This is a genomic window from Mycoplasma iguanae (genome assembly GCF_024722375.1).
Lineage (GTDB): Bacteria > Bacillota_I > Bacilli_A > Mycoplasmatales > Metamycoplasmataceae > Mycoplasma_M > Mycoplasma_M iguanae.
Genome location: NZ_CP102734.1, coordinates 57,672 through 115,342 on the forward strand (window position 1 = coordinate 57,672; position 57,671 = coordinate 115,342).

The following is a 57,671-nucleotide window of genomic DNA, read 5'->3' on the forward strand; positions in this document are numbered from 1 at the left end:
TTTGTCGTGGTGTAATTGCTTCAGGGAATACCAATTTTGGAGACACTTTCGCAATTGCTGGTCCTATTCTTTCTAAAAAATTAAATGTACCTTTATTATTTCAATTTGAATTATTAGGTACAGCTTCTGATGTAGAAAATATTCAAAAAATCTTAGCAGATTTTTGGAAACAATAATAAAATAATAGAATATGTAGAAAGAGGCTTTATGTCAAAAAAACCATTTTCATTATCTGGTTCAACAGAATCAGATGAATATGTAGCATTAAATGCTAAAGCTAAAATGTTTTTACAAAATGAAAATAATTTAAAGCTAGATTTAGAAGCTGCAAAATCATACATGAAAAATCATGTTTTGCCTCGTACTAAAAAATTTGATACTGTTAAAGATCGATTCCAATATTTAGTTAATAATGAATACTATGAAAAAGCAATAGTGGAACAATATACATACGAAGAGCTAGAAGACTTAACAGAACAAGCAAAACGCTATGATCATAAATTTCCAAGTTTTATGGGTGCTTTGAAATTTTATAATTCTTATGCACTAAAAAGTTTTGATGGAAAGCAATATTTAGAAAGCTATGCAGACAGAGCTTTAATGAATGCCTTATTTTTAGCTCGTGGAAGATATTCAAAAGCTAAAGATATTTTAAGACAAATCATGTTAGGGCGTTTTCAACCTGCTACTCCTACTTTCTTAAATGCTGGTAAAAAACAACGTGGCGAATATATTTCATGTTATCTATTAAGAGTAGAAGATAACATGGAATCAATTGGACGGGCAATTACTACTTCATTACAACTTTCAAAACGTGGCGGTGGTGTTGCGCTTTGTTTAACTAACTTACGTGAATTTGGTGCTCCAATTAAAAAAATTCAAAATCAAGCAACAGGGATTGTTCCAGTAATGAAAATTTTGGAAGATTCATTTTCATATGCAAATCAATTAGGTCAAAGACAAGGAGCAGGTGCTGTTTATTTAAATGTACATCACCCTGAAATCTTGACTTTTTTAGATACAAAAAGAGAAAATGCTGATGAAAAAATTAGAATTAAATCTCTATCTTTGGGAGTGGTTATTCCTGATATTACTTTCCAATTAGCTAAAGAAAATCAACAAATGGCTTTATTCAGTCCTTATGATGTAGAAAAAGTTTACAAAAAATCAATGAGTGATATTTCAATTACAGAAGAGTATTGAAATATGGTAAATAATCCAGAAATCAAAAAAACTTACATTAGTGCAAGAAAATTATTCCAAATAATTGCTGAATTACATTTTGAAAGTGGTTATCCTTACTTACTGTTTGATGATACAGTAAACCGCAGAAATGCACATGCATCTACAGGGAGAATTGTAATGTCAAATCTATGTAGTGAGATTGTGCAAGTAAGTACAGCAAGTGAATATAATACCGATTTAAGTTTTAAAAAAATTGGCCACGATATTTGTTGTAATTTAGGATCATTAAATATTGCCAAAGTTATGGAAAGTGGAGCTGAATTTGATGATGTTATTTATCAATCAATTTACTCACTTGATCAAGTTTCAAGATATAGTGATCTTTCTTCTGCTCCTTCCATTGAAGAAGGTAATAAACAAAACCATGCAGTTGGTTTAGGTGCTATGAATTTACACGGTTTTTTAGCAACTAATAAAATTTTCTATAATTCAGCTGAAGCTGTAGATTTTACAAATATGTTTTTCTATACTGTAGCTTACCACGCTTTTAAAGCTTCAAATAGATTAGCAAAAAAATTCGGAACTTTTGCAGGATTTAAAACATCTTCTTTTGCAGATGGATCATATTTTGATAAATATACAAAATCTGAAAAAAATAAATGAACACCTTCAACAGAAATAGTAAAAAAATTGTTTGATAAATATCAAGTAGAAATTCCGACTCAAGAGCAATGAATTGAACTAACTAAAGAAATTGAAAAAACAGGATTAGCAAATTCACATTTAATGGCTATTGCCCCTACAGGTTCAATTAGTTATTTATCTTCATGTACTCCTAGCTTACAACCAGTTGTAGCCCCAGTGGAAGTGCGCAAAGAAGGAGTTTTAGGTCGTGTTTATGTTCCTGCTTATAGAATGACCTGAGACAACATGGCATATTATGCCAATGGTGCATATGAAATTGGACCAGATCCAATCATTGATATAGCAGCTGCGGCCCAACAACATGTTGATCAAGCAATTTCTCTAACTTTATTTATGAAAGATACAGCAACAACTCGTGATTTAAATAAAGCTTATATTAAAGCTTTCAAACAAGGATGTTCATCAATTTATTATGTGCGAATTCGTCAAGAAGTGTTAGAAGATAGTGAAAAATATGATGAATGTGAAGCTTGTGTAGTTTAATTAAAAAAACAGACCATTTAATAAAAAAATAATAGTAAAAACTAAAATTACTATTATTTTTTTATTTTTATAATATTTTTTTCACAAGAAAGTATTTTCAAGATATTCCAAACATTAAAAGAACTTATTTAATATATAATTTAAAAACTTATGACTAAAGATAAAATTCGTAATTTTTCTATCATTGCTCACATTGATCATGGAAAATCCACATTAGCTGACAGAATCTTAGAAAAAACAGGTGCTGTTACACAAAGAGAATTAAAATCACAACATTTAGATTCAATGGATTTAGAACAAGAACGCGGTATTACCATTAAATTAAATGCTGTGCAATTAAAATATAAAGATCATATTTTTCATTTAATTGATACCCCAGGTCATGTTGATTTTACATATGAAGTATCTCGCTCTTTAGCGGCTACGGAAGGAGCACTATTATTAATAGATGCAACTCAAGGAATTGAAGCACAAACTTTAGCAAATGTTTATTTAGCTGCTGAAAATGATTTAGAAATTATTCCTATTATTAATAAAGTTGATTTACCTTCTGCAGATCCTGATCGTGTAAAAGCTGAAATTGAAAATGTTATCGGAATACCTGCTGATGACGCTATTTTAATTTCTGCAAAAACAGGTAAAAATATAGAAGCTGTATTAGATGCAGTAATTGAAAAAATCCCGGCACCAAAAGAATCTTTTGATCTTGATTTACCATTAAAAGCTTTAGTATTTGACTCTTATTATGATCCTTATCGTGGAGTAGTTTTACTAATAAGAATTAAAGAAGGAAAAATTGCATTAGGGGATCAATTTATATTTATGTCTTCAGGTAAAAAATTTCATGTTGTTGAACTTGGAGTAAGAACTCCTGCAGAACTTAAAAAAGAAGAACTCCAAGTTGGTGAAGTTGGTTGAATTGCTGCTTCAATTCGTGATGCTAAAGATGTATCAGTTGGTGATACTTTAACACTGACAAAAAATCCTGCAACAGAAGCTTTACCAGGTTATAAAAAATTAAAACCTGTAGTTTATACAGGTTTTTATCCAATTGATGGTAAAAATTATGATTTATTAAAAGAATCATTAGAAAAAATTTCTTTATCTGATTCCTCAATTACTTTTGAGCCAGAAAGCTCAAAAGCTTTAGGATTTGGATATAGAATAGGATTCTTGGGAATGCTGCACATGGAAATTTTACAAGAAAGATTAGAAAGAGAATTTGGTGTAGATTTAATTGCTACAGCGCCTTCTGTAGAATTTCATATTTACAAAACTGATGGTTCAATGGAAGTTGTTGCTAATCCTTCTTTATTTCCAGATCCAACATTTATTCAAAGAATCGAAGAACCTTATATTAAAGCATCAATTATGTTGCCTGAAAATTTTGTGGGTGATATTATGCAACTTTGTCAAAATAAACGAGGAGTTTATGTCAATATCGAGTTTATTGACAGAACAAGAAGAAAAATTATTTATGAGCTTCCGCTTGTAGAAATTATTTTCGATTTTTTTGACAAATTAAAATCAGTTTCTAAAGGTTTTGCTTCTTTTGAATATGATTTAATTGGTTATCGTGAATCAAAACTAGTAAAATTAGATATTTTATTAAATGGTGATAAAGTTGATGCTTTATCAACAATCACTCATAGAGATTTAGCTTATAATACAGGTAGAAATTTAACCCAAAAATTAAAAGAAGTTATTCCAAGACAATCTTTTGAAGTACCTGTTCAAGCTGTCATTGGATCTAAAGTTATTGCAAGAGAAACAATTAAAGCTTATCGTAAAGATGTTACAGCTAAGCTATATGGTGGTGATGTTACTCGTAGACAAAAATTATTGAAAAAACAAAAAGCTGGAAAAAAACGGATGAAAGCAATCGGTTCTGTAGAAGTTCCCCAAGAAGCCTTCTTAGCTATTTTGAAAACAGATAATAACAAAAACAAATAAAACTTGAAGGAGAAAAAATGAAAATTAAACCACGTGTAAATAATTCAGATTTTTTTTCTGATACAGAATCTTTAGAAATACAAAAACCTTGAATTCCTGATACTAAACATCAAGATCCCAAGGAAATTATTTCTAGCGGAATTTATAAAGTTTTTCGTATTGAAAAAATAATTCATTTTTTTAATACAGTATTATTGTCTACCTTGTTGCTTGTTTCAACACTTTTTATTCTTGCAATTCACTTTAATTGATTTAAATTAATTAATAAAGAATTAGAATTCACTTGAAGCTGATACATTTTGCCAGCAATTGTTATTGCTTGTGCTTTAACAAAACTTTCATTAACTTTAATTGAATGAAATGCTTTGAATAAAACTATAAAATACTATAGACAAAGTCTTTTAAAAGATGAAAAATATACACCTTCTTATGTAGTAAGACTTTATAAAAATACAGTACTAAAACAAGTACATCATAATTGATTAACTATTTTTATTGTTTTTTATGGGTCAATTTTTACAATTTTATTTTGATTATTAAGAGATCAAGTTTGATTAAATGGTTTAATCGATTTTAAATCCATTATTAATCAATTTTATTTTTCACCAGAAACAATGACGATAATTTTTAGCGTAGTTTTAATTTTAATAATTGTCCTACAAGTTGTTTTTATGATTATCAGAAGAAAAAAAATGATAGATATTGAAACATTTTTTGGTCATGAAGTCGTTTCAGAAAGTCAAGTGATTGAAATCAAAAAACAACGTAATAAAATCTTATTTAGATTATTTATTTTTTCAATTGCAATAATCTTAATAATACCAATTATTACTTTGTTGATTGTTAAAGCATTAATATCTAGAAAAAGAAAATAAAAAGCCTACATACCAGAGGCTTTTTATATATAAAAAAACAATTCAAATATTTAAAAATAAATGGATTTTTAAAGACAATAATGAACTTTTTAGATTGTAAAAATCCATTTATTTTTTTTATTCTTATCATAAGCAAAAAAATTATTTTTTTTAGCTTATAATATTCCAGGACTTATTTTAGTTTATTATAAATATAATAATTTTTTAAATCAAATAGGAGTAAATATTTTTTAATATGAAATCAAAAAAAATTGTTCTAGTTGGATGTGGTGCTGTTGGTACTTCTTTTATTTATTCAGCAATGAATCAAGGTTTAGCTAATGAATATGGATTAATTGACGTGTTTTCAGATTCAATGGAAGGAAATGCAATGGATTTAGAAGATGTTATTGCATCTTCACATAGAGATTTTAATGTCTACACAACTTCATATGATCAAGTAGGAGATGCTGATATTATCGTTATTACAGCAGGTAGACCACAAAAACCAGGTGAAACACGTTTAGACATGGTTAATGACAATGTCAAAATTATTCGTGGGATTGCCCAAGAAATTAAAAAATCAGGTTTCAATGGTATTACAATTATCGCCTCAAATCCTGTAGATATCATTACTTATGCTTATTTACAAGAAACAGGATTTGAAAAGTCAAAAGTTATTGGTTCAGGAACAATTCTTGATACTGCACGTTTAAAAAGAGAAATATCAAAAAGATTAGGTTTCTCAACTTCATCAATTGATGCTTATGTTATTGGAGAACATGGAGATAGTTCAGTTGTAGCATATTCAACAATTTCAGTCGCAGGTATTCCTTTCAAACAATTTGAAGCAGAAGCAGGAATTAATGAGTCAAATTATGAAGAACTATTAGAGACAGTAGTTTACAAAAAAGCTTATGAAATTATTAAAAGAAAACGTGCAACTTATTATGGAATTGGAGCAGCTTTAGCAGCTTTAGTTAGAAACATTTATGCCAACTCTAAAAAAGTTATAGTAGTTGGAGCAACTCTTGAAGGTGAATATGGTCTTTCAGGATTAAATATAGGTGTTCCTGCAATTATCGGTCAAAACGGGATTGAAAGAGTTGTTGAACTTCCTTTAAATGAAAAAGAAAAAGAAAAACTTCATAAATCAGCTGGAGTTTTAAAAGACATTTTAAAACAAGTAATTTAATAAAAAACAAACGCATTAAAGTGCGTTTTTTTTATGCAAAAAAGGCTAAAATAAATAGAAACATTTTACAAACTAAAATCTAAAATTCTTAGCATTTTTATACTTTAAAAGCTTACCAAATTATAAATTTATGTTATAATTCGCAATGCAATATTACACATTATTGCCTCTAGTGAGTGGGAGATATTATCGTTATTACCACGCAGAGATTTTAGAAAGGAATGCTCGATGGCTAAAGAAATAGTTCGTGTAGCTAAATTGCAGTTTAATGCAGGTCAAGCAAAACCTGGTCCAGCTCTAGCTGGTTTAGGAATTGTTATGCCTGAATTTACAAAGCAATTTAATGACCAAACAAGGGACAGAGGAAATGAACCAGTCCCTGTTGCTATTACAATTTATAAAGATAAATCATTTGATTTTAAATTATTTACTGCACCAGCTTCATATAAAATTATGCAAGCTGCAAAATTAGAAAAAGGTTCAAGTAATGCAAAAACAACAATCGTTGCAACAATTACAGAACAACAATTAAAAGAAATTGCTGAATATAAATTACCTGATTTAAATACAGATAGTTTAGAAGCAGCGATGGCAACAGTTGCTGGTACAGCAAGAAATATGGGTGTATTAGTTGAAGGTTGAGACAACATTGTTGCTGCTCAAGCAAAAGCAAAAGCAGCAGCTAAGGCTGCATCAAAAGCAGCTCAAGCTCAAGCGCAATTAGAACAGGAAGCAGCTCGTTTAGCTGAAAATAAAGAATTTGTAGAAGCTGAAGTAATTACTGAAAAAGTTGGTGACCAATAATGAAAAAAATCGGTAAAAAACTATTAGAAGCTAAAAAAATGGTGGATAAAACAAAAGTTTATACACTTGAAGAAGCAATGAAATTAGTAAAAGAAACTTCATATACAAAATTTGATGGTTCAGTTGATTTAGCAATTAAATTAAATTTAGACACCCGAAAAGCTGAACAACAATTAAGAGGTTCAATTGTTTTACCAAATGGAACAGGTAAAAATGTTCGTGTACTAGTTGCGACAGACTCTCCTGAATTACAAAAAGCTTCAAAAGAAGCTGGGGCAGATTTTATTTATACAGCTGGTGAATTAGAAGAAGTTTTAAAATCAGATAATTATAATTTTGATGTAATGGTTGTTGAACCAAAAATGATGCCTTTATTAGGAAAATATGGGAAAAAACTTGGTCCTAAAGGTTTAATGCCAAATCCCAAAACTGGAACAGTTACTCCAACACCTGAAAAAAGTGTTGAAGAACTTAAAAAAGGTAAAGCTAATTATCGTGCTGATAAAGCTGGTATTGTTCATTCATTGATTGGTAAAACTTCGATGTCAGTGGAACAATTATCAGAAAATGCTCAAACCTTAATCACATTAATTAAAAAATTAAAACCAAGTGTTGTTAAAGGTACATATGTACAAAATTTAACAGTTTCTGCCTCAATGGGTCCTTCAATTAAAATAAAAATTGATTAAAAATTTAATACTAAGTATTAACTAAAAAATTTATATTAAAAAAAGGAGAATCCTATGAAAAGAACTTATCAACCTAACAAAAGAAAACACATAAAAACACATGGTTTTAAAGCAAGAATGGCTTCAGCTAAAGGTAGAAAAATTTTAGCTGCAAGAAGAGCTAAAGGAAGAGTTAAACTAACTGTCTCAGACAAAAAATAAATATGTCTAACTTTCAACGTCTTAGAAAAAATTGAGAATTTCAAGACATCATTAAACAAAAACAACAATTAGTTTCTAAAAATATTGTTTTATATTTTCAAAAAGCAGAACAATTTACAATTGGAATTTCCATTCCAAAAAAGAATTCAAATGCTGTAATGAGAAATTATTATAAACGCCAAGTAAAAAGTATTTTAAGATTAATAGATACAAGTAATATTAATTATAAGGTTGTGTTTATCGCTAGAAAAACTTTTTTACATCTTTCTTTTTTTGAGAAAAAAAATGAAATTTTTAAAATTATAGAAAGGTTGAGACTTGAAAAAAAATAATCGTCCAAGCTCTTATGATTTTTTCAAACGTGGTGATAAAAAACCATCATTTAAAGATGTACCAACTAAAGAAAAAGCCAAAAAAGCTTGAAAATGAAGCCGGATTCTTTTTTATGTTTTCATGTTTGCAACTGTTTTAACAGGGTGTATTCAGACTTTTACTTTATCAAATTCTACAACTGTAGGTACAGGGGTTGAATTTTATAATTCTAAAACTGAAATTTCACCTAAATCAACCGTTTTTGAAGTTAAAAAAGTAGATTCAAAAAATAATGAGACTACAAAAAGTCAACTAATTAGTACTTCACAACGTAATGTAATTACAGGACGTAATGATGAAGAAAAAGCTGTTATTGCTGATTTATATAAAATTGCAGAAGAAAATGGTGGAGAATATGGTAAATATGGAACTCGTTCTTCATTAGTTTACTTCGTAAATAATAATAAAATTGATTATAAACCTATTCAAAAAACAGATGGAACAAAAGAATATTTATTTTATCATTCAACTTTTCAAAAATATGAAGCTAAAGCTGAATGAACAGATCTTTTAGTTCCGACGATAAAAATAGTTCATGAATCAGATGCAACTAAAGGGGCATTTAAAAATACAATTTATACAATAAGTAAATCACCCGTTTTAGCTCCTTCAGTTAAACAACATGCAACTTTTGCTAGAGATGTTTTACAGGTTTTATATGAAAAAATTGCAAATTCAGAAGATTACAATAATGATAAGTTAAAGAGCGCTTTAACAGATGTTCAACAAAACGGAAATTTAGCTTCTGAAGCAAATATTACTTTAGTTAATAATTTTAAAGAAGCAATTGATCCTATTTTAACAGCTACAAGTTTTTCTTTCCCTACAGCAAGTAAAACTTATGAATATAATTATTTAGATTATAATCCTATAGCTTATGGCGTTAATATAGATAGTAAACCAATTATAACTTGGACTCAAGCTTGAGAATTAGGGCCATTTTTCGGTCTTGTGGTTTGACCATTAGCTAGAATAATGGCTGGAATTGTTTATGCAATGCCTTTCTTAAGTGGATGAGAAGCAATTGTTGCTTTAATTGTTGCTGTTATTATCACACGTATAGTAACCCTTTTATTCACTTTCAAATCTCTGTTTATGCAAAGTAAACAAGAAGAACTACAAGTGAAAAAAGCAAAAATTGATGCAAAATACGCTCCATACAAAGGTAATAAGGAAATGGAACGTAGACAAAAACAAGAAGTGGCTGAAATGTATAAGAAAAATAACTTCAGCCCGGCTTCAATGTTTACGCAAATATTGATTTCTATGCCTATCTTTATTGCGATGTGAAGAGTTATTCAATCAATTCCAATTATTGAGTCAACTACATGATTAGGTATGGATTTTTCAGCTACTTCATGGCGTGAAGTATTTTATGAAAGAAATTGAATATATTTAATTCCAATTATTTTTGCAATCATTATTCAACTAATTGCTCAAATCCTCCCAAGATTACTAAATAGGCGGAGTAAAAACGCAAAAAGAATGATGAATGAAAATGAAATTGCTGCAATGAAAAAGCAACAAAAAACACAAAATATTATGATGGTATTTCTTGTGTTATTCTATGTGCTTTGGCAAGCCGGTATTCAATTTTATTCAATCATTGGTGCCGTTTGAACAATAGGACAAGCACTAGCATTATATTTCTACAAAAAGTCAAAGCATTTCAAGGACAAACTAAAGCCGTGACTTTTCAAAGAAAATAAATAGCACTTTAAAATAACTTTCAATTAATTTGAAAGTTATTTTTATTTCTAAATTTAAAAATTTATTAATAATGTTTTTTATTATAATTAAATTTATGAAATTAATTATAGGGTTGGGAAACCCGGGTGAAAAATATCAAAATACCAAACATAATATTGGTTTTAATGTGGTGGATTTAGTGGCAAAAAAATTGAATGTAAAACTGAAAAAAACAAAATTTTCAGGCTATTATTACAAAGGTGATGATTTTATTCTTGCCAAACCAATGACTTTTATGAATTTATCAGGCAATTTTGTTCAACCATTTGTCAATTTCTTTAAAATTAAAAAAGAAGATATTCTAATAATTTCTGATGATGTAGATCACAAAATAGGGCAAGCAGTTATTAAAACGAAAGGCTCTTCAGGTGGTCAAAATGGATTAAAATCTATTTTTGAACAAATGGGCACAAGTGATATTGCACGTTTAAAAATTGGCATCAGTCGACCACATGGAAATAAAACAATGTCAAGTTATGTTTTATCCCCTTTTAGTAAAATAAATCAACCTATTATTGATAACATTATTAATTATTCAGCAGAAATAATTATTGCTTATCTTGAAGGTGAAAATTTAGGAAAGTTAATTAATACATTTAATGAAAAATATAAAAAAAATATTATTAGCAGTTAGTGGCGGGCCAGACTCGATGTACCTGCTTTGAAAGTATCGCAAAGCTAATGTCATAGTTGCTCATGTTAACTATAATAAGAGATCTGATTCACATTTAGATCAAGAAATTGTTGAAAATTTTTGTAAAAAATATAATATTCCTCTTTTTATAAAAAAGATTAAAAAAAATATTGAAGTGAAAAATAACTTTCAAAATTGAGCAAGAGAAGAACGTTATAGTTTTTTTTCTGAAATTTACCATAGAGAAAAATGTGATTTTTTATATTTGGCACATCATAAAGATGATTTTATAGAAACTGCTTACTTTCAAAAATCTACTAATCGTCAGCCTCGTTACTATGGTATACCTTTTCATACTATTTACAAAAATATGGAAATTATTCGACCCTTATTACTAATATTATGGAAAAATCAAATAAGCAAGAAATTAATCAATAAAAATATTGCTTTCAGTATTGATAGCACAAACGTAGAACCAATTTATACAAGAAACAAAATTCGTCTCTATTTAGCAACAAAATCAATATTTTACAAAGAAGCAATTTTTATGCTAACTTGAATCACAAATTTTCTAAAATTTTTTATTAACAAAAAATTAAGTTATGATTATAAAAAATGAGAGAAAAATAATTTTGATAGTAGAGTATTTACAAAATTTAAAAACAAAAATAAATTAGTTTTTTTGCTTATCAATAATTATTGTATTAATGTGAAATTAACAAGCAAAAAAATCCAAGGAATTACAGATTTTATCACAGCATCGAGGGGTAGTAAATTTTTTATTTTAAATTCAAAATACTTAATTGAAAAAAAATATAATAGAATAAAAATAATGAAAAAAGAGTAGTGTTTTGCTATAATTTATTACATTTTTGTAGCAAATTTATGATGATAAATTGCATACAAATTTTTAGGAAGGATAAAAATGAAAAGAATGAAAAGCAGTTCCTTATGATGAGGTGCCATTCTAACAATTATAGTTGTTATTATTGCTATTTTAATTATATGAAACTTCTTACCAAGTGGAACCACTTACAAAGACGAATCATACCTTTATCAAAGAGCTCTAACAAATGCTGCAAGTGAAACTGATAATAATTATTTTAAATCTATTTTATTTGCACTAAATGGTCCTGAAATTCACGTAACAGAATCATTTGTTAATCCAGCATCAAATAACGGCATTTCATCTATAAGTTATGTAGTAAAAATGTCTGGTGCATCATTTAGTCAATGACAAAATAATGAATTTTTAATTCCAAATATTCAACCACAATTGACTTATTTCCAATTATTGGAAGCTGCATCAAAAAATACAGCTGGAAATATTTCGATTGCTCATACAGGAATTGTACAACCAAACTTCTTTTTAGCAAATCTATGAAACTTCTTACCAATGCTTGTAATGATTATTATCTTTGCTTCAATGTTTATTTATGCAAGAAGAATGTCTAATGGATCAAATGGAGCCGGCGGAGCTGGAATGTTTAATCCAGGAAGAAATCAAGCTCAAAAAATTAATTCTAAAGTTAAATTCTCTGATGTTGCCGGAAACACAGAAGTTAAAGAAGAAGTTATGGAGCTAGTTGATTATTTAAAAAATCCAAATAAATACGCAGCAGCAGGAGCTAAAATTCCTAAAGGTATTCTTTTAGGAGGCCCTCCAGGAACAGGAAAAACTTTAATCGCAAAAGCTACAGCTGGAGAAGCCGGTGTTCCTTTCTTCTTTATTTCAGCATCTAATTTTGTAGAAATGTATGTAGGGGTTGGAGCTAAAAGAGTTAGAGAATTATTTAAAGACGCTAGAAAATCTGGTAAAGCGATTATTTTCATTGATGAGTTAGATGCTGTAGGTCGTTCACGTGGTACTGGTCTAGGTGGTGGAAATGATGAAAGAGAACAAACTCTAAATCAACTTTTAGTAGAAATGGACGGGATGGAAGAAAACACTGGAATTTTAGTAATTGCAGCTACAAACCGTACTGATGTTTTAGATCCTGCTTTACAAAGACCAGGAAGATTTGACAGAAGTATTAATGTTAATTTACCTGATGTAAAAGAACGTGAAGAAATTTTAAAACTACATGCTAAAGGTAAAAAACTTTCTCCTGAAATTAAATTTAAAAATATTGCCAAAAGAACTCCTGGTTATTCAGGAGCTCAATTAGCTAATGTTATTAATGAAGCTTCAATTCTTTCTGTGCGTGAAAAAACCGCTTTCATTACTCCAGATCAAATTGACGAAGCCATTGACCGTGTAATGAGTGGGCCTGCAAAGAAAAATCGGGTAATTACCGAAGAAGAAAGAACAATGGTAGCTTACCATGAAGCTGGACACGCTGTTGTAGGTATCAGATTAGCAGGTGGAACTAAAGTACAAAAAATTACTATTATTCCTCGTGGTTTTGCTGGTGGATATAACTTAATGCTTCCTGAACATGAAAAATATAATGAAACAAAACGCGGGCTTGAATCATCTATTGCTTCATTTATGGGTGGAAGAGCAGCAGAAGAAATTATTTATGGTAAAGAAGAAATTTCTACAGGTGCTGCCAATGACATTGAAAAAGCCACAAAAATTGCTCGAAGAATGGTAACTGAATTTGGAATGTCAGCACTTGGTCCAATTCAATACGAAGAAGCGCAAGGTTCTCCCTTTTTAGGAAGAGATTATAATAAACATAGTGCTTTTTCTCAAGTTGTAGCTAATGAAATTGATACAGAAGTAAGAAAAATAATTTTACATGCTGAAGAAATTGCTAAAAAAACAATTAAAGCTAATATGGATCTACTAGAATTAATTAAAAATGAATTATTAGAAAAAGAAACCATTGTGGCTGAAGAAATTGAATATTTAGCTAAAAATTTAAAACCTTTACCAAAAAAAGAAAAAGAAGTTAAAAAAGAAGTTGAATATAAACCACATTCTTTAGATGATTTAATTGGTGAAGTACAGCAAGAAAAAAAAGAAAAAAGAAATCATAAAGATGAAGAATCTTTAAAAGATGAAACTGAAAATAAATAATAAAAAGTTCCTATGTTTTTAAATATAGGAATTTTCTTTTAAAAGGACAATATGTGAAAGTTTATCATTTCTGCATCAAAAAAATCTAATTGATATCAACATTCTAACAAAGAAATTTGTTTTATTGGTCGATCTAATGTTGGAAAATCTTCCTTGTTAAATGCTTTAGCAAAAACTAAAATTGCTAAAACTTCCAATACACCAGGAAGAACCCAATTAATTAATTATTTCAGTGATGACTTAGAAAATATCTATGTTGATCTCCCGGGTTATGGTTATGCTCGTCTTTCAAAAGTGGCACAGGAAAAAATGTTTGCCATGATTGAAGAGTATTTAAAACATTCTTCAAATCTTTCCACTGTATTTTTACTTTTTGATGCCAACATTGGTTTAACAAGTGATGATCAATTAATGATTGCTTTTTTAGAAAGTATCGGACGTAAAACAATTTTAGTAGGTACTAAAATTGATAAAGCTAATCAAGCAATTTTACATAAAACCAAAAAGCAGTTAGAAGCATTAAAATATCAATCTATTTTAGTATCTTCGGCTAAAAAAACCAATTTAGAAAAATTACAATCAATAATTTTGGAACAATTTTAGGTTTATATAATATAATTCTATGGAGTTTTTTGATTTTATTCAAAAAACGGACATAAAAATTCCTTGATCCAAAGTAATCAATTATTGGATCCAGAGACCAGAAGGAGGCCGAATGGCTAAATACGAAATTATGGCAATTTTAGCGCCAGGAGAAGATGTAAGTACTGTATCAAAAGTTGCATCTGACGTTTTCGGACAAGAATCATTAAAATCTGTTGAAAAACTTGAACGTACAGAACTTGCATATCCTATTAATAAATCAAAAACAGCTGTGTATGTTCTAATGGTACTTGAAGCTGATGAACAAAAAATTTCTGAATTTGTAAGATTAACAAATATTTCAAAAACAATTTGAAGAGTACTTGTAATTAATTTAGATTCTGAAAAAGGATTGAATAGAAAAACTACTGTCAAAAAAATAAAACCAAGACCTGCATTTGTTAAAAAAACATTTAACAGTACTGGACGTCGTTTTCCTAACCAAGATGGAACAAGAGCTCCATTTCAAAGAAATACTGAAGGTTTCAAAAAACCAGAAAGCAAATCAACTAACTAATAATGAATAAAGTTATTATTATCGGAAGAATTACAAACGACGTAATATTAAATACCACCAAATCTGGAGTAAATTATTTAAAATTTACTGTAGCAGTTAAAAGAGATATGGCAATAAATTCTGAAACTACAGATTATATTCCTGTAGTTATTTGAAGAGGGCTTGCTGCGAGCATTTCAAGAATGGCAGCTAAAGGATCTTTAGTAGCTGTAGAAGGGTCACTTTCTTCAAATCGTTTTGTAAATTCCCAAAATCAAAACATGACTTCTTATGAAGTTAATGGTGATAAAGTAACTTTATTGGAAACTCGTTCAATCACTGAACAAAGAAAAATGAATAATCAAAGTTGAATGGGAGAAAGTAAATTAATAAACCCTTTTGATCCATCTGCACCCGAACTGCATTTTGTTGAAACTAATCAAGCATTTAATGCAAATGTTGAACCTTCTTCAACAGAGCAAAATGATTCATCTCAAAATGATGAAGATGAATGAACTTTAGATGATTTATATTAATTTAAATACGATATAACCACAGGAGAAAACTATGATCAAAAAAATCAAAAAACCGGGACGTAAAAAACCGTGTAATTTTTGTCAAGAGAAAATGGATTACATCGATTACAAAAAAACAGAAATCGTTTCTCGTTTTGTTAATCTACATGGAAAAATTTTACCTTCAAGAGTTACTGGAACTTGCGCAAGACACCAAAGACTTTTATCAACCGCAATTAAAAGAGCTAGATTTGTTGCCTTAATTCCTTTCGTTTCAGAAAGAATTAGAAAATAATCAACAAATAAATAATTATTAAAAAACACCAATTTTATGGTGTTTTTTAATTTCTCTTTTGTGTGTAGTTAAGTTACTTTTGATATAATAAACCAGTATGAAATCAAAAACTAAACACATTATTTTAGGGATTTCGCTAGCGTCTTTAATTTTAGTTATTGTATTAATAACTTTAAGCTTGCACTTAATCCAATTAAATAAAACCGCTACTTTAGTGTTTTTATTTTTAATTTTATTCTTGTTTGTCCTATTTCTTTTATTATTATTCATTTTTAATACTGGAAGTTTGAAAAAATTTCAAGCTGTACAAAAAGGTATGAGCGATTATATTGATGAAGAAATGGCAAAAAGTGGCATGGGTGTTGTAATTTTTTCTTCAATTGGAAAAATTATTTGAATTTCTTCTTTAGTAGAAGAAAGATTTGGTCAAAAACTATTAAATAGTTTCATTGTTGATTATTTTGATTTTCGAAAAAATGTGCGAGCTAAAATTTTAAATTATAAATTTGTCCATCAAGCACACACTTATGAAATTAAAGTAAATTTAGTAAATAATATATTAACCATTCGCGATGACAGCTTCAAGGCTGCAATTATTCATCAATATGAATTAGAAAGAATGGTAATTGGTGAGCTAGAAATTGATAATTTTCAACTTCTACAAGCTACTTTAGCAGAAGAAGAAGTGTTTAATATCCAAAATATTGTCATCAGTCTTTTGGAAAATTTAAGCAACAAATATAATCTGATTTACCGTCAATATGTCAATGGTAAATTTTGAATTATTACCGATGAAGGAACTTTACGCCAATTTCAAAAAAAAGATTTTAGTTTATTTAGTAATTTAAATAAACAAATTAAAAATGAACTAATCAAAAATGAAATTTCTGTTTCTGTTAGTTTTGCTTATGGAATTTCAAAACTATCTGAATTAACAGAATTATCGAAAAAAGGATTATTAAATTCACAATCTCGTGGTGGCGATCAAATTTCTTTAGTAAAACATGGTTCAAAAATTCTCACTTATGGTTCAACCATTGAAATGAAAACTGGATCAAGCCGTACTTTAATTAATAATATTTCAAAAAAAATTATTAAAAAATTAAATGACCCAGAATTAAAAAGAGTGATTATTTATGGCCATAAAACTATGGATTTAGATGCCTTAGGTGCAGTTTATGGTTTGGCTAAATTTTTTCAAAAATATGATAAAAAAGTTTATATTCAAAATTCTACTTTTGACTACACAACTAAAAACTATATTGATGCTAATTTTACTTCAGAAGATAAATCATTATTTATCAAACCATCAATTGCTAATAAATATACTAATATTAAAACCCTAATTTTTATTTGTGATACTTCAGAACTTTCAAGAATTGAAAATCCGGAAGCTTTTATAAAAGCAAAACCAGATAATATTTTTGTTTTTGATCATCATCGAGCAGGTGCACAACCAGATTTCTGTCCAAGATTTAATCAATATATTGATACAACAGCTTCATCAGCTTCTGAGATTGTAACGGAATTCATTAATTTTGCCTCACCCAATCCACAAAAAATGATTGATGATAAAACAGCACAAGTATTATTAAATGGAATTTATATGGATACTAATCAGTTTCAAAAATCTACTTCAACAAAAACTTTTACTGCAGCTTCCTTACTATATGATTGAGGAGCTACCCCGCAAAATGCAGTAGATACATTAAAGATGACTGAGGAAGTTTCTCAACAAGTAAAAAAATTATTAGAAACTTTAACAGAAGTGAGACCTGGTTATTTTTTAGCATATACCGAAGAGGAATTATCAACCGATGTAGTTTCCATTGCAGCGGATGAAGTTTTAAGAATTAAAGGGAGAAAAGCAGCATTTGTAATTGCAAGAATTGCCAAAGATGCATACAAAATGTCTGCTCGTGGAATTAACACTAATGTCCAAAACATCGCCGAATCTCTAGGCGGTGGTGGTCATTTTAGTGCAGCAGCTGTTATCTCTCAAGGTGAAAGTTTAGAACAATTTACAAGCAATATTAAACAAGCGATAGTGAGTGTGAGAAATGAAAGTAATATTAATTAAAGATTGCAAAGACGGAAAAGCTAACACAATAATTGATGTAGCTCCAGGCTATGGAACTAACTATTTAATCAAAAATGGTTTTGGTTTACCTTATAACGAAAAAACTAAAGCAATTTTAAATAAAAAACTTAGCGAATTAGAATCAGAAGAACAAGCTAAAAGATTAGAAGCTACAAAATTGAAATACGAATTAGAAAACTTAGTTTTGGAATTTCAACTAAAAGAGACTAATAATTTAATTCACCATTCAATTAGCAATAAAAAAATTGAAAAAGCAATTTTAGATAAAGGATTTAAATTACCAAAACATTCTTTAGTTGAAAATGAACACATTGCATCTTTTGGTACTACAGTTGTAAAAGCAAAAATTTATAAGGATATTATTGCTAATTTACAAGTAAAAATCACTAAAGAATAATAAATATCAGGAGTATAATGAACAATTCCAACTTAAAAAATTTAGATCTTGAATATGCAGTTTTAGGATACATTCTTTTAAATCCTGAAAATCTGGAAAAATTTATTATTTATTTAGATGAAGAAATTTTTTCAGATCCATTCAACAAAGAAGTTTTTAAAGCTGTTAAATACATTCATGATCAAGAAAAACATTTAGAAGATAATTTAATTTATCACTATTTAAGACAAAATAACAAATTTGATTTTGTTGGTGGTGAAAAGTTCATTTACATGCTAAAAATTAAAGCAGGACTTGAATCAAATATTTTAACTATGATTCAAGAACTTGACCAAATTGCTAAAAAGAAAAAAGTTGCTCAACTGTCAACTTCAATTTATAAACAAACTCATGTTGAAGGAATCGCTTTAGATCAGCTTATTGATGAATTTGAAAAAAAATTATTAGAAATTATTAACAATAAAGCTTTTAAAGACCTAGAAAATATCGAAGAAATTTCTTATCGTGTTTTAGAAGAAATTAAAAGAAGAAGTTTAAATCCTAATGATTTAAAAGGACTACCTACTTCCATTGGTCCATTAGATCAATATACCTCCGGTTTACAAAAAGGTGATTTAATTATTGTGGCAGCTCGCCCATCTATGGGAAAAACTGCCTTCGCATTAAATTTAGCAGTTAATGCTGCTAAAAATGACCCAGAAAGCTATGTCGTTTTCTTTTCATTGGAAATGGCATCCAATGATTTAGCAACCAGAATGCTATCTACAGAAGCTGCAGTTCCTGGAAATTATTTAAAAGAACCTGCAAAATTAAAAAGAGAAGATATGGTAAAACTAAGTTTTGCACAGAAAAGATTAGCAGAATTCAATATTTTAATTGATGATGATGTTTCAATTACACTTTCAGAAATGTATTGAAAATTAAAGAGACTAAAAAAAACAGTTAAAAATATTAGTTTAATTGTGATTGATTATTTACAATTAATTTCTATCACAAAAAAATCCAATAATAATGAAAATAGACAAATTGAAGTTTCAAAAATTTCAAGAACTTTAAAACAAATAGCCCGTGAATTAGAAGTACCTGTAATTGCTTTATCTCAACTTTCAAGGAATGTTGAAAAACGAGAAGACAAAATGCCTATCCTTTCTGATTTACGTGAATCAGGAGCAATTGAACAGGATGCCGATATTATTCTCTTTTTATATCGTGAAGAGTATTATAATAAGAATAAAACAGCTTCTAATTCCAACACCAAACAAGATGTTATTATTAACATTGCAAAACATAGAAACGGACCTACAGGAAAATTTATTTTAGATTTTGAACCTTCACGAGGTCAATTTACAGAAAAAGCTGATTCACAAACCAAAGGAGATGATTTTTAAATGGAACCATGGCTCGTCAGTTTAATTATTATCATTTTAATTATTCTAATTATTTGTTCAGCATTATTTTCAGCGCTAGAAACTGCTTATGGATCAATTTCTTTAGCTAAATTAGAACAAGAATTACATAAAAAATCTTTAACTAAAAAAATTATTGAAAAACATTATAAACATTTTGGTAGAACATTATCAACTATTTTAATTGGTAACAATCTAATTAATATTAGTGCTTCTTCAATTCTATCTGCTTTTTTAGGAGTATTAATTTCTAATGAAACAGTTGTAGTTTTAATAACAATGCTTGTAATGACTCCTATCATTGTTATTTTTGGCGAAATTATCCCTAAAATATTTGCAAGAAAATATCCATTAAAATATGTTAAAAGAGTTTTTTTAATTATGGAATTTTTCTACATTATCTTTTTCCCTCTAACTTATCCAATTTCTAAATTTGTGAAATCAGAAGAAGTAACAAACACTGAAAAAGATTTAAAAACCTTTTTAGCAATCGGCCACAAAGAAGGAATTTTAGAAAAAAAAGAAGCTTTATTAGCTATTAATGCTTTAGATTTAGATTCAGTACGGGTATCTAAATCTTACAAAAAAATCAAAGATGTTTATTTTGTAGAAGCATCTTGGACTTTAAAAGAAGCTAAAAAAGTTTTTCTAGATACAAATTACTCGCGTTTACCTGTTAAAAAAAATAATCGTTTTATTGGGATTATTTTATTAAAAAACATTTGAAATCATAAAAAAGGTTTAGTAGAAGATTTTGTTACAGATGTGCCTTCTATATCTTACAATACACTTTTAACAAAAGCGATGGAAAAAATGCGTTTAGAAAAAGCACAGTTTGCTTTTGTAACACAAACTAATAATTCTAAAAAAGTAATTGGTATTTTAAGTTTTGAGGACATTATTGAAGAACTTGTTGGTGAAGTTTATGATGAAAGTGATGAAGAAATTGACATTTATGAAATCAATTTACAACATGCAATTGTAAAAGGTGATAACAAAATTTCTAAAATTAATAATAAATTAAATTTTAGTCTTCCTAATGAAGATCTTACATTATTGCAATGATTAGAAAAAATTTCACAAAAAGACGTTAATATGAAATTTAAATTCAAGTACAAAAAATATGAATTTAAAGTTGTGGAAAACAAACGTAAGTCTGTGCCAAAAATTGAAATCAATCAAAAATAATTTAATTCTTGATTTTTTGTGTTAATATCTATAAATTATGTTTAAATTTAATAACAAAAAAGGCAATAATCCATTCCATTTATCTTCTATAAAATTTCATAAAAAATTGTGGCACAATCACTGTATTGATAATGAAAGAATCATTTTAACTAATAATCATAAATTAAATATTTTAGATTTCATTCGTAGATATCCTTATGGCTTATTAATGATGATTATTTCTTCATTAATTTTTAGTTTGGGAATTAACATTTTTGTTATTAGATCTCAAACAATTCCCACAGGTTTAACAGCAATCCCAATAGTACTTTCTTATATTTGACCAAGCATCCAAAACTACTTTTCTTTAATCTATTTAGCAGTTAATTTACCATTAATTATTATTTTTTTTAATAAGGTAAAAAAAAGCTTTATTTATTTAACATTATTTTGAATGATTTGTCAAATTGGGTGAGAACAAATTATAAATATTAAAGTTATTAATAATTTTTTAATCCATCATACTACCATTGTTCCAGGCTGAACAGCACAAAGTTCTAATAATTTATGATTGGTTATTGTCTATACCTTAATCGGTGTATTACTTGCAACTATTGCTATTGGTTTATCATGAAAATTTGGTGGTTCATCTGGAGGAACAGACATTATTTCTTATTATTATTCAACCAGAAAGCAAAAAGCAATTGGAAAATTTATGTTAACTATTTCTTTATCAATTGCTTTTTGCTCTTTACTATTACTTTTCATATTAGGAAAAACTGGATTAGCCCAGCACTCAAGTATTAATGAACTATTCGGAATTAGAACTTTTGCTACTTTAATATGAGTAGTAACGCTGTCAACTGGGGTTAATATTATTTATCCCAAATACAAAAAAGTACTTGTGACAGTTTACACAACAATGCATGAAGATATTAGAAATCACTTAAATGAAATCAAGTATTGACATTCATTCAATATTTGAGAAGGTATATCAGGATATACAGGGAGAAAAATTCAAAAAATAGAAACAGTTGTTTTAGTTTTAGAAGTAAATTTTTTGATAAAACACATTAAAGCAATTGATCCCCAATCTTGAATTACAGTACGGGAAGTATCAATTCTTTCTGGGAAATTAGATACTACTAAAATAGATTAAAAATATTGAGTTCAATATTAAGGGATTTTTACAAAGAAAATGTTTTTTTGTTATAATTTAAGATATTTTAGACTAAAAAAATATCTTAAAAATAAAAAGATAAAAACAGATTCACTAAAAAGGCACCCAGATTAATGCAATAACTATTTTTAGTAAATTTGAATATAATTATTTCATTTGAAATGCAAGGAGTTACAAAATTTATGAATAAAAAAAGTTTAATAGGCTTAACAATCGCTGGTCTTTCTGTTGTTGGTATTTCAGCAATTGTTACAGGTGTTGTTTTAACTTCTAAACAATCAAAAGAAGCAGCAGCAGTTCCGGTAGCAGAAAATCCTGTTGTTACCGAAACTAGCTATACAGTAACTGTTAAAAATTTAGCTGCCCAAGCAAATAAAGAAATTTCAGTTTTTGTTAAGTTAGCTTCAGAAAGTGCTTTCCCTGCAACAGCTTCACAAAAATTAACAGTTTCTGCAGAAGGTAAAGCAGCGGTTAATCTTTCAGGATTAAAAGCTTCATCAAAATATGATTTAGAACTAAGAGAGGGAAACAAGTCTCTATTTTCAGATAAGTTTGAAACAAAAGCTCCAGTTACTACTTCACCTACTACACCTCAACCAGTTCCTAATCCTCAACCTGTTCAACCTCAAGCACCAACCCAACCAACTAACACAACTTCAGTAACAACATCAAACATCACAGATAAATCAGCTACCCTAACTTTTGATAATCTAAGTGCATTTCAAGGTAGAAAACTTTACGTAGAATACAAAACATCAGATGCAGATACAACAACACCAACAAAATCAACAGAAAAAGATTTAACAGCACCAAATACAACTTTAACTTTTGAGTTAACAGGTTTAACATCAAATAAAACTTATACATTTGAGTTAAAAGCAAACAAAACAGATACTGAAACTGATGATGTATCCATTTTTAAATCATCAGCAACAACTCACTTTAAAACCGAACAAACTAAAGCGCTTATTGCTGTTCCGCTTCCTACAGGTTTACTAATTTCTTTAGAAGGTTTAAAAGATTATGAAGGTAGAGATTTAGTTATTAGTATAACTAAAAAACCTGCATCTGCTGCAGCTCCAACAACCCCTGCACAACCAGCAGCAGGCTCACCTGCATCTTCAGATGCAGCAGCACCAAAAGCAGAAACAACTTCTGCAACTACTTCAAGTTCACCAGCGCCAGCAACAACAGATAAATCAATTCTTAGTTTAACTGGAAGAGTTATTAATGGTCAATTAACAGTTGAAGCAAAAGAACTTACAAGTGAAACAGATTATGAAATTCTAGTAACTACAGCAGATCAAGCTAAAGATATTGTTTTTTCATCAACAACAGTTAAAACATTTAAAAAAATTGAAGCTACAAGTTCAAATCTTGCTCCTTCAAGTGCTGAAATTGAATTATCAAATTTATCACAAGAATGAAAAACTCAAACATTAATTGTTAAATACGCTTTAAAAACTAATGAGTTAAGTGAAGAAGTGAATTTAAATGAAGAAAATGCACAAACTATTGAAACAGTTTTACCTAATTCAATTAATGAAACTTCAACAAAACACAAAGTTGTTTTAAAAGATTTACAACCAAATAAAGATTATATTTTCCAAGTATATTTTAAAGGTTCACCTGTTTCTTTATTAGATGCAGCTAAAACTTTTAAAACTACTTCTTATGTTGCTGTTAAACCAGCTACCACAGATGCAGCTAACCCACAATTAGGTCCTCAATCAGCACAAATTACTTTTGTTGATTTAGGTGATTACAAATCTAAAGAATTATTTGTAAAATTTATTGATTTAGATAAGTCATTAACAGACTCATCAGCTCAATCAACTTCAGCACAAAAAATTGAAGAATCTGACACTGAAAAAGGATTTTCTTTAACAGGATTAGATTCTGAAAAAAATTACAGATTCAATATTTATATTAAAGATACTTCATTACCTCTTTTAAGAGAAGATGGTCAATTTAAATCATTGAAATCAATTGTTTTAAAATTAGATAAAATTACTGATAATAATGCCCAAGCAGTATTTACTATCCTAGATGATTATGTAGGGAAAAAATTAAAACTACAATATCAAGAAATAACAAATCCTGCTCCTAGTGTATCTCCTACTTCATCTGGTACAGATGTAGCGCCAGCAGCAGCTGCAGCATCAAGTGATACTTGAAATGACTTATCTTCTTCTGGAACTTTTGAAGTTAGTGAAGCAAATAAAACTACTCACACAATTAACCTAGAAAAAACAACATTTAGTCCAGATAAAAAATGAAAATTGCGTGTAGTACTTGAAGAAGGAAGCACAGTTGTTGTGCCTCCTTCAACTGCTCTAGAATTTCAACTACCAAAATTAGAATTAAAAACAGCTACAAGAAAAGTTTCAATTAAAGCAGAACAACTAGATAACTTCAAAGATAAAACTTTAGTTGTATCATATAGATTAAAAACTGCTTCAACTTGAACAACATTTACTCCTGCAGAACCAACTTCATTATTAATAACTGAAACAAACAAATCATTAGATTTTGCAATTGAAAACTTAACACCAAACAGTGATTATGATTTCAAAATTGAAACAACAGATAATGCTGGAAATCTATATGAAATTTTTACAGATTCAACAAATCATAAAATCTTCAAAACATTATCTACACCTGTTTTAGGTACAGAAAATGTTTCAACTGATAAATTTGATGTTGTTGTTACAGGATTATCAGATTATCAAAATAAAAAATTAATTTTACAATACAGAAAAGTAGAAGAAAAACCTGGTGCTTGAACTCAATTTTCAGATGAAAAAACAGTTCCAGCTGCAACCGATTCAAGTCCATCAAAAGTAACATTTAATGTGACATCATCATCATCATCATCATCACTAGAAGCTGGTGCAGAATACGAATTCAAAGTACTGCTTAAAAATGATGATAATTCAACAGAAGAATTATTACAACCACAAAAAATTACATTAGCTTCAACTGCAGCAGCACCAGTTCCTTCAGCACCAGCAGGGGGATCAGGTGGAACTGCAGCAGCAGACTCAAGTTCATCAACTCCAGCAGATTCATCAGGATCAGCAGGAACCGGATCAGATACAGCCGCAGCTTCACCTAATTCATCAAGCAGTGGAACAAGCGCCAGCTAATTAAAAAATAAATTTACATAAAAAAACGTGCTTTAATGCATGTTTTTTTATGTAAATAAGATAAATTTGATAAAATTTTTAGATGTTAAGGATTATAGCTGGCAATTACCGTCAAAGAAAAATTGAGACACCTGATTTAAAGATTACTAGGCCCACAACTGATAAAGTACGGGAAGCAATTTTTTCGTCCTTACATTTTGATCTTCCATCAAGCATTTGTTTAGATCTTTTTTCTGGATCTGGTGCAATGGCCATTGAAGCAGTATCGCGTGGAGCACTAAAAGTGATTGCTTCAGAAAAAAATCCTAAAATTTTTAAAATTTTACAAAATAATTTAAATACTTTAGGTATTAATAATATTGACGCATATTTAATTGACGCTTTAGCACTTTTAAAGCTAAAGCAAAATACAGAGTATGATTTTATATTTTTAGATCCACCTTACGAAAAAATAGAATTATTAAACGAATGTTTAAAAAAAATTCAAGAATATAAATTATTAAAAAAATATGGAAAAATTATTATTGAAACTAATAATTTTTCTCTAGTTATTATCCCTAAGGGTTTTAACATTATTAAAACAAAAAAATATGGTAAAACTACTATACTATTTATTACTAAAATTTAGAGGTTGCTATGAACAAAAAATTAATTATTTTTACAGGTCCATCAGGTGTTGGTAAAGGGACTATCGAGAAACTTCTATTTAAAAATAAAGACTTAAAATTAAAATTTTCTCGTTCTGCAACAACCAGAAAACCACGTATAGGTGAAAAAGATGGAATTGATTATTTTTTTTTAGACCATAAAACTTTTGAAGACAAAATTGCAAATAATGAATTTATTGAATGAAATAAACATTTTGATAATTATTACGGTACATTACATTCAGAAATTGATGGAATTTTAAGATCAGGTTATAATGCTTTTTTAGAAATAGAAACTACAGGAGCATTAAATATTTTAGATTTTTATATTAAACGCAATAAACTCGATAATATTATTTCTATTTTTGTTATGCCTCCTTCACTTGAAGAATTAAAATCACGTATCATTAATCGTGGTACAGAAAATGAAGAACAAATTAATAAAAGATTAAAAAAAGCTGAAAATGAGATAAAAATTGCCGATAAATTTAAACACAAAGTAATTAACGAAAATTTAGAACAAGTAACAGAAGAAATTAAAAACATTTTAAATCAAGGGTTAAATTAAATGGAAGTTTTTACTAAATCTGAAACAGGAAATTATCGCGAAATTAATCAAGACAGAATTAAAGTTTTACAAAATGATAATTTCATTTTAGGTATTTTATGTGACGGTATGGGTGGTCATGCAAAAGGTGAAATAGCTTCAGCAACAGCTATTAATACTTTTGAACGTTGTTTTTATGAATTTAATACGCCAAAAAATAATCCAGAGCAAGTAAGTAAATGGTATAGTAGAGTACTAAAAAAAATTGTCTTAGCAATGAATTTAGTAGCACGCACTTCTGATGGTAGCCCAGATATGGGAACTACATTAGTGAGTTTTTTAAAGTTCCACAATTCCGACAATATTTATATTTATAATATCGGTGATTCACGTGCTTATGTTTATAACAATATTTTAAAGCAAATAACAGTAGATCAAAATAAGTGAAATTATTTAGTTAAAAATGAAAACTATTCAGAACAAAGAGCTAAATTAGTACCGGGTGCAATGCATTTGATGTCATCTTTGGGTCCTAATAAAAAACGTGCTGCTGAGTTCTTTTTTATCAATAATGTTGCAATTAAATATATTCTTTTAACTTCAGATGGTATTCATGATTTTTTAGAAAAACCTGTTATGGAAAGAATTTTCTTTGAAAAATCTTCATTAGAAGAAAAAGGACAAAAATTAATTAAATTAGCTCTTGAAGCTGGTTCAGATGATAATGTATCAGTTGTGCTTGTGCAGGTGAAAGATTAATGTTATATCCTAACTTTAAACAATTACATCAAAAATATATTCTAAGAAGCAAAATAGGCCAGGGAGGTATGTCCAAGGTCTATTTAGCTATTTCAAAAGAAAATAGTTTAAGGTATGCCATAAAAATCATGGACACTCATCCTGATCGTAAGGAAGCAAACAAAAAGCGTTTTAGAGATGAAATTGTTATTTCCAAAAAAATTAATTCTTCTATTGTTTCACGTGTACATGATTATTGCTTTGATGAAGCTAATGATGAATACTATATTGTTTTTGAATATATTGAAGGAGAAATTTTAAAAGATATTATTCAAAGAAATGGTGGACTCACCATTGATTTAAGCGTAAATTATGCAATGCAAATTGCTGAAGGATTGTCACACATTCACCAAAATCATATTATTCATCGTGATTTGAAAAGTTCTAACATCATGATTGATAACACTAATTCAGTAAAAATCATTGATTTTGGAATCGCATTAAGTAGAGAATCTCAAAGATACACTAGCACAAACAAAATAATTGGTTCAGTTCATTATTTACCCCCTGAAGCCATTAAAAATTCTAATTCAACTAATAAAGCAGATATTTATGCTTTAGGTATTATTATTTATGAGATGCTCATTGGGCAAACACCATTTGCTAGTGATGAAAATCTTTCAGCAGTTGATATAATCAAAAAACATCAAAAAGAACGGATTTTTTCAGTAAAAAAATGAAATCCTAATATTCCGCAATCTTTAGCAAATATCATTATCAAAGCAACTGCTAAAAACCCGGATTACCGTTATGAATCTGCTATTGCTTTATATTATGATTTAGAAACATGTTTAAGTACAGAAAGAGCTTTAGAAGGACCTATAAATTTAAAAAAGCAATTATCTCAAAAAAACTTTTTAGATTTTTTAGCTTCTAAATGAGGAATTATATTTTTCTTATCACTAGGCTTATTAAGCTTTATAATAATGTTAGTTTTGGTAATGCTAGTGGAAGGAAATTAAATATTGATAGGAAAAGTAGTGAGAGTAATTGCGGGATTTTATGATGTAAAATCTAATGAAGATCAACAACATTACCGCATCCGGGGAAGTGGTAATTTAAGATACACTAATAATGCACCTGTAGTGGGAGATTATGTTGAATTTAGTCCCAATGGTTTATTAACCAAAATTTTAGAACGTAAAAATTTTTTTATTCGACCTAAAATTGCAAACATCGATCAAGCAATTATTGTCATGTCTTTAAAAGAACCAAAATTTTCTTCTTTACTATTAGATAAATTTTTAATGATAGTAGAATCCAAAAACATCGAACCAATCATTTTTTTTACTAAAACAGATTTAGATGAGTTTTTTGATATTTCAATATATCAAAAGATGGGCTATAAATGTTATGCAATCAACAATAATAAATTTGATAAAAAACCTTTTCTTGATTTATTCAAAAACAAGACCAGTGTTTTTATGGGACAAACTGGAGTAGGTAAAACTTCAACTATCAATAATTTATCTGATAGTAATTTTGCAATCCAGCAAATTTCTAAAGCTTTAGGACGAGGGAAACACACAACTCGAGTTGTACAAATTATTGATTGAAATGAAGGTGAATTAATTGATACACCCGGTTTTTCAAGTATTCAAATTGATTTAGAACCACTTGAAATGGCACGTTCTTTTATAAATTTTAAAGAAGCTGCAAAAGAATGTAAATTCAAAAGTTGTATTCATTTTAATGAACCTGAACATGATTGTAAGATAAAAACGCTAGTAAGAATTAATGAGATTCCTCAATGACGTTATCAAAACTACTTAGATTTATTAAAAGAGGTAATATAATGAAAAAGTACATTGCAGCTTCGCTATTAAATATTGAGTCTTCACAAAGAGTAACAATAACCAATGATCTATTACAAAATGGTATTCAATGAATTCATTATGATGTAATGGATGGAAAATTTGTGCCTAATTTGGCGATTGAACCAGAAGAGATCGCAAACATCAAAAAAAATACAGTACAACATATTGCTGATGCTCATTTAATGGTCCAAAATCCCGCTTGATATGCAGAAAAATTAATTGGTGCAGTTGATTATGTAACCTTGCATTTTGAATCTCTAAAAGAAGAAGAAATAATAAATTTTATTGATCGCTATCAACAACATTTTAAAATTGGTTTAGCTATTAAACCCAATACACCTTTAGCTGCTGTGAAACATCTTTTTGAACAAATTGATCTTTTATTAGTGATGTCAGTAGAACCAGGAAAAGGTGGACAAAAATTTATTGAAAGTAGTTTAGAAAAAATAGCTGCAGCTAGAAAAATTATTAATGAAAAAAATTTAGACATCATTATTCAAGTTGATGGTGGAATTAATGATCAAACTGCTCCACAATGTTTTCAACACGGAGCTAATGTTTTAGTGGCAGGAACTTTTTTAGTATTAGATTTTTCTGCCGCTAAAGTTAAGGCACTATTAAAAGAAAATTAATTAAAAAATCCCTAACTTTTCATTGGTTAGAGATTTTTTAATTAATTGCGGACAAGTTCAAGATTATTGTACGCCTCATTTTTTTAATGTTTTAGCAGTTTTAGCAGTTACTTTTAAAGTAATCTTTTGCCCATTTTTATCTGTTACTGTAACTTTTTGTAAATTTAAATTAAATTTTCTTTTTGTTGCATTAAGTGCGTGTGAACGATAGTTTCCTGATAATGGACCCTTACCAGTAATGTCATCTCTTCTTGCCATATTTCCTCCGTTTGATAATTTAAAAGAATAATAATAGAAAAATCTAAAATAGTTTTTCTATTATATAATAATTTTTATATAAAAAAAATAATATCTTAAAAAATGTGTTAAAATTTTAGACGCAAATTAATAAAATGTGGTCGCGTAGCTCAGCAGGACAGAGCACGAGCCTTCTAAGCTTGTGGTCAGAGGTTCGAATCCTCTCGTGATCGCCATTTTTTTTATTTCTTTTTCTTAAAAATAAAAAAAGAGCGTCTATTTTGCTCTTTGTTCATTGATTAATAACATAATTTTTTTAGCTTTGCTACTTAATTCATTTTCTTGCTTTTGTTGTAAAAAGAGTTGAGTTAATTGTTCGATAGCAAAAGAAGTTTCTTGATCTAATATCTCATTATTTAGAATATATTGATCAAATATTGATAATAAATATTTATTGCCAATGTAAAAAGCAACATTCAAAGCATTTATTTCCTTTTCAAAGGCTTTTTCCAGTTTTGAAAAAAAATCTTTGTAATTACTTTGACTTGCAATAGACCCCAATTTCAAAGGATTAAATTTTTTATGATTGATTTCAAAATCATAATCTATTTTTTGTTTAACTAACATTTCATAAAATAAAGCTTTTATTTCATGATGGATTTTTGAGTTGGAAAAAATCTTTTGCACTCTTAGAACATAATTTATTAAAGCAACATTTTCTAAAGTTTCTAAAGCATATTGTAAAAACATTACTTCATTGTTTTCTATAACATCAAATAGCTGATCATTGCTTAATTTTAAACCATTATTTTCTTTAATTTTATGATTTAAAATCATATTTAGTTCTTCTAAAATATTTTGAAATTTAGTTTCATATTCAGCTGGAACATAAGGTAAAGTCAACTCTTGTTTTAAAAGATCATAAGCTGCCTTATATTCCTCTTTATTAATATATAAATTAATTTTTTCTAAAATCTCATCATAATAGTTTTTTTCCATAAAAATAATTTTATGCTAAATGAACTTAAAAAAAAGTAAAAGCAGTATGGAGATAAATTTTTAATTAAAAAAATACACACAAGTGTATTTTTAAATATTCCTCATTTTATTTAATGAATTCAACCTTAGGTGAGACAGCAATAGAAATACAACCGATACCAGTGTGAATTAAAACTGTAGCACTTGATTTTACAATTGAAGTTATTTTCAAATTCTTAGCTTCAAAAGCTTTTTCAGCTAATAATATTGCAGGATAATTTCCTCCGTGAATAATTTGAAAATCAAATTTATGTGCTTCTGATTCTCCGCCAATAAAATCAAGTAGTGAAGCAATACTTTTTTTAATAGCATTTTCACTAGATCTTTTTAAACCACCTAAAGTGATCCCTTTTTCTGTCACTTTCAAAATTGGAAACAATTTTAAATTTTTTAAAATTGTTTTCTTAATCCCCTTTAATCTTCCACCACGAATTAAGTGGTCCAAATTTTCAGGTATTAAGTAATTTTGGGTTTTGCTATTATATTTTTCAACAAATTCAATTAAATTTTCAATTGCTGCACCTTCAGCATATCTTTTTTCTAGTTCTTTAGCAACTCAAATTGCTTCTTCACCACACATGTGATTATCTATAGGAAAGATGTTATTAAATTTTTTAGCATTAACAAAAACAGTTTCAAATGTTGATGATAGTTTTGAACTTAAAGTTAACACAATAGTGTGTTCATATTGTTCTGACATTTGTTGCAATTTTTCTTCAATTAAAGCTAATGAAGGTAAAGATGTAGAAGCTGAACTAGAATTTTGAATCATATTAGTCATTTCTTCAAAACTTAGTTCGATTCCATTGTCTACATAACTTTTGTTATCAATGGTAAATTGCAATGGAATCATATGATAACCTAATTTTTCAATTTCAATTTGGCTGTAACCAGAAAAAGAATCTAAAAGGATTCCTAACTTTTTATTTTCATTTTTTAACATAATAAAAATTATATTAAAAAATATTTTTTTAGTTATAACTTCGATAGAAAAACAGATCTTATAAGAGCTTAGTAAAAGCAATTATAGTTAAATTTATTAAATTAAAGCTAAACTGAAACTAATAGTATAAAATTACAATTATGACTAATCTTGAATACAAAGCTTTTTATCGTAAATATAGACCAAAAAACTTTTCAGAAGTACAAAGTCAAGAACATATTATCAGTACATTAACTAATATCATCAAAAATGATAAGGTGTCACACGGATATCTTTTTGCAGGTCCAAGAGGAACTGGAAAAACATCAATTGCCAAAATTTTTGCTGCAATGTTAAATTGCCAAAATTATGCCCAAAATGAAAATGCTTATGCAAATTGTTTAATAAAAGCTCAAAATTCAATGGACATCATCGAAATGGACGCTGCTTCAAATAATGGAGTTGATGAAATTCGTGAATTAAAAGATAATGTGCAAAATCTGCCTTTTGATGCAAAATATAAGATCTATATTATCGATGAAGTACATATGCTAACAAAAAGCGCTTTTAATGCTTTTTTAAAATTATTAGAATCTCCTCCTAAACACATTGTGTTTATTTTAGCTACTACAGATCCACAAAAAATTCCATTAACTGTTTTATCAAGATTACAAAGATTTAACTTTAAAAAAATTGAAAAAAAATCTATTAAAGAAAAATTAACAGAAATTTTAACAAAAGAAAATATTGCCTGTGAAACTCAAGCCTTAAATAAAATTGTAAAATTAGCTCAAGGTAGTTTACGTGATGCAATTTCAATGTTAGATCAACTTGCAACTTTTACTAATAATAATATTACTGAACAAGCTTTATTTGAAATTTTTGGAATTTCTGCTTTAGATAATTTATTACAAATTTTAGATTTAGCTAACAATAACCAAATTACTCCTTTATTAAAATTAAGTAATCAATTAATAGCAAAAGGTGCAGACATTGAATTGCTTGTTAAAGATTTAATAGCAGTTTTAAAAGACTATATTATTTTCAAAAAAACTTATGAAGTAGACCTTCTAACTACAGTGCAATTAGAAGATTTTAAAAAACTAAATATTTCGCTTTCTAAGGCTTATAAATATTTAGATATTTTATTCAAAAACTTAAAAGAAATTCGTTACTCAACAATTGTACAAGAAATCTTTGAATTAACATTAATTGAGTTAGCAACACAAGATAAAGAATTACTAGAAAATAAACAATATGCAACATTAGATCAACAAGTAGTTTCCGGTTCTGTTCAAAGTCAAACCACAATTCTAACGCCCAAAGCAAAAGTTGAAAAAAATGATGAAGCTTCAATTAAATCACCTTCATTTGATGATGTACTTTTCACACCACCTGTTATAGAAAAAGATGAATTTTTAGAAAAAATGTTTTCTGGAAATATAGACAATAATAAAACAGAAGAAAATGTAAAAATTGACACTGATGAAACCAACATTGATTATGATACAGCAGAATTAGAAAGAGAATTTTTAGATGAAAGTGAAGATGATACAACAGAAATAGATCCGCTTCCAATGCCAAAAATTCCTGACATCGATATTCCCGATATTATTCCATATCGCCCTGTACAAGAAACAGATCCTCAAAAATTATTTGAAATTAATCGTGTAGCTAATAATGAAATGCTAAAAAGTGTGGAAATCGATCGAGAACTAAGGATGTTAAAAGAACAAGAATTAGAAGCAGACCGTCTACTAGAAGAAGGTTTTTATAATAATGATAATGATGGATTAATTGAATATGCTGATGAACTAATTGCTCACGATGAACTAATTTTAGCTAAATCAATTACAGCAGAAATTTTATTAGCTAAAAAACAAAATAAGATTTTTGAAGGAGATCTTTACAAAAAAGGTCAAATTTTAAATTTATTATCTTTATCAGATAAAGATGCATTAGCAAAAGCTAAAACACAATGAGAAAGATTAAAAATTTTTAGTTCTGAACAAAGATATTACAACTACATTCCATATTTAGAAAAATGTAAACTGATTGCTTCTGCCAACAATTTTATTTTACTCTCTGCTAATGAAAATGAATATGTATGACAAGTTAATTCTTTTGTTAAAGATATTGAATTTCAGGAATTAATTATTAAATTAACAGGAAAACCAACCCATATTATTGCAATCAGTAAGAAATTCTTTAAAGAAATGAAAGAAACTTGAAAAAACTTAGTAGTCAAACCAGAAGCCATCCCTTTAGCTCCACTTTCAAATAAAACTAAAACGGATTTAACTGAAAGTTTTATGGAAAACTTAATTGGTAAAAAAATTGGAATAATTTAAAATTAAGGAGAAAAAATGAATATTAATAATTTGATGAAACAAGCAAAACAATTACAAGCTGAAATGGATCGTAAAAAAGAAAAACTAGCAGCTGAAGAATTTACTTTTTCAAAACAAGGCTTAGATTTAGTTTTCTATGGAAATAGACAATTAAAATCAATTAAGATTCATCCCGCTTTAATTGACCCAGAAGATCCAGAAACTTTAGAAGATTTAATTATTGTTGCAATCAATGATGCAATTAAAGAATTAGATCAAGCACATGAAACAATTTCCAAACCAGGAGTTTAGATGTATAGTCCAGAGTTTGATGAACTAATTCAAATGCTTCGTAAATTACCTGGAATTGGAAAAAAACAATCAGAAAAAATTGCTTTTTATATTATTAACTCTAAAACACAAGATATACTAGATTTTTTCAATCTAGTTCGAGAATTACAACTAAATTTACAAAAATGCACTTATTGTCATAATTTAAATTTAAACAAAGTTTGTGAAATTTGTTTAAATCCACATCGTAATTCTAAATTAATGATTATTGAATCAGCTAATGATTTAGAAAAATTTGAAAAACTAGATATTTTTGATGGTAAATATTATATTCTTGATAAAGATTTTATTAAAAGTTATATAGAAAATCCTGCAGATGAATCTGTTTTTGAAAAATTAAAGAAATATGCACAAAAGTTTCCCGAAATTATTATTTCACTTTCACCTACATTAGAAGGGCAAATTATTACTAACTACTTAAAAAAAATTATTAGTTCAGACAAAAATGAAGTCACTCAGCTTGCACATGGAATACCTTTAGGTTCTCAAGTGGAATACATTGACCAATTTACATTAAAAGAAGCATTAATAAATCGTAAAAAAATATAAAGGGGTGCATAATGTTCATAACTTTTGAAGGTTTAGATGGATCAGGAAAAACTACAATTATTGAATTAATTGGTAAAAAAATTACTGAAAATTTCCCCACACAACAATTCATTATCACTCGTGAACCAGGAGGTAAAGATTTAGCAATTGCTGAAGACATTAGAAGCATTATTCTGAATATAAATTATGAAATTGATACACTTACTGAAGCTGTACTTTTTGCCGCTTCAAGAAGATTACATTTAAATAAAATTATCAAACCGGCTTTAGCGGCTAATAAATTAGTTTTATGTGATCGTTATGTTGATTCTTCATTAGCTTATCAAGGCGGTGGTGGCAAAGCAGGAGAAGCCAAGATTTTGGAACTTAATAAATTAGTTATTGATAATTTATGGCCAGAAATTACTTTTTTATTTAAAATTTCGCCCGAAGAAGCTTTTAACAGAATTTTAAAAGCTGATACAACATTTGATCGAATTGAAAAAAAATCATTAAGTTTTTTTCAAAGAGTTAGTGACAGTTATAATAAATTAGCAGCAGAAAATCCTAATCGTTATGTAATTATTGATGCAACAGAAAATATAGAAACTGTTTTAGAAAAAGTTTGAGTAGTTTTAGAATCACGAGTATTTAATGCAATTAAATAAATCATTTCTCCATTTAGTTGATCAATATTTTAATTTTCAAAAAATTCCTCATGCTTTTTTGCTTAATAATTCACAAAAGATTAATGCTGATAATTACTTACTTTATTTAGTTAATAAAATTAATAATAGTAATCTAGCAAAATTAGAAACTAATCTTCATTTTGATTTGGTTGTTTTAAACAAAAATGAAGATTTAACAAAAGATATATTAAATAAAACAATTTCACAATTACATTTGTCTACTTTTCAAAAAAAGGGATCAAAAGTTTTAGTGATTAAAAATGTTGAACAAATCAATCATTGAATTGGTAATTCACTTTTAAAATTTATTGAAGAGCCAATTAATAACACCTTTATTATTTTAGAAACAGAAATGATAAACAAAGTGTTGCTAACAATTAGATCACGCTGTCAAATTATTAAATTGCAAGCTCAAAAAGTAATTAATAATTCTAATTTAAGCGATGAAAAATTTACATTGTGGACTAAGATTGCAATTTCACTTAAAGAAGAAAAAAATCTTGATTTTTTTGAAAATACTTTTTTTGAAATAGAAAAAGAAATTATAAAAGCAATGAATAATGCATGAAAATTAAAAATTTATTTGGATCAAAAGTTAGATAAGGAACAAAGTTTTTTCATAATGCAAATTTTTAGAAAAATGTTTTTAAAAATTATTAGCAAAGACTTTGATAACAACTTTTTTGTTGATGCAGTAGCAATAAAAAAAAGTGTAAATCATAAAATTGATTTTGTAAAAGTATGTCAGGAAATTCATCAATTTTTAGAAAATTTAATGACTAATGGCAATTTCTTTTTATTAAAAGAAAACTTTTTAATTAAATTGATGCAAGCTTATGGTGTAAATTATGCAAAATAAATATATTTATATAGTAGCAACTCCCATTGGTAACCTCAAAGACATTACTTTAAGAGCAATTGAAATTTTAAAAGAAGTTGATTACATCGCTGCAGAAGACACTAGAACAAGTCAAAAATTATTAAATCATTATCAAATTAAAAAACCATTAATTTCATTACATAAATTTAATGAACAAAAAGCAGCACAAAAAATTATTGACTTAGTAGAAGAAGGTAATGATTTGGCACTAATTTCTGATGCAGGAACACCTTTAATTTCTGACCCTGGAAATCTTTTAATTAAATTAGCGCGAGAAAATAATATTGAAATCCGTTCTATTCCGGGTCCTTCAGCTTTAACAAGTATAATTGCACTTTCGGGATTTTCAACCCCGATAACTTTTTTAGGTTTTTTAAAAGATAAAACAGGTCAAAGACAAAAACAAATTGCCTCACTGATTGAAGGAACTTATGTAATTTATGTAGCTCCTCATAAATTACGAAGTACTTTAGAAGATGTTGTAAATTTTTTAAATCCTAATTTACAACATCAGATTTTTTTAGCTAAGGAGTTAACTAAAAAATTTGAAAAACATTATTTTGGTAATGCTCATGATATTTTATTACAGCTTCCTGAAAACATCAAAGGTGAATATAGCTTAGCGATTTTTGTTTATCAAAACAAAATCACAAAAGAAAAAAATAATAAATACTCAAAATATTCAAAAAATGTTTTGAAGGAATATAATTAGTTAACTATGCCGATATTAAAAAAAGAAATTAAGATTTTATTCATAGGCGATGTTTTTGGAAAACCAGGAATTTTAGAAGTTAGTAAACAACTAAAAAATTTAAAGGCAAAATATCCTTATGACTTTGTAATTATTCAAGCAGAAAATGTCTCAGGACGTAAAGGCTTAAATAAAACTGATTATGAAACTTTAAAAAAAGCCGGAGTAAATGTTTTTACTTTAGGAAATCATGTTTGATCAAAAGAGGATATCAAACTTATTATCAATAATGAAGATGTTATTCGTCCTGCTAATATTGATAAAAGTTATGCCGGAGAAGGAAGTAGGTTATTTGATATTAATGGAGTAAAACTAAGAGTTACTTCATTAATGGGAATCGTTTTTAATCGTCTTTTACCACCTTGAGGTGAAGAATATGCTAATTCATTTTTTGATACAATGGACCAAATTCTTATGAATGATGATTCTGATTTTCATATTATTGATTTTCATGCTGAAACAACCAGTGAAAAAAATGTGTTAGGAATTTATTTAGATGGCAAAGTTTCAGCAGTTTTAGGTACCCATACTCATGTGCAAACAAATGATGCCCGCATTTTGGAAAAAGGCACAGCTTTTATAACTGACGTAGGAATGACAGGTCCTAGTAATTCAGCAATTGGTGCAAATTATGAAGAAGTTTATCAAAAAATGCGCTATAACACGCCCATCAGATTTAAAGTTTCTGATAATAAAGCGCAATTTAATGCAGTATTTCTTAAATTAAGAAAAAATAAAAAACATAAAATTCAACCCATTAATATTCTAGATTAGTTCCAAAACAATAAAAAAAATAAAAAATCCAAAGCAATTTGGATTTTTTTTAAAAAAATATTTGCTTTTTTAAAAAAATGTTGTAATATTTCTTAGCACCCAATGAAGGAAACGGGAAATTGAGTGCTAAGTAAAGAATTAAAAACATCATGAAAATTTAAAATTATTAAAAAAAAGTTTAGTGATTTTTAAAAAAGGTGTATAATTCTCCTTGCTCAATGTTTGAAGTAGCTTAAAAAAGCAACTCTAAACATAGCTAAAATAGATCTTTCAAAACTGGATACAAGAACCATAACATGAATCAATTTTTTTAAGAGTTTGATCCTGGCTCAGGATGAACGCTGGCTGTGTGCCTAATACATGCATGTTGAACGAAGAACCTAGCTTGCTAGGTTACTTAGTAGCGAATGGGTGAGTAACACGTACCTAACCTACCTTAAAGTTTGGGATAACACTTGGAAACAGGTGCTAATACCGAATACGTAGTCTTTTCGCATGAAGAGACTTCAAAAGGCGCCTTAAAGCGTCGCTTTGAAATGGGGGTGCGGAACATTAGCTAGTTGGTGGGGTAATGGCCTACCAAGGCGATGATGTTTAGCTGGGTTGAGAGACTGAACAGCCACACTGGGACTGAGATACGGCCCAGACTCCTACGGGAGGCAGCAGTAGGGAATTTTCCACAATGAGCGAAAGCTTGATGGAGCGACACAGCGTGCAGGATGACGGCCTTCGGGTTGTAAACTGCTGTTATAAGGGAAGAAAAACTAGGGTAGGAAATGACCTTAGCATGACTGTACCTTGTCAGAAAGCGACGGCTAACTATGTGCCAGCAGCCGCGGTAATACATAGGTCGCAAGCGTTATCCGGAATTATTGGGCGTAAAGAGTTCGTAGGTTGTTTGTTAAGTCTGAAGTTAAATCCTGGAGCTCAACTCCAGTCTGCTTTAGATACTGACAAACTAGAATTGCAAAGAGGTTAGTGGAATTCCTAGTGAAGCGGTGGAATGCGTAGATATTAGGAAGAACACCAATGGCGAAGGCAGCTAACTGGTTGCATATTGACACTGAGGAACGAAAGCGTGGGGAGCAAACAGGATTAGATACCCTGGTAGTCCACGCCGTAAACGATGATCATTAGCCGGTAGGATACTTACTGGCGCAGCTAACGCGTTAAATGATCCGCCTGAGTAGTATGCTCGCAAGAGTGAAACTTAAAGGAATTGACGGGGACCCGCACAAGCGGAGGAGCATGTGGTTTAATTTGAAGATACGCGTAGAACCTTACCCACTCTTGACATCCTGTGCAATGCTATAGAGATATAGCGGAGGTTAACACAGTGACAGATGGTGCATGGTTGTCGTCAGCTCGTGTCGTGAGATGTTAGGTTAAGTCCTGCAACGAGCGCAACCCTTGTCTTTAGTTACTAACGAGTAATGTCGAGGACTCTAGAGAGACTGCCGGGGTAACCCGGAGGAAGGTGGGGATGACGTCAAATCATCATGCCTCTTACGAGTGGGGCAACACACGTGCTACAATGGTCGGTACAAAGAGAAGCAATATGGTGACATGGAGCAAACCTCAAAAAACCGATCTCAGTTCGGATCGAAGTCTGCAACTCGACTTCGTGAAGTCGGATTCGCTAGTAATCGCAGATCAGCTACGCTGCGGTGAATACGTTCTCGGGTCTTGTACACACCGCCCGTCACACCATGGGAGTTGGTAATGCCCGAAGTCGGTTAGTTAACTTTATTGAAACGGCTGCCTAAGGCAGGACTGATGACTGGGGTGAAGTCGTAACAAGGTATCCCTACGAGAACGTGGGGATGGATCACCTCCTTTCTACGGAGTACATATATTTATCCTAAGTGATAAATTCATCTTTGGCTGTAAAATCCTTTAAAATCAATAAATTATTTTAAAGGCGTGTTATGTTGTGTATAAGCCAGCAAATATTCTTGTATCCAGTTTTGAGAGCTCTATGTTCTCAAAAAATAGTTCTTTGAAAACTGAATAGCAAAATACCAATGAAATGAAAATTTCATAATATTTTAACGAAAACGACATCAAATATTTTTATTAATATTTGATAACCGAGGTAAAAAAAGAAATTTTTTTACAACCAAATTGATCAAAATTAAATTGCTTAGATATACAAATCTAAAACAATAGGCTTAAAAAAATAAAGTTATTGGCTTTTAAATAAGTAAGAGTATATGGTGGATGCCTTGGGTCTGGAAGTCGATGAAGGACGTGATTACCTGCGATAAGTCTTGTGGAGCTGGATATACGCTATGATACAGGAATTTCCGAATGGGGGAACCCAACTGGATTAATCTCCAGTTACTACTTAATGAATACATAGTTAAGTAAGAGAGACACGTTGTGAATTGAAACATCTTAGTAGCAACAGGAAAAGAAAATAAATAATGATTCTGTCAGTAGCGGCGAGCGAACGCGGAAGAGCCCAAACCTTCTTTTGAAGGGGTTGTAGGGCAGTCTATATAGAGTTACAAATTTTTACTATAGCAGAAGAAGTTGGGAAGCTTCAGCACAGAGGGTGATACTCCCGTAAGCGAAATAGTAAAAACTCTTGACTGTACCCTGAGTAGGGCGGGGCACGTGAAACCCTGTCTGAATCCGCCGGGACCACCCGGTAAGGCTAAATACTAACCAGACACCGATAGTGAACTAGTACCGTGAGGGAAAGGTGAAAAGAACCCCGGGAGGGGAGTGAAATAGATTCTGAAACCGTATACTTACAAGTAGTCAGAGCCCGTTAATGGGTGATGGCGTACATCTTGCAGTATGGGCCGGCGAGTTACGTTAACATGCTAGGTTAAGTGGAAAAAAGCGGAGCCGAAGGGAAACCGAGTCTGAACAGGGCGACTTAAGTATGTTGATGTAAACCCGAAACCAGGTGATCTATCCATGAGCAGACTGAAGCTTAGGTAAAACTAAGTGGAGGGTCGAACCGTAGTACGCTAAAAAGTGCCCGGATGACTTGTGGATAGCGGTGAAATTCCAATCGAACCTGGAGATAGCTGGTTCTCCTCGAAATAGCTTTAGGGCTAGCGTGTAATGTTAAGCATTGGGGGTAGAGCACTGAATGTGGAATGGCGGCGCCTAGCTGTACTGACTATAATCAAACTCCGAATACCAGTGTGTATTATTATGCAGTCGGAATATGGGTGATAACGTCCGTATTCGCGAGGGAAACAACCCAGATCGTCAGCTAAGGTCCCAAAATTGTGTTAAGTGATAAAGGTTGTGGAGTTTCACAAACAACTAGGATGTTGGCTTAGAAGCAGCCATCATTTAAAGAGTGCGTAATTGCTCACTAGTCAAGAAATTCTGCGCCGATAATGTAACGGGACTAAACACAATACCGAAGCTACGGGTGCGAAAGCGCGTTAGAGGAGCGTTCTAATCAGCAATGAAGCTAAACCGTGAGGATTAGTGGAGCGTTTAGAAGTGAGAATGCCGGCATGAGTAACGATTCAGAGTGAGAATCTCTGACGCCTATTGGGGAAGGTTTCCTGGGGAAGGTTCGTCCACCCAGGGTTAGTCGGGGCCTAAGGCGAGGCAGAAATGCGTAGTCGATGGACAACAGGTTAATATTCCTGTACTTCCGATGTAAGTGATGGAGTGACGGAGAAGGATAATACTACCAGTTATTGGATTCTGGGGTAAGCAATTAGAGGGCCATGTAGGCAAATCCGCATGGCATAACCTTAAGTTGTGACGCATAGAGAAAGGGTAACCGAGTATCGAATTGTATGATTTCATGCTTCCAAGAAAAGCTTCTAACGTTAATTACATAGGAACCCGTACCGAGAACGGACACACGTCCCCAAGATGAGTATTCTAAGGCGAGCGAGAAAACCAATGTTAAGGAACTCTGCAAAATGATCCCGTAAGTTCGCAAGAAGGGATACCATATAAAGCATTAAGAAATTAATGAAATAAAGTGGTCACAGTAAAATGGGGGGGGCAACTGTTTATCAAAAACACAGCTCTCTGCTAAGTCGCAAGACGATGTATAGGGGGTGATGCCTGCCCAGTGCCCGAAGGTTAAGTGGAGCTGTTAGCATTAGCGAAGCAGTGAAATGAAGCCCGGGTGAACGGCGGCCGTAACTATAACGGTCCTAAGGTAGCGAAATTCCTTGTCAACTAATTATTGACCTGCACGAAAGGCACAATGATCTCCCCACTGTCTCAACATTGGACTCGGTGAAATTATGGTACCAGTGAAAACGCTGGTTACCCGCATCAAGACGAAAAGACCCCGTGGAGCTTTACTATAGTTTCGTATTGGAATTTGGATTAACATGTGTAGGATAGGTGGGAGACTTAGAAGTAGAGACGCTAGTTTCTATGGAGTCAACCTTGAAATACCACCCTTGTTAATTTGAGTTTCTAACCTGCTCCCATTATCTGGGAGGGGGACAGTGCGTGACGGGTAGTTTGACTGGGGCGGTCGCCTCCTAAAAGGTAACGGAGGCGTTCAAAGTTACACTCAATATGGTCAGAAACCATATGTAGAGCGCAAAGGTAAAAGTGTGATTGACTGCGAGACCTACAAGTCGAGCAGGTGCGAAAGCAGGACTTAGTGATCCGGCGGTACATTGTGGAATGGCCGTCGCTCAACGGATAAAAGCTACCCCGGGGATAACAGGGTTATCTTCCCCAAGAGATCACATCGACGGGAAGGTTTGCCACCTCGATGTCGGCTCATCGCATCCTGGAGCTGAAGTTGGTTCCAAGGGTTTGGCTGTTCGCCAATTAAAGCGGTACGCGAGCTGGGTTCAGAACGTCGTGAGACAGTTCGGTCCCTATCTGATGTGGGCGTTGGAATATTGATGAGAGCTGCTCTTAGTACGAGAGGACCGGAGTGGACGTACCACTGGTGCTCCAGTTGTCCCGCCAGGGGCATAGCTGGGTAGCTAAGTACGGAAAGGATAACCGCTGAAAGCATCTAAGCGGGAAGCCTCCTCAAAGATGAATGTTCCCTTGAAATTCCTTATAGACGATGAGGTTGATAGGTCGGGTGTGTAAGCGTAGTAATACGTTCAGCTAACCGATACTAATAAATTGATAGGTTTAATAGCTAGATTTTCTAAGTTATTTAATCTTGACGCATTAAATTAATTTGCTATTCAGTTTTGAAAGAAACTATTTTTAATATTTTTTAAATTAACAAATCTATTGATGAGATTTGTTAATTTATCTTTTTTTTTTTTTTTTTTTTTAATTTATAATTACTTTAAGGTTTATCTTTTCTTAAAAGAATAAACCTTAATTTATAAATGGAGGTATTTTAATATGAAAAAGAAATTAGCATATTTTAGTGGTCCAGTTATAATGGGTTTAACAACTTTGGTACCTTTAACCACAATATCTGCTAAAACAAATGAAAAAAGTGATGATTTCAAAGTAAATTTAATGGCAGAAAAACAAAGTTTTTCTGAATCTAATAATCAAGAAGATTTACTTGTTAAAAAATTAGCTGTATTTATGAATAAATATGGAAATAGAAGTGAAAATGACTATTTTACTAATCAAGAAAAACAAGAAATTTTAAACATGAAAAAAGAACTTTATAATCATGTAGGATTACCATTCAGACAAAGCAGAGCATGAGGTGAGTGATGAGGAGCTAATTTATGAGTAAATCTAACTGTTTCTGAAACTAATTGATGAATCAAAAAATTATCTAATATTCAAATTTTAGCTGATAGTACAAGTATTTTAACAGAATTAGTAGATGAAGGAGCAGGATTCATTGCAGAAGTAGAATATCCCTTTTCTTCTAAAACAGCAAAAATGATACAAATTATAGCTAAAACTGTAGGATTATTATCAAATTATTTTAATGCCAATTACTTAAATAGTATAAGAAATCATGATTATAATATTTCTATTTCATACAGATTTACTTTTGGTTTTATTCCTTCAGGTGTTTTTAAAGGTTACAAACATATAGGAAGTTAATATGAATAAAAAGCAAAAATTTAAAAAATATCCAATAATAAATTGAATTATATTTTCACCAATTTTAATCATAGCATCTGTTTTACTATTTTTACCATTTCATGACTTTAGAAATTTTTATTATTTACTTTTAATTTATCATTTTAATATTTTTCTTATAGTAATATCTAGTTTTTTACTATTAGTTAATGCTTTTGCTTTAAATTATGAACTTGGAAAATTTAATTTAAATAGATTACAAAAGTCATTAATAATTATTTTTCCTCTTTTATTGATAATAAAAAGACCAGAAAAAATTAATCTTTCAGAAGATAGTGAATTTCAAAATGATAAAAATATTGATGTTGATATTCTAAAAAAAGAAATTATTAATACTCACATTCAAAAAAATAATTGAATTTTGTCTTGATTTTTATATCCATGATTTTTTGCTGCATTAGTAACAACTATTTTTGCCATGATGGAAATTACAACCGGTGTATTAGATAATGACTATAAGGGAGCAATGTTTGCGATATCTCTCTCATGACAATTTTTCAATGGTGTTTCACTTCTAATATCTTTCGTTTTTATAGTAATGTTTTTCATAAAAAATTTAGCTAATCAGTGAACCCGAAAATATCCTTGATATCAAAGAATTTTTATTCTTATATTTCCATTCTTAGTTTACCCATTACTTTATGTTAAAAAATAAAAATGATCTTTAAAAATTCTTAAAGATCATTTTTATTTTTTAAATAATATTTTTTGGAAAATCAATTTCGAAATATTATAATTTATTACAAAAATTATAATAAAGGAATTTAATGAAATCAATTTTTCAAAATAAAAAAGCAAAGTTATCAAAACTATTAAAACATTTTATTTTGCATTTATTAATTAATTATTTACTATTGGGTTTTTGATTTAGCACATGATTGGGAATAAAATTGTATTTATCATCCAGCGATATTATTGTAGAAAATTATGCTAATTTAGTTTTATTTTATTTAGCTTATGCTTGTTTCCCAATTTTAATTGCTTATTTAAAAGTAAAATATAATTTCTATGGCTTTATTTATAATATTTTAATTATTTGATTAATTTGATTATTTATTATTTTTTATGTTCCTTTAGCAGTAATTTATTCAATCAGAATCTAAATATGCAATTTTGCATATTTTTTAAATGGAATCTAATTAAATGTTTTATTATATAAACTATGATAGATTAGTGGTTAATATTGAGTCTATTCAAAAAACAAATAAAGCAACAAATAATAAAAAATTAGAACTTTTAATTTTAAATAAGTTGATATGATTTGTTTCTTAGTTGGAAGTATCTAAACGAGAACTAATTTAAGATGAATCTTTCTTGAAATTCTTTATAAACAAGTTTTGTAATGATAGTAATCTCTTACTAATTAATGATAATAAATTGATAGCTTTAATAGCTAGATTTTTCAAGTTATTTATTTTAATGCATTAAATTAATTTGTTATTCAGTTATAATATTTTTAGTTTTTATATTTTGATACAAAAATTAAAAAAAAGAATAAAAAGGAAAATTTATGGGAAAAATAATGATAAAAAAATTTAATAAAAATTATCCAATAGTTATTTGATCTATATCAGCATTACTTTTAATAGTTAGTTCTTTTTTATTATTTTTTTCTTTTTATTCATGACCTAATAATCTAATTATAGGTTATTTATTCTATGTATGAATAATTGTCTTGACATCGTTTTTATTGATGGTCAATATTTTTGCATTACATTCAGAACTTAAATCCTTTGATATAACTAAAAGTAAAAAAATCCTTTTATTTTTTTTACCGCCTTTATTAAAAAAAGAAAAACTGCAATTGAAAGATAATAATTTATTAGATAAAAAACTAACATGAAAAGAAGTAAAAAGTCAAAGTATGAAAAAAAATAATTGAATTATTTCTTGAATTATTTATCCTTGATTTTTTGCATCATTAATTTCTAGCATTACTGGTACATTAATGATGTTATCAATTAACATCAAAGATTTTTATGGATCATTGATGTTATCATTTACTATTATTTGATCAATGTTAAACGGATTTTTCTTGTTTCTTTTAATCATTATGATGATTTTATTTTTTGTAAAAAATTGAGCTAATCAAGTAAATGAAAAATACCCTTTAAGTAAAAAAAATCTTGCAATACTATTTCCATTTGCAGTTTATCCATCATTATATAAATGAAAAGAGTAATTTAAAGTTTGATAAAGAACATTTGATTTTTTTATTCTTATATTTATTTATTAATTAGAAACTTACTGAATCAGAATTCATTAAAAATATGCAATTTTGCATATTTTTTTAATATAAAAATTAAATTTAGAGTATTTATAATAAAAAAATATTTGTTATTTTTTTAAATGTAGTATAATTCAAAAGCATTTTATTACATAGACTATGATACATTAGGTTGCGACACTCCGAGATTAGTTGTTAACGGTATGTCGGTTATTAATGTTGAGTCTGTTCAAAAGATGAACAAAGGAGACAACAATGAAAAAATTAGAGATAAAAATTAGAGCTTTTGATTTTAAATTAGTTGATGAAGCTGCTCTAAAAATTCTTTTAGTAATAAGAGAGAGTGGTTTAAAAGTAAGTGGGCCAGTTCCTCTACCAACTAAAAGAGAAATTTTTACAATTTTAAGATCAGTTCATGTTAATAAAAAATCACGTGAACAATTTGAAAGTAGAACACACAAAAGATTAATAGTGGTTCACAAACCAACAGATGCATTAGTAGATAAAATTAAGCGTACAGATTTACCAAGTGGTGTTGAAATTTCTGTAGCAGTGAAATAGAAAGGGAAATATGAAAGGAATCTTAGGAAAAAAGATTGGGATGACTCAAGTTTATTCTGATCACGGAATTATTATTCCAGTAACTGTAATTGAAGTTCAACCAAATGTTGTAACTCAAGTTTTAACTAAAGAAAAAAACGGTTACGTAGCTACCCAATTAGGTCTTGAAGATTTAAGAAAATCAAGACAATCAAAACCAAGAATCGGTCACTTCAATAAATCAAATACAGTACCTAAGCGCTTCGTTAAAGAAATTAGAGAAATGCAAGGTTATGAATTAGGTCAAACAGTTGACTCATCAATTTTTTCTGCTGGAGAATTAGTTGATGTTACTGGAACATCTAAAGGTAAAGGTTTTGCGGGAACAATTAAAAGACATAACCAAGCAATTGGACCTAAATCACATGGTGGAGGTGGTGGGTCTAAAGCACTTAGACAAACTGGTTCACTTGGAGATATTTCAGGTAATAAAGTTGTTAAAGGTATGACAATGCCTGGGCAAATGGGAAATGTACAAAAAACAGTACAAAACTTAGAAGTTATTAGAGTTGATTTAAAAAATAACTTACTTTTAGTTAAGGGATCAGTACCTGGAGCTAATAAATCATTTTTAGTTATTAAAGAATCAGTTAAAGGTCTTCCAACTAAAGAATCAGTTACACTAGTTAACATTGCTGAAGAAATAGAAAAAAATCATTTATTAGAAAAATCTAAAAAATTACATTTAGATTTAAGCTCAGATATGAGTTTAGCAGAAATGCAAAAATTAGTTTCAGAAGCAGAAACTAAATTAGAAGAAGCAAAGGATGGTAAATAGTTATGGCTAAAGATTTGCAATCAGTAGCAATTGAAAAAACACCAGTTGCAACTTCAAAAAATGTAGCTAAAGTAAAATTTAAACCTACAACTAAATTACCAGAAGCAGTATTTGGATTAGAACAAGTTTCATCACAAGCTATATTTGATGCAATTATCGCAGAAAGAGCTTCAAGAAGACAAGGAACTCATAAAGTTAAAACTAGAGGTGAAGTTAGCGGTACAGGGAAAAAACCTTGAGCACAAAAAGGAACAGGTAAAGCTAGAACAGCTTCACTTAGAACACCAGTATTTGTCGGTGGAGGACGGGCATTTGGACCTACTGTAGAACGTAACTATACAATTAAAATTAATAAAAAAGTACGTAGACTAGCACTATTTTCAGCTTTAACAGAACTTGCAAAAGCAGAAGCTATTTTAGTAAAAGAAATTAAAGTTTCTAAAATTTCTACAAAAGAGCTTGTGTCTCAATTACAAGAAGAACAAATAGCAAGTTTAAGACATGTTTTATTAGTAACTTCTGATGAAAATACATTTAAATCAGCAAAAAACTTAAAAAATGTTATTACTACAAAAGTTAATTCACTTTCAGTTGAAGATTTAGTACTTGCAGATGTATTAGTAATTAGTGAGTCAGATATTAAAGTACTTGAAGGGTTGGTGAAATAATGAATGTTAATCAAGTTATTAAGCGCCCAATTCTAACAGAAAAAACTTATGAACAAATGCCTTTAGGTGTTTATACATTTGCCGTTGACAAAAAAACTAATAAAGTTGAAGTTAAAAAAGCTGTGGAATTTATTTTTGATGTAAAAGTTGAATCTGTAAACATTTTTAATGTTGCAAAAAAACCTAAGAAATTAGGAAGATTCCAAGGATTCACAACCTCATATAAAAAAGCAATTGTTAAATTAGCAGAAGGTCATTCAATTCAATTATTTGAAGATGAAACAATCGAAACTAATGAAGAAAAGGCTACACCAAAAGCAGTTGAAGAGAAAAAACCTTCAGCAGCAGAAGAAAAAGCAGCAGCTAAAATTGCTGAAAAACTAGCAAAAGCAGAAGAAAAATAATTTTAAACAAAGCGGTATATACATTGCTTAGAAGATAAAGCCGCAAATATTTTTAAGCAAGAAAGGAAAAGAGCCAAATGGCAATTAAAAAGTTTAAGCCAACCACTAACGGTCGTCGTAATATGTCTTCACTTGACTATGGACACAATTTAAGTGGTCATAGTCCAGAAAAATCACTATTAAAACTTTTACCTAAAAAATCAGGTCGTAATAATCAAGGTAAAATTACAACTCGTCACCAAGGTGGAAGAAACAAAAGATTTTATAGAATTATCGATTTCAAAAGAAATAAAGATAATATTCCTGCTTTTGTTAAATCAATTGAGTATGATCCAAACAGATCAGCTAACATCTCTTTATTAAATTATCTAGATGGAGAAAAACGTTACATTTTAGCTCCTAAAGGATTACAAGTAGGACAACAAGTTATTTCAGGGGAAAAAGTTGATATTTTAGTAGGTAATGCCTTACCACTAGAAAATATCCCTGAAGGTACAGTTGTTCACAACATTGAAATGCAACCATTAGGTGGCGGAATTATTGCACGTTCAGCTGGTTCATCAGCACAAATATTAGGTAAAGATGAAAACGGAAAATATGTAATTTTAAAACTAAAATCAGGTGAAGTGAGAAGAGTATTAGCACGTTGTAAAGCAACAATTGGTGTTGTAGGTAATGAAGAACATTCACTTGTTAATATTGGTAAAGCTGGTAGAAACCGTAAATTGGGTATTCGTCCAACAGTTCGTGGTTCTGTAATGAACCCTGTAGATCACCCACATGGAGGTGGAGAAGGTAAACAACCTATCGGACGTAAAGCTCCTTTAACTCCTTGAGGTAAAAAAGCTCTTGGTGTTAAAACAAGAGATACTAAAAAATCTTCAAATAAATTTATTATCAGAAGAAGAAAGGCAGCTAAATAATGGCAAGATCATTGAAAAAAGGTCCATTCGCTGATGCGTCTTTATTAAAAAAAGTTGCAGTAATGAATGAACAAAAAGTTAAAAAACCAATTAAAACTTGATCAAGAAGATCTACCATTTTTCCTGAATTTGTTGGGCTAACATTCCAGGTACACAACGGAAAAATTTTTAATGATGTATTTGTTACAGATGACATGGTGGGACACAAACTAGGAGAATTTTCACTAACTAGAACATATACTGGCCACGGAGCTGAAAAAGGGAAGAAGAAATAATGGAAGCTAAAGCGCACGTTAAATTACAAAGAGTATCTGCTCAAAAAGCTCGTTTAGTAGCTGACTTATTCCGTGGAAAATCAACTCAACAAGCTATCGGTATCTTACAAAACACTAACAAAAAATCATCAAAAATTTTCTTAAAATTATTAAATTCAGCTATTGCTAATGCTGTTAACAATCACGGTATGAACGGAGAAGTATTGTACGTTTCAGAAGTCCTTGTTAACGAAGGACCAACATTAAAAAGATTTCAACCTCGTTCAAAAGGTCGAGCATACTCAATTTTAAAAAGAACATCACACTTTTCAGTGACATTAAAAGAAAGATAGGAGCATTTCATGGGACAAAAAGTTAATCCAAATGGATTTAGATTCGGAATTACAAAAAAACATCAAACAACATGATTTGCAACTAAAGCAAATTTTGCAACATTTTTATTAGAAGATGTAAAAATTAGAGAGTATCTTGAAAAATTTGTACGTGAGCACTTAATTGGTAAAGTTGAAATTCAACGTGATCAAAAAAATCGTGTAACAGTTTCCATCCACACAGCAAAACCTGGAGCAGTATTAGGTCAAGGTGGAGAAAATGTTAAAAAGTTAACAACTAACATCCAAAAATTTGTAAAAAATAAAAACTTAGATTTAAAAATTGATATTGTAAATATTGAACATCCAGAATTAAATGCTCGTCTAGTGGCAGAAAGTATTGCTATTAAATTAGAAAACCGTGGAGCATTTAGAATTGCTCAAAAATTTGCAATCCGTAATGCTTTAAAAGCCGGAGCAAAAGGAATTAAAACTCAAGTTTCAGGACGTCTAAATGGTGTTGACATGGCTCGTACAGAAGGATATACTGAAGGAGAAATGAAATTACATACCTTAAGACAAAATATTGATTTTGCTTATGCAACAGCGAGAACAACATATGGAGCTTTAGGAATTAAAGTTTGAATTTCTTTAGGAGAAGTTAAAGAAGGTGGTAAATAATGCTACAACCTAAAAGAACAAAATACAGAAGAAATTTTAGAATTCCCCATGATTCAGGAAAAGCTTTTAAAGGAAATAAAGTATCATTTGGAGAATTTGGATTACAAGCGAGAACTTCAGCTTGAATTACAGCTAGACAAATTGAATCTGCACGGATTGCAATCACTAGAAGAATGGGACGTGAAGGACAAGTATTCATTAGAATTTTCCCGCATTTATCACTAACTTCTAAACCTATTGGAGTTCGTATGGGTTCTGGTAAAGGTACACCTGATAAATGAGTAGCAGTAGCTAAAGTTAATACAATGCTTTTTGAAGTTTCAGGTGTTAAAGAAGAAATTGCAAGAGATGCACTAAGATTAGGTGGACACAAATTACCTGTTAAAGTAAAAATTGTGCAGCCAGGGGAAGAAGGTGTTTTATAGATGCTTTTCAAAAATTTAAAAGAAAAATCACTTCCAGAGTTAGCTAAATTAGTTGAAGAATATAAAGCAGAATTATTTACTTTAAGATTTAAAAATACTACTGGACAACAAGATAAAACCCACAAAATTAACGCAGTTAAAAAAGATATTGCCAAAGCATTAACAGCAATCAAACAAAAATCATTAGAATCTCAAACTAAAGTGGAAGGTGAAAAATAATGGAAAGATTAAATAAAAGAAAAACATTAACAGGAGTTGTGGTTTCAGATAAAAACGAAAAAACAATTATTGTTGAAGTTGCTACATATTTAAAACACCCACTTTATGGTAAAAGATTTAAAAGAACTAAAAGATTTGCTTCTCATGATGAACAAAAAATTGCCAAATTAGGTGATATTGTTAAAATCTCAGAAACTCGACCTTTTTCAAGAACAAAACGTTTTCGTTTAGTTGAAATTAAAGAAACTGCAAAGGCAGGTAATTAAAATATGGTTCAAGAACAGTCAAGATTAGTTGTTGCAGATAACTCAGGAGCAAAAGAAGTTGGTCTTATTCGTAATCTAGGTGGTTCAGTTAAGAAAACTTCAAACATTGGTGATGTTATTGTTTGTTCAGTAAAAAAAGCTCTTCCTAATGGAATGGTAAAAGAAGGACAAGTTGTTAAAGCAGTTATTGTTCGTACTTCATGCGGTGTAAAAAGAAAAAATGGTACACATATTCGTTTTGATGACAATGCTGTGGTAATTATTAAAGAAGATGGTTCACCTAGAGGAACACGGGTATTTGGTCCTGTAGCACGTGAAATCAGAGAAAAAGGGTATTTAAAAATTGTTTCACTTGCCCCTGAAGTATTGTAGAAAGGAATAATGATGAAATTAAAAATTAATGATGAAGTAATTGTTATTGCCGGATCACACAAAGGTAAAATTGGAAAAATTTTAAAAGTATACCCCAAAACACAAAAAGTTACCGTAAAAGATGTTAATGTGGTAACTAAACATGTTAAACCAAACCAACAAAAAACTGAGGGAAGTATTGAATCTTTTGAGGCTCCTATTCATGCTTCTAATGTCGCTATTTTAGTAAAAAAAGCAACTAAAGATAAACCTGCAGAATATTCAAAAATAAAAACCGAAGTTAAAGATGGCAAAAAAATTCGTATTGCTAAAAAAACAGGAAAGGCTATTTAAAAGATGAATTCATTAAAATCAAAATATGAAATAGAAGTGAAACAAGCTTTAACAAATGAATTTAAATATTCATCTGTAATGGAACTTCCCAAAATCGAAAAAATTGTTATCAATATGACTGTTGGTAAAGAAGTAAATAATGATAAAGCTGTAGAAGAAGTAGTTAATGAATTAAAAGTTATTACCGGTCAAAAACCATTCATAACTAAAGCTAAAAAATCTTTAGCTTCATGAAAATTGCGTGAAGGAATGGATATGGGTGGAAAAGTAACATTAAGAAAAGAAAAAATGTGAGATTTCTTAAATAAATTGATTAATGTTGCAATTCCTCGTATTAGAGATTTCCGTGGTGTTAACCCTAAAGCTTTTGATGGTAAAGGAAATTACTCATTAGGAGTTAAAGAACAAATTATTTTTCCTGAAATTAAATTTGAAAACATCCGTCGTATTAAAGGATTGGATGTTATTATTGTCACAACAGCTAAAACAGATGCTGAAGCTAAATTTTTATTAGAAAAACTAGGAATGCCTTTCGCTAAGGTAGAAAAATAAGGATAATATATGGCAAAAAAATCACTTAAAGTAAAAGCAGCAAAACATCCAAAATTTGCAGTACGTGCATATACAAGATGTCAAATTTGTGGTCGTCCACATGCTGTTATGCGTAAATTCGAAGTTTGTCGTATTTGCTTCAGAAATTTAGCGCACAAAGGACAAATTCCAGGAATTAAGAAAGCGAGTTGATAATATATGGCAATGATTACAGACCCAATCGCTGACATGATTGTAAGACTGAAAAATGCTTCATCTAGAAAGCATAAAACAGTTTCAATCCCTTACTCAGGTAAAAAAGTAAAAATTCTAGATATCATTAAAGAAGAAGGATACATTTTCGGTTACGAAGTTCAAGGTGAAGGAACTAAAAAAAGTATTATTGTTAACTTAAAATACAAAGGTACAGTAAGTGCTATTACTGGAATGAAAAAAATTTCTAAACCAGGATTAAAAGTTTATTCATCAGCTAAAGATTTACCGGTTGTACTTTCAGGTTTTGGAACTGCCATTGTTTCAACATCAAAAGGTTTTTTAACAGATAAACAAGCTAGAAAGGAAAAACTAGGCGGTGAAGTAATCGCTTACGTTTGATAGGAGGAAACTATGTCTAGAGTCGGAAATAGAGTCCTATCAATTCCTGCTGGAACCGAAGTTTTAATTAACGGTACATTAGTAGAAGTTAAAGGTAAATTAGGTTCTCTTTCAAGAGAATTTTCCCCATTAATTGCAATTAAAGTAGAAGATGGAAAATTATCTACTTTTAGAGCAAATGAAGAAAAACATACAAAACAATTACATGGAACAACTAATTCATTACTTTCAGGAATGATTAAAGGTGTTTCAGAAGGATTTGTTCAAGAAATGGAAGTAAAAGGTGTTGGTTATAAAGCAACACTAATGGGTGATAAAATTGAAATCCTAGCTGGATATTCACATCCACATTACTTAGTAATTCCTGCTGGAATTCAAGTGGAAGTTCCAAAACCTACACAAATTATTGTAAAGGGAATTGATAAACAAGTTGTTGGTCAATTTGCAGCTATCATCCGTGAAGTAAGAAAACCAAACCCTTACTCAGGAAAAGGAATTATGTATAAAAATGAAGTGATAAGATTAAAAGAAGGGAAAACTGCTTCTAAGTAGTTAGTGGTTAAGTAAATGGCTAAATTATCAAGAAACCAAGCAAGAATTAAAAAACATAATCGGATTAAAGCTAAACTTGGAAAAGGTACCGCACAAAGACCTCGACTTTCAGTTTATAAATCACTTTCAAATTTTTATGCACAATTAATCGATGATACTACAGGTAGAACTTTAGCATCGGTATCAACATTACCAAAAGAAGAATTTGGTGGAAATGTTGCAGCAAGTGAAAAACTAGGTACGGAAATGGGTCAAAAAATTAAATCACTTAATATTTCAGAAATTATTTTTGACCGTTCAGGTTACATTTATCATGGCAGAGTGAAAGCTTTTGCAGAAGCTGTAAGAAAAGAAGGGGTTAAATTCTAATGGAAAAAGATTCACAAAATCAAATTAAACAATCAACCACAACAGTAGTTAGCCCTAAACCTAATACAGAAGCTAAAGCACCAGCTGCTAATGCTGAACGTAAACCTTGAGTAAATAAAAGACCTAATAGCAATGGTCCAAGAAGACAATTCAACCGTAATCAACAACAAAGTGAATATCAAGAAAAAGTTATTGATATTGCTAGAGTTACTACAGTTGTCAAAGGTGGAAGAAGATTTAGTTTTTCTGCTTTTGTAGTGGTAGGTAATAAAAAAGGTAAAGTTGGATTTGGACACGGGAAAGCAAACGAAGTGCAAGATGCCATTAAAAAAGCTATAAAAGATGCACAAAACAAAGTTATTACTGTGCCAATTATTAAAAAATCAACTGTACCTCATGAAATTACAGAAAAATTTTTAGCATCAAAAGTGTTATTAAAACCAGCTCCTAAAGGAAAAGGAATTATTGCTTCTGGAACAGTTCGTGCTGTTGTCGAATTAGCAGGATACACTGATATTTATACAAAAACTTACGGTTCAAGAACAAAAGCTAACATTGTTTATGCAACAATTAATGCTCTAAAAAAATTAAGAACTGCAGAAGAAATCGCAAAACTTAGAGATATTGAACTAAGTAAACTTGTGGATTAGAATAAGGGAGATTAAATATGGAATTACATAATTTAAAACCTACCTTAGGTTCAAAAAAGGAAAAACACCGTAAAGGTCGTGGTCACGCTGCTGGTAAAGGTAAACAAGCTGGTAAAGGGCAATCAGGACAAAAAAAACGTGGTGAAGTTAGATTAGGATTTGAGGGTGGACAAAACCCCTGATTCAGACGTCTACCAAAAAGAGGTTTTAATAACATCAATACAGTTCAATACCAAGTTATTTCATTAACCAGTTTAGAAAATGGTTATAATGATGGTGATGAAGTTACACTGGAATCATTATGAGCTAAAAAAATTGCTCGTAATAAAAATTTACCGGTAAAGCTTTTAGCTAATGGTAAATTAACTAAAAAATTAACTGTCAAAGTTAATGCTGCTTCTACAACTGCAACTTCTGCTGTTGAAGCTGCCGGAGGAAAAGTAGAGGTTCTATAAAATGTTAAAACTCTTGAAAAAAATATTAATTAACATTGTATTTTCTTTTTCAAAAGTTTTTTTCTTTTTTCATAACAAAATTGAAAGATTTTTCAGAGAAAAAGTATTAACTAAAAAAGTTATTTATACTTTATTGTTACTAAGTGTTTTTGTAGTTGCAACTACAATAACTATTCCCAACATAAAAATTAATGCAACATCATCAGCATCTAGTTCAACTTTTTTTGAAATTTTAAACATTGTTGGTGGTGGAGGAATTGTTAACTTTTCAATTGTTGCCTTAGGTATCTCGCCGTTCATTACAGCATCATTAATCATGATGATTGCACAAACTAAAATTTTTCCCCCAATTCATCGCTTGAGTCAATCAGGTCCTTTAGGAAGAAGAAAAATTAATATAATTACCCGAATTTTAACGGTAATTATTTCTACAGTACAAGCAATTGTGCTTGTAAGAACATTGGTCGGTGATGAATATGCTTTTGTTACAATGGTCGATAATTCTTTAGTGCATCGTTGATTTATTATCCCTATCTTACTAATTTCTGGTTCACTGTTTTCAATGTTTTTAGGGGAACAGATTACCAATAATGGAGTCGGAAATGGGACATCATTAATTATTTTTACAGGAATAGTAACACAATTACCTGCTCGTTTTAGAGCTGCATATGAATTTTTAGTAGGAAGTTCCATTGATGCTTCAATTGTTTCAGGAGTAATCTATTTTGCAACTTACTTATTAATTTTTTTAGCTTTATTATTTGTTGTAGCTTACATCTATCTAGCAGAACGGCACATTCCCATCCAACAAACTGGAGCTGGACTTGCTAAAAATGAAAAAGATATTTCATATTTACCAATCAAAATTAATCCAGCCGGAGTAATGCCGTTGATTTTTTCATTAATTGTTGTTTCCACACCAGTAATGATTGCTTCGCTATTTGATGTATATACATCAACAACAAGATTTTGAATTGAAAACAATCTTTTACCATCTCAACCAATTGGCTTAGGAATTTTTATTGTTATTAATTTCCTTTTTTCAATTATTATGGGACTACAACAATCGCGAGTAGATAAAATTAGTGAAGATTTTGGTAAAAGTTCGACATTTATTCCTGGTATTCGTCCTGGTGAACAAACTGAAGATTATTTAATTTCAGTAGTCTTACGTTTATCTTTTTTCTCTGCTATTTATTTAACATTAATTGGTGCTTCGGAACATGTTCAACAAATGTTGGGAATGCCACGAGCAATCACATTCGGTGGAACTTCTATCATTATTTTAGTATCTACTGCATTAGAAACATTAGGACAAATAAATGCTAGAAGAAAATCAAATGAATTAGCATTGAAAAAAAATCGTACTTCAAGAGCAATTTTGAAAAATACTTTAAATCGCAAGCAACATGATGGTGATATTTTATGATAATAAAAAATATAATTTTTTTAGGAGCTCCAGGAGCTGGAAAAGGTTCAGTTGCTTCTTATATTGCTGCAAATTATGATTTCAGCCATATTTCAACAGGTGATATTTTTCGCGAGCAAATTAAAAATAAAACACCATTAGGTTTAGAATTACAACAAATTGTTGAATCAGGACTATATGTTCCAGATTCAATTACCAATCAAATTGTGGCTGACAAATTACATGATTTATCTAAAAAACAACAAAATTTTATTTTAGATGGATATCCAAGAACGATTGCTCAAGCACAATTTTTAGATGAAACTAAAATACCTATCCCATTTGTGGTTTTACTTGATGTACCTCAAGATGTAATTGTAGCTCGTCTTTCTCAAAGACGTTTCTGCCCCACATGTAATTCGACTTATCATTTAGTTTATA

64 protein-coding genes, 1 tRNA gene, 2 rRNA genes and 1 pseudogene (2 of these 68 cut by a window edge) are annotated in these 57,671 nt (G+C 29.6%); 65 read left to right on the plus strand and 3 right to left on the minus strand.

What is annotated here, in order from left to right; all coding sequences use genetic code 4:
- From nrdI to NV226_RS00365, 29 genes are all read left to right on the plus strand, one after another.
- Positions 1–176, plus strand: the end of a protein-coding gene (gene nrdI / locus NV226_RS00225; protein ID WP_258210910.1) for a class Ib ribonucleoside-diphosphate reductase assembly flavoprotein NrdI. Its footprint begins 280 nt before the window's first position; 176 of the gene's 456 nt are visible here — the last part of the coding sequence; its start codon lies beyond the left edge, outside the window; it ends in the stop codon at positions 174–176.
- A gap of 31 nt (positions 177–207) precedes the next feature.
- Positions 208–2,373, plus strand: a complete 2,166-nt coding sequence (nrdE, locus tag NV226_RS00230) for a class 1b ribonucleoside-diphosphate reductase subunit alpha (protein WP_258210911.1) — start codon at positions 208–210, stop codon at positions 2,371–2,373.
- Positions 2,374–2,523: 150 nt separating this feature from the next.
- On the plus strand, positions 2,524–4,326 hold the full coding sequence (gene lepA, locus NV226_RS00235) for a translation elongation factor 4 (protein ID WP_258210912.1): 1,803 nt from the start codon (positions 2,524–2,526) through the stop codon (positions 4,324–4,326).
- A 17-nt stretch (positions 4,327–4,343) separates the two neighbouring features.
- Entirely contained in the window at positions 4,344–5,201 is an 858-nt protein-coding gene (locus tag NV226_RS00240) for an MSC_0882 family membrane protein (RefSeq protein WP_258210913.1), read from the plus strand.
- Between the two features lie 235 nt (positions 5,202–5,436).
- Positions 5,437–6,375 carry an L-lactate dehydrogenase gene (locus NV226_RS00245; protein WP_258210914.1) on the plus strand — a complete coding sequence of 313 codons (939 nt, stop codon included), beginning with the start codon at positions 5,437–5,439 and terminating at the stop codon, positions 6,373–6,375.
- Between the two features lie 228 nt (positions 6,376–6,603).
- Entirely contained in the window at positions 6,604–7,179 is a 576-nt protein-coding gene (gene rplK / locus NV226_RS00250) for a 50S ribosomal protein L11 (RefSeq protein WP_258210915.1), read from the plus strand.
- Positions 7,179–7,868, plus strand: coding sequence for a 50S ribosomal protein L1 (gene rplA / locus NV226_RS00255; RefSeq protein WP_258210916.1), 690 nt, complete (start codon positions 7,179–7,181; stop codon positions 7,866–7,868). Before rplK ends, rplA begins: the two co-directional genes overlap by 1 nt.
- Before the next feature lie 54 nt (positions 7,869–7,922).
- Positions 7,923–8,069: a 50S ribosomal protein L34 gene (gene rpmH, locus NV226_RS00260; protein WP_258210917.1), complete on the plus strand. Its 147-nt coding sequence runs from the start codon at positions 7,923–7,925 to the stop codon at positions 8,067–8,069.
- A gap of 2 nt (positions 8,070–8,071) precedes the next feature.
- Positions 8,072–8,401: a ribonuclease P protein component gene (gene rnpA / locus NV226_RS00265; protein WP_258210918.1), complete on the plus strand. Its 330-nt coding sequence runs from the start codon at positions 8,072–8,074 to the stop codon at positions 8,399–8,401.
- The gene (gene yidC / locus NV226_RS00270) at positions 8,388–10,154 is read left to right on the plus strand and encodes a membrane protein insertase YidC (protein ID WP_258210919.1); all 1,767 of its coding nucleotides are present in this window, start codon (positions 8,388–8,390) and stop codon (positions 10,152–10,154) included. The genes rnpA and yidC overlap by 14 nt, the downstream gene beginning before the upstream one ends.
- A gap of 91 nt (positions 10,155–10,245) precedes the next feature.
- Entirely contained in the window at positions 10,246–10,824 is a 579-nt protein-coding gene (gene pth / locus NV226_RS00275) for an aminoacyl-tRNA hydrolase (RefSeq protein WP_258210920.1), read from the plus strand.
- Positions 10,790–11,671 (plus strand): tRNA lysidine(34) synthetase TilS, encoded by an 882-nt coding sequence (gene tilS / locus NV226_RS00280; protein WP_258210921.1) that lies wholly within the window; start codon positions 10,790–10,792, stop codon positions 11,669–11,671. Before pth ends, tilS begins: the two co-directional genes overlap by 35 nt.
- 78 nt (positions 11,672–11,749) lie before the next feature.
- Positions 11,750–13,849: an ATP-dependent zinc metalloprotease FtsH gene (gene ftsH / locus NV226_RS00285; protein ID WP_258210922.1), complete on the plus strand. Its 2,100-nt coding sequence runs from the start codon at positions 11,750–11,752 to the stop codon at positions 13,847–13,849.
- Between the two features lie 51 nt (positions 13,850–13,900).
- Entirely contained in the window at positions 13,901–14,452 is a 552-nt protein-coding gene (gene yihA / locus NV226_RS00290; RefSeq protein ID WP_258210923.1) for a ribosome biogenesis GTP-binding protein YihA/YsxC, read from the plus strand.
- Between the two features lie 112 nt (positions 14,453–14,564).
- Complete coding sequence (rpsF, locus tag NV226_RS00295; RefSeq protein WP_258210924.1) at positions 14,565–15,008, plus strand: 30S ribosomal protein S6; 444 nt, start codon at positions 14,565–14,567, stop codon at positions 15,006–15,008.
- A 2-nt stretch (positions 15,009–15,010) separates the two neighbouring features.
- A complete protein-coding gene (locus NV226_RS00300; RefSeq protein WP_258210925.1) occupies positions 15,011–15,523 on the plus strand; it encodes a single-stranded DNA-binding protein in 513 nt (170 codons plus the stop codon).
- 31 nt (positions 15,524–15,554) lie between these two features.
- Complete coding sequence (rpsR, locus tag NV226_RS00305; RefSeq protein ID WP_258210926.1) at positions 15,555–15,797, plus strand: 30S ribosomal protein S18; 243 nt, start codon at positions 15,555–15,557, stop codon at positions 15,795–15,797.
- Between the two features lie 97 nt (positions 15,798–15,894).
- Complete coding sequence (locus tag NV226_RS00310; protein WP_258210927.1) at positions 15,895–17,877, plus strand: GGDEF domain-containing protein; 1,983 nt, start codon at positions 15,895–15,897, stop codon at positions 17,875–17,877.
- Positions 17,858–18,295, plus strand: a complete 438-nt coding sequence (gene rplI / locus NV226_RS00315) for a 50S ribosomal protein L9 (RefSeq protein ID WP_258210928.1) — start codon at positions 17,858–17,860, stop codon at positions 18,293–18,295. Before NV226_RS00310 ends, rplI begins: the two co-directional genes overlap by 20 nt.
- A 17-nt stretch (positions 18,296–18,312) precedes the next feature.
- On the plus strand, positions 18,313–19,683 hold the full coding sequence (dnaB, locus tag NV226_RS00320; protein ID WP_258210929.1) for a replicative DNA helicase: 1,371 nt from the start codon (positions 18,313–18,315) through the stop codon (positions 19,681–19,683).
- The gene (locus tag NV226_RS00325; protein WP_258210930.1) at positions 19,684–20,889 is read left to right on the plus strand and encodes a CNNM domain-containing protein; all 1,206 of its coding nucleotides are present in this window, start codon (positions 19,684–19,686) and stop codon (positions 20,887–20,889) included. It abuts the gene before it with no gap.
- A 37-nt stretch (positions 20,890–20,926) separates the two neighbouring features.
- Positions 20,927–22,027, plus strand: a complete 1,101-nt coding sequence (locus NV226_RS00330; RefSeq protein ID WP_258210931.1) for a YitT family protein — start codon at positions 20,927–20,929, stop codon at positions 22,025–22,027.
- A 203-nt stretch (positions 22,028–22,230) separates the two neighbouring features.
- On the plus strand, positions 22,231–25,197 hold the full coding sequence (locus tag NV226_RS00335) for a fibronectin type III domain-containing protein (protein ID WP_258210932.1): 2,967 nt from the start codon (positions 22,231–22,233) through the stop codon (positions 25,195–25,197).
- Positions 25,198–25,279: 82 nt separating this feature from the next.
- Positions 25,280–25,825, plus strand: coding sequence for a 16S rRNA (guanine(966)-N(2))-methyltransferase RsmD (gene rsmD, locus NV226_RS00340; protein WP_258210933.1), 546 nt, complete (start codon positions 25,280–25,282; stop codon positions 25,823–25,825).
- An 8-nt stretch (positions 25,826–25,833) separates the two neighbouring features.
- On the plus strand, positions 25,834–26,412 hold the full coding sequence (gene gmk / locus NV226_RS00345) for a guanylate kinase (RefSeq protein WP_373423269.1): 579 nt from the start codon (positions 25,834–25,836) through the stop codon (positions 26,410–26,412).
- Positions 26,413–27,150, plus strand: a complete 738-nt coding sequence (locus NV226_RS00350) for a PP2C family protein-serine/threonine phosphatase (protein WP_258210934.1) — start codon at positions 26,413–26,415, stop codon at positions 27,148–27,150.
- On the plus strand, positions 27,150–28,151 hold the full coding sequence (locus tag NV226_RS00355; RefSeq protein ID WP_258210935.1) for a serine/threonine-protein kinase: 1,002 nt from the start codon (positions 27,150–27,152) through the stop codon (positions 28,149–28,151). The genes NV226_RS00350 and NV226_RS00355 overlap by 1 nt, the downstream gene beginning before the upstream one ends.
- 3 nt (positions 28,152–28,154) lie before the next feature.
- Positions 28,155–28,985 (plus strand): ribosome small subunit-dependent GTPase A, encoded by an 831-nt coding sequence (gene rsgA / locus NV226_RS00360; protein ID WP_258210936.1) that lies wholly within the window; start codon positions 28,155–28,157, stop codon positions 28,983–28,985.
- Positions 28,985–29,638, plus strand: a complete 654-nt coding sequence (locus NV226_RS00365) for a ribulose-phosphate 3-epimerase (RefSeq protein WP_258210937.1) — start codon at positions 28,985–28,987, stop codon at positions 29,636–29,638. Before rsgA ends, NV226_RS00365 begins: the two co-directional genes overlap by 1 nt.
- A gap of 63 nt (positions 29,639–29,701) precedes the next feature.
- On the opposite strand, the gene rpmB is transcribed toward NV226_RS00365, so the two are convergent.
- Positions 29,702–29,896, minus strand: coding sequence for a 50S ribosomal protein L28 (gene rpmB / locus NV226_RS00370; protein ID WP_258210938.1), 195 nt, complete (start codon positions 29,894–29,896; stop codon positions 29,702–29,704).
- Positions 29,897–30,034: 138 nt separating this feature from the next.
- On the opposite strand from rpmB, the gene NV226_RS00375 reads away from it, so the two are divergent.
- Positions 30,035–30,111: transfer RNA gene (locus NV226_RS00375), tRNA-Arg, on the plus strand.
- Between the two features lie 40 nt (positions 30,112–30,151).
- Here NV226_RS00375 and NV226_RS00380 read toward each other — a convergent pair.
- Positions 30,152–30,874 (minus strand): DUF3196 family protein, encoded by a 723-nt coding sequence (locus NV226_RS00380; protein WP_258210939.1) that lies wholly within the window; start codon positions 30,872–30,874, stop codon positions 30,152–30,154.
- Between the two features lie 106 nt (positions 30,875–30,980).
- Entirely contained in the window at positions 30,981–31,856 is an 876-nt protein-coding gene (locus NV226_RS00385; protein WP_258210940.1) for a DegV family protein, read from the minus strand.
- Between the two features lie 140 nt (positions 31,857–31,996).
- Between NV226_RS00385 and dnaX the strand changes: the two genes are divergently transcribed.
- From dnaX to NV226_RS00560, 35 genes and pseudogenes are all read left to right on the plus strand, one after another.
- Positions 31,997–34,186 (plus strand): DNA polymerase III subunit gamma/tau, encoded by a 2,190-nt coding sequence (gene dnaX, locus NV226_RS00390; RefSeq protein ID WP_258210941.1) that lies wholly within the window; start codon positions 31,997–31,999, stop codon positions 34,184–34,186.
- A 15-nt stretch (positions 34,187–34,201) separates the two neighbouring features.
- Entirely contained in the window at positions 34,202–34,477 is a 276-nt protein-coding gene (locus tag NV226_RS00395) for a YbaB/EbfC family nucleoid-associated protein (RefSeq protein WP_258210942.1), read from the plus strand.
- On the plus strand, positions 34,478–35,065 hold the full coding sequence (locus NV226_RS00400; protein ID WP_258210943.1) for a toprim domain-containing protein: 588 nt from the start codon (positions 34,478–34,480) through the stop codon (positions 35,063–35,065).
- A gap of 11 nt (positions 35,066–35,076) precedes the next feature.
- On the plus strand, positions 35,077–35,712 hold the full coding sequence (tmk, locus tag NV226_RS00405; RefSeq protein ID WP_258210944.1) for a dTMP kinase: 636 nt from the start codon (positions 35,077–35,079) through the stop codon (positions 35,710–35,712).
- Positions 35,699–36,592 (plus strand): DNA polymerase III delta subunit-related protein, encoded by an 894-nt coding sequence (locus NV226_RS00410; RefSeq protein ID WP_258210945.1) that lies wholly within the window; start codon positions 35,699–35,701, stop codon positions 36,590–36,592. The genes tmk and NV226_RS00410 overlap by 14 nt, the downstream gene beginning before the upstream one ends.
- Entirely contained in the window at positions 36,582–37,325 is a 744-nt protein-coding gene (gene rsmI, locus NV226_RS00415) for a 16S rRNA (cytidine(1402)-2'-O)-methyltransferase (RefSeq protein ID WP_258210946.1), read from the plus strand. The genes NV226_RS00410 and rsmI overlap by 11 nt, the downstream gene beginning before the upstream one ends.
- 6 nt (positions 37,326–37,331) lie before the next feature.
- Entirely contained in the window at positions 37,332–38,138 is an 807-nt protein-coding gene (locus tag NV226_RS00420) for a TIGR00282 family metallophosphoesterase (protein WP_373423270.1), read from the plus strand.
- Positions 38,139–38,444: 306 nt separating this feature from the next.
- Positions 38,445–39,977, plus strand: a 16S ribosomal RNA gene (locus NV226_RS00425).
- A gap of 354 nt (positions 39,978–40,331) precedes the next feature.
- Positions 40,332–43,246: ribosomal RNA gene (locus NV226_RS00430) — 23S ribosomal RNA — on the plus strand.
- Together the 16S and 23S rRNA genes form the textbook arrangement of a ribosomal RNA operon.
- A 214-nt stretch (positions 43,247–43,460) precedes the next feature.
- Positions 43,461–44,129, plus strand: coding sequence for a hypothetical protein (locus NV226_RS00435; RefSeq protein ID WP_258210947.1), 669 nt, complete (start codon positions 43,461–43,463; stop codon positions 44,127–44,129).
- Between the two features lies 1 nt (position 44,130).
- A complete protein-coding gene (locus tag NV226_RS00440; RefSeq protein WP_258210948.1) occupies positions 44,131–44,823 on the plus strand; it encodes a hypothetical protein in 693 nt (230 codons plus the stop codon).
- A 112-nt stretch (positions 44,824–44,935) separates the two neighbouring features.
- Positions 44,936–45,271: a hypothetical protein gene (locus tag NV226_RS00445; RefSeq protein ID WP_258210949.1), complete on the plus strand. Its 336-nt coding sequence runs from the start codon at positions 44,936–44,938 to the stop codon at positions 45,269–45,271.
- Between the two features lie 419 nt (positions 45,272–45,690).
- The gene (locus NV226_RS00450; RefSeq protein WP_258210950.1) at positions 45,691–46,350 is read left to right on the plus strand and encodes a hypothetical protein; all 660 of its coding nucleotides are present in this window, start codon (positions 45,691–45,693) and stop codon (positions 46,348–46,350) included.
- A gap of 300 nt (positions 46,351–46,650) precedes the next feature.
- On the plus strand, positions 46,651–46,956 hold the full coding sequence (rpsJ, locus tag NV226_RS00455) for a 30S ribosomal protein S10 (RefSeq protein ID WP_258210951.1): 306 nt from the start codon (positions 46,651–46,653) through the stop codon (positions 46,954–46,956).
- Positions 46,957–46,966: 10 nt separating this feature from the next.
- Positions 46,967–47,644 (plus strand): annotated as a pseudogene (gene rplC / locus NV226_RS00460) (50S ribosomal protein L3); the annotation flags it as partial.
- 131 nt (positions 47,645–47,775) lie between these two features.
- Positions 47,776–48,441, plus strand: a complete 666-nt coding sequence (rplD, locus tag NV226_RS00465; RefSeq protein ID WP_258210953.1) for a 50S ribosomal protein L4 — start codon at positions 47,776–47,778, stop codon at positions 48,439–48,441.
- Positions 48,441–48,845 carry a 50S ribosomal protein L23 gene (gene rplW / locus NV226_RS00470; protein ID WP_258210954.1) on the plus strand — a complete coding sequence of 135 codons (405 nt, stop codon included), beginning with the start codon at positions 48,441–48,443 and terminating at the stop codon, positions 48,843–48,845. The genes rplD and rplW overlap by 1 nt, the downstream gene beginning before the upstream one ends.
- Before the next feature lie 77 nt (positions 48,846–48,922).
- Complete coding sequence (gene rplB, locus NV226_RS00475) at positions 48,923–49,768, plus strand: 50S ribosomal protein L2 (RefSeq protein WP_258210955.1); 846 nt, start codon at positions 48,923–48,925, stop codon at positions 49,766–49,768.
- Positions 49,768–50,043 carry a 30S ribosomal protein S19 gene (rpsS, locus tag NV226_RS00480; protein WP_258210956.1) on the plus strand — a complete coding sequence of 92 codons (276 nt, stop codon included), beginning with the start codon at positions 49,768–49,770 and terminating at the stop codon, positions 50,041–50,043. The genes rplB and rpsS overlap by 1 nt, the downstream gene beginning before the upstream one ends.
- Complete coding sequence (gene rplV / locus NV226_RS00485) at positions 50,043–50,375, plus strand: 50S ribosomal protein L22 (protein WP_258210957.1); 333 nt, start codon at positions 50,043–50,045, stop codon at positions 50,373–50,375. Before rpsS ends, rplV begins: the two co-directional genes overlap by 1 nt.
- 9 nt (positions 50,376–50,384) lie before the next feature.
- Positions 50,385–51,035 (plus strand): 30S ribosomal protein S3, encoded by a 651-nt coding sequence (rpsC, locus tag NV226_RS00490; protein WP_258210958.1) that lies wholly within the window; start codon positions 50,385–50,387, stop codon positions 51,033–51,035.
- Positions 51,035–51,460: a 50S ribosomal protein L16 gene (gene rplP / locus NV226_RS00495; protein ID WP_258210959.1), complete on the plus strand. Its 426-nt coding sequence runs from the start codon at positions 51,035–51,037 to the stop codon at positions 51,458–51,460. The genes rpsC and rplP overlap by 1 nt, the downstream gene beginning before the upstream one ends.
- Positions 51,461–51,679 carry a 50S ribosomal protein L29 gene (gene rpmC / locus NV226_RS00500; protein ID WP_258210960.1) on the plus strand — a complete coding sequence of 73 codons (219 nt, stop codon included), beginning with the start codon at positions 51,461–51,463 and terminating at the stop codon, positions 51,677–51,679.
- Complete coding sequence (rpsQ, locus tag NV226_RS00505) at positions 51,679–51,945, plus strand: 30S ribosomal protein S17 (protein ID WP_258210961.1); 267 nt, start codon at positions 51,679–51,681, stop codon at positions 51,943–51,945. Before rpmC ends, rpsQ begins: the two co-directional genes overlap by 1 nt.
- A 3-nt stretch (positions 51,946–51,948) precedes the next feature.
- Complete coding sequence (gene rplN / locus NV226_RS00510) at positions 51,949–52,317, plus strand: 50S ribosomal protein L14 (RefSeq protein ID WP_258210962.1); 369 nt, start codon at positions 51,949–51,951, stop codon at positions 52,315–52,317.
- 12 nt (positions 52,318–52,329) lie between these two features.
- The gene (gene rplX / locus NV226_RS00515; protein ID WP_444850927.1) at positions 52,330–52,650 is read left to right on the plus strand and encodes a 50S ribosomal protein L24; all 321 of its coding nucleotides are present in this window, start codon (positions 52,330–52,332) and stop codon (positions 52,648–52,650) included.
- 3 nt (positions 52,651–52,653) lie between these two features.
- Positions 52,654–53,202, plus strand: coding sequence for a 50S ribosomal protein L5 (rplE, locus tag NV226_RS00520; protein WP_258210963.1), 549 nt, complete (start codon positions 52,654–52,656; stop codon positions 53,200–53,202).
- A 9-nt stretch (positions 53,203–53,211) separates the two neighbouring features.
- Positions 53,212–53,397 (plus strand): type Z 30S ribosomal protein S14, encoded by a 186-nt coding sequence (locus NV226_RS00525; RefSeq protein ID WP_258210964.1) that lies wholly within the window; start codon positions 53,212–53,214, stop codon positions 53,395–53,397.
- A 9-nt stretch (positions 53,398–53,406) separates the two neighbouring features.
- Complete coding sequence (gene rpsH / locus NV226_RS00530) at positions 53,407–53,799, plus strand: 30S ribosomal protein S8 (protein ID WP_373423276.1); 393 nt, start codon at positions 53,407–53,409, stop codon at positions 53,797–53,799.
- 9 nt (positions 53,800–53,808) lie between these two features.
- A complete protein-coding gene (gene rplF, locus NV226_RS00535; RefSeq protein ID WP_258210966.1) occupies positions 53,809–54,348 on the plus strand; it encodes a 50S ribosomal protein L6 in 540 nt (179 codons plus the stop codon).
- A gap of 15 nt (positions 54,349–54,363) precedes the next feature.
- Positions 54,364–54,717: a 50S ribosomal protein L18 gene (rplR, locus tag NV226_RS00540; protein WP_258210967.1), complete on the plus strand. Its 354-nt coding sequence runs from the start codon at positions 54,364–54,366 to the stop codon at positions 54,715–54,717.
- The gene (gene rpsE / locus NV226_RS00545; RefSeq protein ID WP_258210968.1) at positions 54,717–55,367 is read left to right on the plus strand and encodes a 30S ribosomal protein S5; all 651 of its coding nucleotides are present in this window, start codon (positions 54,717–54,719) and stop codon (positions 55,365–55,367) included. Before rplR ends, rpsE begins: the two co-directional genes overlap by 1 nt.
- A 17-nt stretch (positions 55,368–55,384) precedes the next feature.
- Positions 55,385–55,822, plus strand: coding sequence for a 50S ribosomal protein L15 (gene rplO / locus NV226_RS00550; protein WP_373423273.1), 438 nt, complete (start codon positions 55,385–55,387; stop codon positions 55,820–55,822).
- 13 nt (positions 55,823–55,835) lie between these two features.
- A complete protein-coding gene (secY, locus tag NV226_RS00555; RefSeq protein WP_258210969.1) occupies positions 55,836–57,254 on the plus strand; it encodes a preprotein translocase subunit SecY in 1,419 nt (472 codons plus the stop codon).
- Positions 57,248–57,671 carry the 5' portion of an adenylate kinase family protein gene (locus tag NV226_RS00560; protein ID WP_258210970.1) on the plus strand. 221 nt of this gene lie beyond the right edge of the window, so the window shows 424 of its 645 coding nt (coding positions 1–424); its start codon is at positions 57,248–57,250; the stop codon falls past the right edge of the window. The genes secY and NV226_RS00560 overlap by 7 nt, the downstream gene beginning before the upstream one ends.